Annotated in this window: 54 protein-coding genes and 1 pseudogene (2 of these 55 cut by a window edge); 18 read left to right on the forward strand and 37 right to left on the reverse strand. The window is 32.5% G+C overall.

The annotated features are described in order from the left end of the window. The 4 genes from cobA to HMPREF2642_RS03545 all read right to left on the reverse strand — a co-directional run. Positions 1 to 726, reverse strand: the 5' portion of a protein-coding gene (gene cobA, locus HMPREF2642_RS03530) for a uroporphyrinogen-III C-methyltransferase (RefSeq protein ID WP_049428399.1). Its footprint begins 213 nt before the window's first position; only the first 726 of its 939 coding nucleotides appear in the window; the start codon lies at positions 724 to 726; its stop codon lies beyond the left edge, outside the window. Next, a complete protein-coding gene (gene nirD, locus HMPREF2642_RS03535; protein WP_002432729.1) occupies positions 717 to 1031 on the reverse strand; it encodes a nitrite reductase small subunit NirD in 315 nt (104 codons plus the stop codon). The genes cobA and nirD overlap by 10 nt, the downstream gene beginning before the upstream one ends. 3 nt (positions 1032 to 1034) lie before the next feature. Then, on the reverse strand, positions 1035 to 3440 hold the full coding sequence (gene nirB, locus HMPREF2642_RS03540; RefSeq protein ID WP_049428401.1) for a nitrite reductase large subunit NirB: 2406 nt from the start codon (positions 3438 to 3440) through the stop codon (positions 1035 to 1037). A gap of 96 nt (positions 3441 to 3536) precedes the next feature. Next, entirely contained in the window at positions 3537 to 4256 is a 720-nt protein-coding gene (locus HMPREF2642_RS03545) for a sirohydrochlorin chelatase (RefSeq protein ID WP_002432663.1), read from the reverse strand. A 343-nt stretch (positions 4257 to 4599) separates the two neighbouring features. Between HMPREF2642_RS03545 and nikA the strand changes: the two genes are divergently transcribed. Further along, the gene (nikA, locus tag HMPREF2642_RS03550; protein ID WP_049428403.1) at positions 4600 to 6075 is read left to right on the forward strand and encodes a nickel ABC transporter substrate-binding protein; all 1476 of its coding nucleotides are present in this window, start codon (positions 4600 to 4602) and stop codon (positions 6073 to 6075) included. Positions 6076 to 6187: 112 nt separating this feature from the next. Here nikA and HMPREF2642_RS03555 read toward each other — a convergent pair whose 3' ends face one another. From HMPREF2642_RS03555 to HMPREF2642_RS03580, 7 genes and pseudogenes are all read right to left on the reverse strand, one after another. Continuing rightward, on the reverse strand, positions 6188 to 6724 hold the full coding sequence (locus tag HMPREF2642_RS03555; protein WP_064212209.1) for a GNAT family N-acetyltransferase: 537 nt from the start codon (positions 6722 to 6724) through the stop codon (positions 6188 to 6190). A gap of 171 nt (positions 6725 to 6895) precedes the next feature. After that, entirely contained in the window at positions 6896 to 7717 is an 822-nt protein-coding gene (locus HMPREF2642_RS03560) for a formate/nitrite transporter family protein (protein ID WP_023351202.1), read from the reverse strand. Between the two features lie 146 nt (positions 7718 to 7863). Then, the gene (locus HMPREF2642_RS11705) at positions 7864 to 8040 is read right to left on the reverse strand and encodes a hypothetical protein (protein ID WP_030063344.1); all 177 of its coding nucleotides are present in this window, start codon (positions 8038 to 8040) and stop codon (positions 7864 to 7866) included. A gap of 84 nt (positions 8041 to 8124) precedes the next feature. Then, positions 8125 to 8592 carry an SRPBCC family protein gene (locus tag HMPREF2642_RS03565; RefSeq protein ID WP_047796655.1) on the reverse strand — a complete coding sequence of 156 codons (468 nt, stop codon included), beginning with the start codon at positions 8590 to 8592 and terminating at the stop codon, positions 8125 to 8127. A gap of 161 nt (positions 8593 to 8753) precedes the next feature. After that, a pseudogene (locus tag HMPREF2642_RS03570) lies at positions 8754 to 9707 on the reverse strand (metal ABC transporter solute-binding protein, Zn/Mn family); the annotation flags it as partial. Between the two features lie 259 nt (positions 9708 to 9966). Continuing rightward, positions 9967 to 10554 (reverse strand): DsbA family protein, encoded by a 588-nt coding sequence (locus HMPREF2642_RS03575; RefSeq protein WP_049428410.1) that lies wholly within the window; start codon positions 10552 to 10554, stop codon positions 9967 to 9969. 28 nt (positions 10555 to 10582) lie between these two features. Beyond that, a complete protein-coding gene (locus HMPREF2642_RS03580; RefSeq protein ID WP_002432307.1) occupies positions 10583 to 10942 on the reverse strand; it encodes a DUF4467 domain-containing protein in 360 nt (119 codons plus the stop codon). Between the two features lie 327 nt (positions 10943 to 11269). Here HMPREF2642_RS03580 and HMPREF2642_RS03585 point away from each other — a divergent pair, with 327 nt between their 5' ends. Further along, positions 11270 to 12520, forward strand: a complete 1251-nt coding sequence (locus HMPREF2642_RS03585; protein ID WP_070597707.1) for an aminoacyltransferase — start codon at positions 11270 to 11272, stop codon at positions 12518 to 12520. Between the two features lie 49 nt (positions 12521 to 12569). Here the strand turns inward: HMPREF2642_RS03585 and HMPREF2642_RS03590 are convergent, their stop codons facing one another. The 5 genes from HMPREF2642_RS03590 to HMPREF2642_RS03610 form a co-directional block, all read right to left on the reverse strand. Continuing rightward, positions 12570 to 12914, reverse strand: coding sequence for an ASCH domain-containing protein (locus HMPREF2642_RS03590; protein ID WP_049428412.1), 345 nt, complete (start codon positions 12912 to 12914; stop codon positions 12570 to 12572). A 104-nt stretch (positions 12915 to 13018) separates the two neighbouring features. Next, positions 13019 to 13744, reverse strand: a complete 726-nt coding sequence (locus tag HMPREF2642_RS03595) for an amino acid ABC transporter ATP-binding protein (protein WP_023351196.1) — start codon at positions 13742 to 13744, stop codon at positions 13019 to 13021. After that, complete coding sequence (locus HMPREF2642_RS03600; protein WP_002432695.1) at positions 13741 to 14460, reverse strand: amino acid ABC transporter permease; 720 nt, start codon at positions 14458 to 14460, stop codon at positions 13741 to 13743. The genes HMPREF2642_RS03595 and HMPREF2642_RS03600 overlap by 4 nt, the downstream gene beginning before the upstream one ends. Then, positions 14441 to 15232, reverse strand: coding sequence for a transporter substrate-binding domain-containing protein (locus tag HMPREF2642_RS03605; RefSeq protein WP_023351194.1), 792 nt, complete (start codon positions 15230 to 15232; stop codon positions 14441 to 14443). Before HMPREF2642_RS03605 ends, HMPREF2642_RS03600 begins: the two co-directional genes overlap by 20 nt. A gap of 129 nt (positions 15233 to 15361) precedes the next feature. Next, on the reverse strand, positions 15362 to 16804 hold the full coding sequence (locus HMPREF2642_RS03610; protein WP_002432632.1) for an MDR family MFS transporter: 1443 nt from the start codon (positions 16802 to 16804) through the stop codon (positions 15362 to 15364). Positions 16805 to 16998: 194 nt separating this feature from the next. Here HMPREF2642_RS03610 and HMPREF2642_RS11540 point away from each other — a divergent pair, with 194 nt between their 5' ends. After that, entirely contained in the window at positions 16999 to 17103 is a 105-nt protein-coding gene (locus tag HMPREF2642_RS11540; protein ID WP_000762708.1) for a putative metal homeostasis protein, read from the forward strand. A gap of 185 nt (positions 17104 to 17288) precedes the next feature. On the opposite strand, the gene HMPREF2642_RS03615 is transcribed toward HMPREF2642_RS11540, so the two are convergent. Beyond that, positions 17289 to 17975 (reverse strand): 2,3-diphosphoglycerate-dependent phosphoglycerate mutase, encoded by a 687-nt coding sequence (locus HMPREF2642_RS03615; protein WP_002432310.1) that lies wholly within the window; start codon positions 17973 to 17975, stop codon positions 17289 to 17291. A 407-nt stretch (positions 17976 to 18382) separates the two neighbouring features. Between HMPREF2642_RS03615 and HMPREF2642_RS03620 the strand changes: the two genes are divergently transcribed. Beyond that, positions 18383 to 18793 (forward strand): aggregation-promoting factor C-terminal-like domain-containing protein, encoded by a 411-nt coding sequence (locus tag HMPREF2642_RS03620; protein WP_002432800.1) that lies wholly within the window; start codon positions 18383 to 18385, stop codon positions 18791 to 18793. Positions 18794 to 18994: 201 nt separating this feature from the next. Here HMPREF2642_RS03620 and HMPREF2642_RS03625 read toward each other — a convergent pair whose 3' ends face one another. The 3 genes from HMPREF2642_RS03625 to HMPREF2642_RS03635 form a co-directional block, all read right to left on the reverse strand. Next, positions 18995 to 19888, reverse strand: coding sequence for a cation diffusion facilitator family transporter (locus tag HMPREF2642_RS03625; RefSeq protein ID WP_064212210.1), 894 nt, complete (start codon positions 19886 to 19888; stop codon positions 18995 to 18997). Positions 19889 to 20120: 232 nt separating this feature from the next. Beyond that, positions 20121 to 20501 (reverse strand): GtrA family protein, encoded by a 381-nt coding sequence (locus tag HMPREF2642_RS03630; protein WP_023351191.1) that lies wholly within the window; start codon positions 20499 to 20501, stop codon positions 20121 to 20123. Between the two features lie 16 nt (positions 20502 to 20517). Next, positions 20518 to 22005 carry a DUF6056 family protein gene (locus HMPREF2642_RS03635; protein ID WP_049428419.1) on the reverse strand — a complete coding sequence of 496 codons (1488 nt, stop codon included), beginning with the start codon at positions 22003 to 22005 and terminating at the stop codon, positions 20518 to 20520. 179 nt (positions 22006 to 22184) lie between these two features. On the opposite strand from HMPREF2642_RS03635, the gene HMPREF2642_RS03640 reads away from it, so the two are divergent. The 3 genes from HMPREF2642_RS03640 to HMPREF2642_RS03650 all read left to right on the forward strand — a co-directional run bounded on the left by HMPREF2642_RS03640 (position 22185) and on the right by HMPREF2642_RS03650 (position 25426). Then, a complete protein-coding gene (locus HMPREF2642_RS03640; RefSeq protein WP_049428421.1) occupies positions 22185 to 23342 on the forward strand; it encodes a glycerate kinase in 1158 nt (385 codons plus the stop codon). Positions 23343 to 23375: 33 nt separating this feature from the next. Next, entirely contained in the window at positions 23376 to 24074 is a 699-nt protein-coding gene (locus HMPREF2642_RS03645; RefSeq protein WP_070597671.1) for a hypothetical protein, read from the forward strand. 143 nt (positions 24075 to 24217) lie between these two features. After that, positions 24218 to 25426: a putative multidrug effflux MFS transporter TcaB gene (locus tag HMPREF2642_RS03650; protein WP_049428424.1), complete on the forward strand. Its 1209-nt coding sequence runs from the start codon at positions 24218 to 24220 to the stop codon at positions 25424 to 25426. A 46-nt stretch (positions 25427 to 25472) separates the two neighbouring features. Here the strand turns inward: HMPREF2642_RS03650 and HMPREF2642_RS03655 are convergent, their stop codons facing one another. Then, the gene (locus HMPREF2642_RS03655; protein WP_037579301.1) at positions 25473 to 25940 is read right to left on the reverse strand and encodes a GyrI-like domain-containing protein; all 468 of its coding nucleotides are present in this window, start codon (positions 25938 to 25940) and stop codon (positions 25473 to 25475) included. Between the two features lie 157 nt (positions 25941 to 26097). Here HMPREF2642_RS03655 and HMPREF2642_RS03660 point away from each other — a divergent pair, with 157 nt between their 5' ends. After that, the gene (locus HMPREF2642_RS03660) at positions 26098 to 26709 is read left to right on the forward strand and encodes a C39 family peptidase (RefSeq protein WP_037550332.1); all 612 of its coding nucleotides are present in this window, start codon (positions 26098 to 26100) and stop codon (positions 26707 to 26709) included. A gap of 64 nt (positions 26710 to 26773) precedes the next feature. Here HMPREF2642_RS03660 and HMPREF2642_RS03665 read toward each other — a convergent pair whose 3' ends face one another. Then, positions 26774 to 27583: a metallophosphoesterase gene (locus HMPREF2642_RS03665; protein ID WP_070597672.1), complete on the reverse strand. Its 810-nt coding sequence runs from the start codon at positions 27581 to 27583 to the stop codon at positions 26774 to 26776. A gap of 336 nt (positions 27584 to 27919) precedes the next feature. Here HMPREF2642_RS03665 and HMPREF2642_RS03670 point away from each other — a divergent pair, with 336 nt between their 5' ends. Continuing rightward, entirely contained in the window at positions 27920 to 29323 is a 1404-nt protein-coding gene (locus HMPREF2642_RS03670; RefSeq protein ID WP_002432511.1) for an amino acid permease, read from the forward strand. Positions 29324 to 29571: 248 nt separating this feature from the next. Continuing rightward, entirely contained in the window at positions 29572 to 31779 is a 2208-nt protein-coding gene (locus tag HMPREF2642_RS03675) for a cation:proton antiporter (protein ID WP_070597673.1), read from the forward strand. Positions 31780 to 31905: 126 nt separating this feature from the next. On the opposite strand, the gene HMPREF2642_RS03680 is transcribed toward HMPREF2642_RS03675, so the two are convergent. Beyond that, entirely contained in the window at positions 31906 to 33735 is a 1830-nt protein-coding gene (locus HMPREF2642_RS03680; protein WP_002432693.1) for an APC family permease, read from the reverse strand. A gap of 290 nt (positions 33736 to 34025) precedes the next feature. Here HMPREF2642_RS03680 and HMPREF2642_RS03685 point away from each other — a divergent pair, with 290 nt between their 5' ends. Together HMPREF2642_RS03685 and yidC are read left to right on the forward strand one after the other, a co-directional pair. Further along, entirely contained in the window at positions 34026 to 35525 is a 1500-nt protein-coding gene (locus HMPREF2642_RS03685) for a serine hydrolase domain-containing protein (protein ID WP_070597674.1), read from the forward strand. 180 nt (positions 35526 to 35705) lie between these two features. Continuing rightward, a complete protein-coding gene (gene yidC / locus HMPREF2642_RS03690; protein WP_002432847.1) occupies positions 35706 to 36527 on the forward strand; it encodes a membrane protein insertase YidC in 822 nt (273 codons plus the stop codon). 95 nt (positions 36528 to 36622) lie between these two features. Here yidC and HMPREF2642_RS03695 read toward each other — a convergent pair whose 3' ends face one another. The 4 genes from HMPREF2642_RS03695 to HMPREF2642_RS03710 all read right to left on the reverse strand — a co-directional run bounded on the left by HMPREF2642_RS03695 (position 36623) and on the right by HMPREF2642_RS03710 (position 40614). After that, positions 36623 to 37474, reverse strand: coding sequence for an NAD-dependent epimerase/dehydratase family protein (locus HMPREF2642_RS03695; protein ID WP_023351181.1), 852 nt, complete (start codon positions 37472 to 37474; stop codon positions 36623 to 36625). 49 nt (positions 37475 to 37523) lie between these two features. After that, a complete protein-coding gene (locus HMPREF2642_RS03700) occupies positions 37524 to 37997 on the reverse strand; it encodes a DUF1440 domain-containing protein (protein ID WP_037550344.1) in 474 nt (157 codons plus the stop codon). A 140-nt stretch (positions 37998 to 38137) separates the two neighbouring features. Further along, positions 38138 to 39070, reverse strand: coding sequence for a 2-dehydropantoate 2-reductase (locus HMPREF2642_RS03705; protein ID WP_070597675.1), 933 nt, complete (start codon positions 39068 to 39070; stop codon positions 38138 to 38140). A gap of 143 nt (positions 39071 to 39213) precedes the next feature. Next, a complete protein-coding gene (locus HMPREF2642_RS03710; RefSeq protein WP_037550348.1) occupies positions 39214 to 40614 on the reverse strand; it encodes an MFS transporter in 1401 nt (466 codons plus the stop codon). 502 nt (positions 40615 to 41116) lie between these two features. On the opposite strand from HMPREF2642_RS03710, the gene lrgA reads away from it, so the two are divergent. Together lrgA and lrgB are read left to right on the forward strand one after the other, a co-directional pair. After that, positions 41117 to 41563 (forward strand): antiholin-like murein hydrolase modulator LrgA, encoded by a 447-nt coding sequence (lrgA, locus tag HMPREF2642_RS03715; protein WP_002432718.1) that lies wholly within the window; start codon positions 41117 to 41119, stop codon positions 41561 to 41563. A gap of 3 nt (positions 41564 to 41566) precedes the next feature. After that, complete coding sequence (lrgB, locus tag HMPREF2642_RS03720) at positions 41567 to 42268, forward strand: antiholin-like protein LrgB (protein WP_070597676.1); 702 nt, start codon at positions 41567 to 41569, stop codon at positions 42266 to 42268. 103 nt (positions 42269 to 42371) lie between these two features. Here the strand turns inward: lrgB and HMPREF2642_RS03725 are convergent, their stop codons facing one another. Genes HMPREF2642_RS03725 through HMPREF2642_RS03740 form a run of 4 tightly spaced genes read right to left on the reverse strand, consistent with a single transcriptional unit; the run spans position 42372 to position 45933 of the window. Next, positions 42372 to 43061 (reverse strand): ABC transporter permease, encoded by a 690-nt coding sequence (locus HMPREF2642_RS03725; protein ID WP_049428444.1) that lies wholly within the window; start codon positions 43059 to 43061, stop codon positions 42372 to 42374. Beyond that, entirely contained in the window at positions 43061 to 44005 is a 945-nt protein-coding gene (locus tag HMPREF2642_RS03730; protein WP_002432629.1) for an osmoprotectant ABC transporter substrate-binding protein, read from the reverse strand. Before HMPREF2642_RS03730 ends, HMPREF2642_RS03725 begins: the two co-directional genes overlap by 1 nt. A gap of 21 nt (positions 44006 to 44026) precedes the next feature. Then, positions 44027 to 44662: an ABC transporter permease gene (locus HMPREF2642_RS03735; protein WP_002432732.1), complete on the reverse strand. Its 636-nt coding sequence runs from the start codon at positions 44660 to 44662 to the stop codon at positions 44027 to 44029. Beyond that, positions 44662 to 45933, reverse strand: a complete 1272-nt coding sequence (locus HMPREF2642_RS03740) for a betaine/proline/choline family ABC transporter ATP-binding protein (RefSeq protein ID WP_002432604.1) — start codon at positions 45931 to 45933, stop codon at positions 44662 to 44664. The genes HMPREF2642_RS03735 and HMPREF2642_RS03740 overlap by 1 nt, the downstream gene beginning before the upstream one ends. A gap of 526 nt (positions 45934 to 46459) precedes the next feature. Here HMPREF2642_RS03740 and HMPREF2642_RS03745 point away from each other — a divergent pair. Further along, the gene (locus tag HMPREF2642_RS03745; protein WP_002432347.1) at positions 46460 to 47512 is read left to right on the forward strand and encodes a 2,3-butanediol dehydrogenase; all 1053 of its coding nucleotides are present in this window, start codon (positions 46460 to 46462) and stop codon (positions 47510 to 47512) included. 139 nt (positions 47513 to 47651) lie between these two features. Here the strand turns inward: HMPREF2642_RS03745 and HMPREF2642_RS03750 are convergent, their stop codons facing one another. Further along, the gene (locus tag HMPREF2642_RS03750) at positions 47652 to 48251 is read right to left on the reverse strand and encodes a YdeI/OmpD-associated family protein (protein ID WP_037550357.1); all 600 of its coding nucleotides are present in this window, start codon (positions 48249 to 48251) and stop codon (positions 47652 to 47654) included. A 185-nt stretch (positions 48252 to 48436) separates the two neighbouring features. Between HMPREF2642_RS03750 and HMPREF2642_RS03755 the strand changes: the two genes are divergently transcribed. Together HMPREF2642_RS03755 and HMPREF2642_RS03760 are read left to right on the forward strand one after the other, a co-directional pair. Further along, positions 48437 to 50116, forward strand: coding sequence for an APC family permease (locus tag HMPREF2642_RS03755; protein ID WP_002469890.1), 1680 nt, complete (start codon positions 48437 to 48439; stop codon positions 50114 to 50116). Positions 50117 to 50204: 88 nt separating this feature from the next. Further along, on the forward strand, positions 50205 to 51557 hold the full coding sequence (locus HMPREF2642_RS03760) for a carboxylesterase family protein (RefSeq protein ID WP_070597677.1): 1353 nt from the start codon (positions 50205 to 50207) through the stop codon (positions 51555 to 51557). 39 nt (positions 51558 to 51596) lie between these two features. Here HMPREF2642_RS03760 and HMPREF2642_RS03765 read toward each other — a convergent pair whose 3' ends face one another. The 5 genes from HMPREF2642_RS03765 to lnsB form a co-directional block, all read right to left on the reverse strand. Further along, positions 51597 to 52772: an MFS transporter gene (locus HMPREF2642_RS03765; RefSeq protein ID WP_049428449.1), complete on the reverse strand. Its 1176-nt coding sequence runs from the start codon at positions 52770 to 52772 to the stop codon at positions 51597 to 51599. A gap of 139 nt (positions 52773 to 52911) precedes the next feature. Then, entirely contained in the window at positions 52912 to 53688 is a 777-nt protein-coding gene (fetB, locus tag HMPREF2642_RS03770) for an ABC transporter permease (protein ID WP_049428451.1), read from the reverse strand. Further along, positions 53681 to 54343 carry an ABC transporter ATP-binding protein gene (locus tag HMPREF2642_RS03775; protein WP_049428452.1) on the reverse strand — a complete coding sequence of 221 codons (663 nt, stop codon included), beginning with the start codon at positions 54341 to 54343 and terminating at the stop codon, positions 53681 to 53683. The genes fetB and HMPREF2642_RS03775 overlap by 8 nt, the downstream gene beginning before the upstream one ends. Before the next feature lie 151 nt (positions 54344 to 54494). After that, the gene (locus HMPREF2642_RS03780) at positions 54495 to 55286 is read right to left on the reverse strand and encodes a CPBP family intramembrane glutamic endopeptidase (protein ID WP_049428454.1); all 792 of its coding nucleotides are present in this window, start codon (positions 55284 to 55286) and stop codon (positions 54495 to 54497) included. Between the two features lie 24 nt (positions 55287 to 55310). Then, positions 55311 to 56093, reverse strand: a complete 783-nt coding sequence (lnsB, locus tag HMPREF2642_RS03785) for a CPBP family lipoprotein N-acylation protein LnsB (protein ID WP_049428456.1) — start codon at positions 56091 to 56093, stop codon at positions 55311 to 55313. Between the two features lie 158 nt (positions 56094 to 56251). On the opposite strand from lnsB, the gene HMPREF2642_RS03790 reads away from it, so the two are divergent. Beyond that, positions 56252 to 57671 carry the 5' portion of an FMN-binding glutamate synthase family protein gene (locus tag HMPREF2642_RS03790; RefSeq protein ID WP_023351166.1) on the forward strand. It continues 158 nt past the right edge of the window, so only the first 1420 of its 1578 coding nucleotides appear in the window; its start codon is at positions 56252 to 56254; its stop codon lies off the right edge, out of view.

Consider the following 57671-nt stretch of genomic DNA (forward strand, 5'->3'; position numbering starts at 1 on the left):
TATTTCATTCACCAATGGACCTAATATACAAATTCCCGGTTGTCCCTCTGAATTATCTTCATTTAATAGTTGTTCAATCGTACTTAGATTCCCGGTAATCACTTTTTGATTATAGCAAGTAGCATTAAAAACGATAGCTATTGGATAATCTTCACTAGTATAATTTTTAATTTGTTCGATGATTGCACCTAGTCGTTTAATTCCCATGTAAATGGCCAAAGTTCCACCATTCATTAAATTTCTTATATCAATATCTTTATTAGTAGACTCTTTAAAATGTCCAGTTGAAAAAGTTACACTCGGCGCTATTCCTCTCATAGTTAATCCTATATTGAGAGAGGCCACTGCAGCACTTGCTGATGTCACGCCTGGTATAATTTCATGTTCAATGCCATATGATTTTAAAGTATTAATTTCTTCAGTAACCCTGCCAAATATAGCAGGATCTCCACCTTTTAAGCGTACAACACATTGGTATTTTTCAGCCATTTGAACTATTTTTTGATTGATATCCTCTTGTTGAATGTGTTTGCAGTAAGGTTTTTTCCCTACATCAATCAGTTCAGTTTGAAAACTTGAATACTGTAGAATAAGAGGATTGACTAAACGATCATAGAGAATGACATCTGCATTTCTAATGATACGTTCTGCTTTTTTAGTTAATAAATTAGGGTTACCAGGTCCTGCCCCAATTAAATATACCTTTCCCATTGATTTTAAAGACATATATAAACCTCATTATCGATAACCTCAACAGTATAGGTTTGGACACAACCTGAATCTGGCTCTTGTACTTTTCCAGATAACAAATCTATTTTTTGGTCATGTAAAGGACAGTAAACATAATTTCCACTTACAGTCCCTTCAGACAATGGACCTTTTTTATGCGGACAGATATTACTTACAGCGTAAACATCTCCCTTTTCAGTAAGAAATATTCCAATTTCTTTATTATCTACAATGACTTTTTTACCTATAAGTGGTGTTAACGCATCTAATGTTGTAACTTTCACCTTTTCCATTGCTTTCATCTCTTACACCTTCTCAACTTCAAAGATTTTTTGTGCATTTTTATTTTCTACAATGGCTTGCCATGGTTCATTTTCTATAGCTTTTTTCGCTTCCATAATTCTATTAAATAATTCTTCTTGTCTTTCTTTATCTAATAAAACTTCTTTCACATTTTCAAAACCTAATCGACGAATCCACGGTGCAGTTCTCTCGGCATAAATACCAGTTTCTCTATAATATTGCATTAAAGCACCGCATAATTGAATGACTTCATCTTCAGTTTCTACTGTTGTTAGTAATTGTCCGACTGTAACATCAGTACCTCCATTGCCACCAATATATATTTGGTATCCATTTTCAACTGAGATGACACCGAAGTCTTTCACACCAGATTCTACACAACTTCTAGGGCAACCGGAGACGCCCATTTTAAACTTATGAGGTGTATCAATATATTCGAAAGTTTTTTCGAGACGAATACCTAGACGAGTTGTGTATTGTGTACCAAAACGGCAAAATTCTTTTCCGACACAACTTTTTACAGAACGCGTTTTTTTACCATAAGCGGAAGCTGAACGCATCCCTAAATCCTTCCATACATTAGGTAATTCTTCTTTGTTTAAGCCATATAATCCAATACGTTGTGATCCTGTTACTTTTACGAGTGGCACATTGTATTTCTTAGCAACTTCTCCAAGTTTAATAAGCTGGTCTGGATCTGTTACGCCCCCTCTCATTTGAGGTATGACAGAAAATGTACCATCATTTTGTATATTGGCATGATAACGCTCATTTGCAAATCGAGAGTCTTGTTCATCTTGATGCTCAAATGGATATACCATATTTAGATAATAATTAATTGCAGGACGACATTTAGGGCATCCATTTTTATCTTTAAAATTCAACACATGTCTTACTTCCTTGGATGTTTTAAGACCTTTAGCTCTGATTTGAGTCACAATTTGATCTCTAGTAAGTTCTGTACAACTGCATATTCCTGAAGGTTTTGCAGCTACAAAGTCATCCCCGAGTGTATATTGAAGTATTTCTCCTATTTGTTTTTTACATTTACCACATGAATTACCTGCTTTAGTAGATTGGGTTACTTCATTGACAGATGTAAGACCTTCTTTAGTAATAGCGTTCACTATCGTACCTTTATTGACACCATTACAACCACAAATTGTTTCATCATCTGCCATATCAGCAATTGAAACTGAACATGTATCATCACCTTTGTGTAATAATGAGACAAGCGTATAATCTTCGAGGGATTCATGTTTCTTCATCATATTATAAAATCGAGATCCATCATCTGTATCTCCATAAAGTACTGCTCCTACAACTTGTCCTTGATTTAAATATACCTTTTTATAAATATTGTCAATGCTATTAAAAATCTCGATACCGTGTATGTCATCATTTTCAACAATCTGACCAGCACTGTATAAATCACAACCAGAAACCTTTAAAGAAGTGAAAGTTGTTGACCCTTTGTAACCTTCTGTTTCATTTCCAGTTAAATAGTCAGCAAGAACTTTACCCTGTTCATAAAGTGGTGCAACTAAACCATAAACTTTACCATTGTGTTCAGCACATTCTCCAATTGCATAGATATTTGAATCGGACGTTTGTAGAAAATCATTGACTACAATACCTCTTTGAACATCTAATCCAGCATCTTTAGCCACCTCTGTATAAGGTCTAATTCCTACAGCCATAACGACTAAATCTGTCTCAATCACACGTCCGTCCGCTAATTCAACAGCTTCAACATCCTCATCACCTATAATGCGTTTTGAGTTGGCTTGCAATTCAAATTTCATGCCTTGCTTTTCAAGATCCGCCCTCAACATATCGCCAGCTTTTCTATCCAGTTGCATCTCCATTAACCATTCAGCAAGATGAAGTACTGTGACATCCATACCTTGGTCTAATAAACCACGTGCGCACTCTAATCCAAGTAGCCCACCACCGATGACAATAGCTTTTTTCTTTTTACTAGCGATATCGATGATTTGTTCTGTATCTTGTATCGTTCTCCACCCGATAACACTCGGTAAGTTAGACCCCTCAATGGGTAACACAAAAGCTTTAGAACCTGTTGCGAAAATACAAATATCATATTCTAGTTCTATACCTTTTTGTGTAATAATTTTTTTAGATTGTCGATTTACCTTTTCAACTGGGTCATTATTGATAAGTGTAATATGATTTTCTTCATACCATTCATAACTGTTCATAATCGTCTCTTCGACAGTCATTTTATTTTGTAAAATATTGGATAACATAATTCGATTATAGTTTGGATAAGGTTCTTTACCGACTACTGTGATATCATAGCGATTCGCATCTCGACTAATCAGTTCTTCTATAGTTCGTATACCTGCCATACCGTTACCAATCATTACTAATTTTTGTTTAGACATATATATGCTCCTCTAATGTAAAAATTAATCTATAATTTATTACTAAAGGATTGGTAAAAGAGTCTAAACTAAGGAAGCTAAGTATTTAGTGATTATTTATACAGCTAATTGTTCTATACGTGCGCGAATAATTAATTTTAAAATGTGGTCAAAATTAATAGATGGTGTAATATGAAGATTACAATGAATATCCATTTCTGATATTAAACGCTTAACTTTATTAACTAAACGGCCATCAAATAAAAATAGCGGTACGATGATTAAATCATCGTATTTTTTAGATATTTCATCCAAATCATTTTTAAATGTCATTACACCATATAGTGCTCTCGCGTATACTGGTTTATTTGAATCAATACTTTTCACAAATTCTTTTAATTCTTCATGGGCTTTTGTGAAACGACCACTACCGTTACCATGTGCAATGATGACTGTTGCTACATTCGCATTAGCTGGTAAGTCTACATCTGCCATTCTTCTTTCAACTAAATCCTTCATATAAGGATGCGTACCAAGTGGCTCACTCATTTCACTATTAATATGAGGATATTTCTCTTTCATGCTTTTTAAAATCTCAGGTATGTCGCCTATATAATGCATCGCTCTGAATATAAGTAAGGGTACAATTCTAAATCGTGTCACACCTTGCTTAATCATTTTTTCCATAGTCAATTCAAGATTTTGTGTATCACTTTCTAAAAATGCAAGCTCATAATGATAATCTTCATCTTTTAAAAGTGTAGTAATAAACTCCTCTAGTGCCTCATTTTGTTGACCTTTCCTCATACCGTGTGCCACTAAGATATTACCTATCACTATTACCAATCCTTTCATCTGCATTGTATAATAATTTTTTGATTAATTGTGATTTTATTCACATTATTTTTGAAAAGTAGGGAATACCCTTATCTCAAACATGAGGGGAATTCCTCATAATAAATGTCATGTCATTAAATCTGACGAAAATTTTAAATTTTTCTTTATAAGTTATATAATCAATATATTGGTAGTTAACAAATATGTCTAAAATTAAAAATAATAAGGTTTAACATCATAACGCAATCACTTCAAACATAAATACTAAATAAATGTTACTTTTAATGTTAGACATAAGTTGCTTCAATAAATTCAATGTTCATGTTAAGAAAGGACTTGTTTAATGAAGAAAATTTTAATCCTTACCATATTAGTATCTTTTATTTTAGCAAGTTGTGGAGGGAAATCAAACTCTGATAAAAATACATTAAATGTTGAAATTCCCTTGAAAACAAAATCAATCGCCCCCTATGAAACCGATATTCCTGTTAAAGTAGGTGCTTTGGAATCACTTTTCAAAATGTCAAAAGACGGTAAAGTTAAACCATTACTAGTTAAAAGCACACATCAAAAATCTGATAACACCCTCGAATTGACATTAAAAGATAATATTAAATTCCAAAATGGTCATAAATTGACTGGGAATGCTGTGAAATCAAGTTTAGAAGAGGGAATGAAAAAAAGTGATTTATTAAAGGGGTCATTACCTATTAAATCAATTTCTGCTAAAGGTCAAAAAGTGACGATTACTACAGAAGAACCTTATCCAGAATTAAAATCAGAACTAGCCAGTCCGTTTGCGGCAATTTATGATACTAAAGCCAAAAGTAAAGTTACCGACAAACCAGTCGGAACAGGTCCATACCAAATAGATAACTATAAACGCGCACAGAAGCTTGAACTCACAAAGTTCAAAGATTATTGGCAAGGAAAACCAAAACTCAATAAAGTAAATGTCACTTATCATGAAGATGGTAATACACGCGTTGATAACTTATTATCTGGTAAATCGGATTTAACCACAGATGTTCCTATCGATCGTATAAGTGATGTAAAAAATTCTAAGAAAGCTAATATCCAAAATACATCAGGTTTCCGAACACATCTACTGTTATACAATCATCAAAGTAAAAAGATTAATAAAAATGTTCGAGAAGCATTAGACATGGTTATTAATCGTAAAGAAATCGCTAAAAACATTTCTAAAAATTATGCTAAGCCTGCCTCAACTCCATTTAATGATCGATTAAAAAATGTGGAAAACGATAAAGTTCAACCCCAAGATATTGAAAAGGCTAAAAAATTATTAGCACAAGAAGGATTTAGTAAGTCACATCCACTTAAAATTAACATGGTCACATACGATGGTCGTCCAGAATTACCTAAAATTGGCCAAGTGATCCAATCAGAAGCTAAAAAAGCTAATATTGATATTCAGTTACGTAATGTAGATGATATAGATGGTTACCTTAAAGATCCAAAAGCTTGGGATGTGTCTATGTATAGTTATTTAACTATACCTCGAGGAGATACTGGCTATTTCTTCAATACTGCATATTTGCCTAACGGTGCACTCAATAAAGGACATTATAATAATAAAGAAGTCACTCAACTTATTAAAAAATTAAACACCTCTTTTGGTGAAAAACAACGTGCATCAGTTACCAATGAAATTTTAGAAAAGTCTAAAGGAGACATTCCAAATAGTTATATTACGTACAATGATCAAATTGATGGCGTAAGTAGTAAAGTTAAAAATTTCAATGTCACTCCTGAATCAATTTACCTTATTGATTACAAAGTAAGTAAAAAAGAATAATTATATAAAAACTCCCTATAAAGTATTCAATTTGAAATGTCTACTTTATAAGGAGTTTTTTATTTTACTAATAAAGACTTTTAATACTTAGACAATGATACTCATAGTTGTCTTAAAATGGTGGTTGCCCTAATATTTGTTCTTCAAAACGTTCAGGGATTAAAATTTTACGCATTATGACTCCTAAATCACCATCATCATTTTCATGTTCAGCATATACTTCATAGCCTCTTTTTTCATAAATTTTAAGTAACCAAGGATGGAGTCTTGCAGAGGTACCTAAAGTTACAGCTGCCGCTTTTAATGTATCTCTTAAAAAATCCTCTTCAACATAACGTAGCAATTGACTACCATAGCCCTGACCATCATAAGATGGTTTAGTCGCAAACCACCATATAAAAGGATATCCAGAAATACTTCTCACACTGCCCCAAGGATAACGTACAGTAATTGTAGAAATAATTTCATTGCCCTTTACCATAACAAAGGTCGTATTGTTTTCTAAATTATTTTTAACCATTTCTAAATCTGCATTGACTGAAGGCCAATCAATTCCTAGCTCTCTTAATGGTGTGAAAGCATCATACATTAATTGATGTAGCTCCTCTGCATCTCCCATGTTGGCAATTCTTATATTTGTCTCTGACATAATTTCACTCCCAAAATCTAACATTCTACTTGAATAATAGGCTAACTTTTAATCAAACGAACGTCCATTGATTAAGCTTAAGAAGCTCAGACTATATTTAAAGTTGTTTTCAATTTTAACCATCTTTTTAAAAAAATAAGCAGATCCATCTATATGAACCTGCTTAACCAATTATTCAGTTAAACTATCACGTTTCCCATTAAGATACGCGTAAACTAAACCAACACATATACCGCCACCGATATAGTTACCAATAAATGCAAAAACAATATTCTTTAACACGTCTAACCAAGACAATGCCTCGATATTAAAGAATATCATTCCTGCATAAAGACCTGCGTTAAATACTACGTGTTCATAACCCATAAATACAAAGACAATCACACCACAAGCGATGAAAAACGCTTTTGCTAAGCCCTCTTTAAATTGTAGAGAAATGAAGATGCCAATATTGATAAAGAAATTACAAAATATACCTTTAATTAATATACTCAACCATGTAGATTCAACTGTTTTCTTATGTACCAGTGTCGTTAAACTATTGGTCATCTCTGGTGTCATTACATGAGAAAATTTAAGTAAGAAGAATAGTATAAATCCACCGACAATATTTCCTATGAAACAAAAGATGAATATCCACGTCACTTTCTTCATACTTATAACTTTATAATACCAGCCGACGGTTAAATACATGAAATTACTTGTAAGTAATTCAGAATGAGTTAATACAACAAGCACTAGCCCTAAACTAAATGAAATTGCACCCATCAAATTGATTAAGCCGTCAATATGTGTTGAAGCAAATTGGGTTTTGATTGCTAACATAAACACTGTAACAATTGAAAGTAAAAAACCGGCCATCATTGATTTTAAAGCATATCGACTCGGAGTTTTATCAGCCATAACCTCTTTCATTTGTACTTGCCCGGCAATATTTTGAACAATTGTCTTTGTTGCATGTGTATCTTGAACATTTTTATTATTATGTATCATGCGATCCTCTCCTTAATTAAACTCAACATTTATAATAATACATTATATTAATTCATCTATGTATTGTGTATCTCTATAATAAAATTTCTAATAAAAATATCGCCCTGTACCTAGGGCGATATAAAGCTATTCACCTTTAGTTATAGTTAATGTTTACGTTGTGCTAAAAAATGTAAACTATACGCGAAAATGCCATAACCCAATGCAGTTCTTAAAATAAATCTCAGCATTTTATTAGATACACAATTTGAGTTAATTACGATAGACGAGATGCCTGTAGTAAATGTGTACAATCCCAATACTTTTAAATATCTTTTTTTCATAATAATACCTCTTTAACAAATAATTGATTTCTATACCAATTATAATTGAAAAAAAAGCGACTGACTCTGACAGATTTTTGACAACTAAGATTTAAGTAACTTATCTAATTGATCTAAAGTTGAGTCCATCCCTTGCTCAACGCCCATATCTAATGCTTGTTGAGCTGCTTCTTGAGTTGGAAATACTGATGTTGAGGTAACTGTTGTTTGGCCATTTTGCTCTTCAAAATTCATGAAAATTTGCATACCAGGCATTGAAGTATCTTTCTCACCTTTAGAATTAGCAAAGTAATCTAGATATTCAATATGATTAGGTTTGTCTACTTTTTGATATTCAGTAACAGTATAACTTGTCATGTTAGGCGCTTGAATCGCGAAAAACGCCTCTCCACCCTCAACAGCGTTAAAATGATAAACCTCTATTGAAGCGCCTTTAGGATGAAACCACTGTTCAAATAATTCTTTCTTAGTATAAGCATCAAATACTTTTTCAATAGATGCTTGAAATGTTCTAGAAAAAATAATTCTATTTTTTTCTTTTTTAATTGGCATAACGAACCCTCACACTTTATCTTTTATTTTAATGATTATATAGTAACAAAATTCGTCAAATAACAAATAATAAAATGCCCCCACTCATATGAATGGAGGCTCTCAATTTAACCAACGTAATAAAAAACCATGCTTCGGTGGTTAAGAATTAATTATTGTTCTTTCACATTACTTGATAATGACTTTTCTAAGTTTTTAATATTTTCTCTCATTAATTTTTGATAAGACAAGTCTTTTTCTTCTTGTTGATCTTTATTTAAAGATTCCATGTTGTAAAACTTAAGCGGTTTAGCATCTGTTTCTTTACGAATTGTATCTGTAACTTTATTTGCTACATTATCCTCATAAAGAATATATTTCGCTTTACTAGCTCTTATCTCTTTAACAATTTGAGTTAATTCTTTTTGCGATGGATCCTCTGCATTCATATTTTGAACACCTTCTTGCTTAAATCCGTATCTATGAGCTAGATAACCGATTGACTCATGTGAGATAAATACAACATTATCTTTCTTGTCTTTAGTTACTTTCTTCATTTCTTTATCTAAATTAGCAAGTTCTTTGTTAAGTTTTTTGTAATTCTTTTCATATTCTTTCTTATGTTTTGGATCTTTCTTAATTAAAGCATCTTTGATTTCTTTAGCGAATGTTTGATCCATTTTTGGGTCTAGCCAAATGTGCGGGTCATATTCACCATGATGATGATGTTCGTGTTCCTCATGCTCTTCTCCATGATGGTGATGATCAGGAAGTAAACTACTTTTACTTAATTTATCTTGTAAAGATAATTTCTTATCTTTATCTTTGATTGTTCCTGCTACTTTTTTAGCAACTGGATCTAAATCATCACCTGTATAGATAAATAAATCTGCCTTACTCGCATTTAAGATATCCTTTTGTGTTGGCTCATAGGTATGTAAATCAGTACCTGCTGGATAAATTGATTTAACGTTTACATGTTTACCACCAATTTGTTCTGCAAAAGATTTAAGTGGATAAACTGTAGTATTGATAGTAATCTTACCATCTTCTTTTTTATTATTATCATTTCCACACGCCGTTAAAATGAGGGCAAATAAAGGGAGAATGACTAATAAACTCAATAGTCTTTTCATAAACAACCTCCTAAATAGTAATTATTACGATTTAAAAGTATATACTTTTATTTCTGAATTGACAAGGGCTTTTAAAAATATTTCTCACAATCATTTGGAAAATAGAACTATTGGTAGTTTTATTGTGCATCATCTGCAAGTAACTTTTAAAAATAAAAAATGCCGACAAAAGCTTAAGCCTTGTCGACATTTGCAAAGAAGATTGACATATTATATTCTTTAAAATTATTTATGCCCTACTCTTCATTAAAGAAAATTACTATTCTAAAAGTTTTTGATAACTACTAAAATCATATGGATCTTTAACTTTTTTACCTTCAATGAATACTGTAGGAGTTTGTTTTATATGATGTTCCTTACCTAGTTTTTTATCTTTTTCAGCAGCTTTCCATGATGTTGAATTTTTAGTTTTATAATTTGTTTTAATCTTATCTTTAGTTTTATTACTAATGTTTAATTTATCAATTTGTTTATCTATTAATGTATGTGTAATCCATTTCTTATCTTCGTCTTTTTGATGTTCAAACATTAACTTTTGAAATTGGAGTGAATACTTTGGTGCATAATGATTTACTGCTTGTTGTGCTCTTGAACCAATAATTGAGTCCTTTCCTATAAAGGCAAGGTTCACATATTGAAACTTAACTTTATTTTTATCAATATATTTATTTCTCAACTTTGGCATCACTTTATCTTCTACTTTTTTACAATATGGACATTTAAAATCTCCATACATAACTATTAATGGCTTGCCATCTTGTTTAGCTTTAATAGAACTTGGTTGTTTTGAACACCCATATATAAAAATGATGGTTAAAATGGCTATAATTCCAATTAATTTTTTCATTAGTACTCCCTTTGTAGCTATACAACGATTAATTCATGTTTTCTTCCTTGTAATCAGGTTCATGTTCTTCATAATAACCTTTGGAGTTAAAGTTTTCTTTGTAATGCGCTTTTTTGCCTTTAAACTCATATGTGTAATAATGCACTTCAGCATCATCACTCAAAGGTTTATATGCAAGAATAACGTATTTACCTTTTTTAAATACATAAATATTCGCATCTTTCTTATCAAAGTGTTTTACTTCATCTCCTGTATCGTGCTTAGCTATTTTTTCTTGTTTTTTGTCTTGCATTTTTACAGCTTTATCAATTTTATCAGTATATTTACCACTACTACATCCCGCCAATATAAGTGCTACTACTGATAAAGCAACTGCTAATTTCTTCAAACTACTCACTCCTACCTTTTCAACCTATTTTATCTATAGAAAAAATAAATTACCTTGAAAATCTATACATTCTTCATTTATTGTCCCATGTTAGATTCCATTCTTTCATTATAAATATTATCACATAATGAGTGTTACAACGAAGCTAGTTGTTTTTATTTTTTGTGATTTTTCTATTAATTAAATTTAAGTTGGGGTAAATTTATCTCATACAAAAGTATGATGCAATGTTTTGTGTTATTATGTGTAATGATGACTTGGGTTTGGTAAAATAGATAAATCATGACAATTTAGATAACTAAATAGATTTAGAGGGGAAGATTAATGATGAAATTTGTTAACTTATCTTCTGAAGAATTCGATCAATTTACTTCAGAAAATTTTTCACATTATACACAATCAAGTATACATTTTGATAACCGTAATAAAATGAAAGGCGATGTTCATCTTGTAGGAGTTAAAGATGAAGATGACAAAGTCATTGCTGGTTGCCTTTTAACAGAGGCACGCTCGCTTAAATTCTTTAAATATTTCTACACACATAGAGGTCCAGTAATGGATTATAATAATCAATCATTAGTTCGTTTCTTCTTTAAATCTCTTACAGATTACTTAAAAAAACGTAACTGCTTATACGTTCTTGTTGATCCTTACCTACTAGAAAACTTGAGAAACGCTGATGGTGAGATTATCGAATCATTCGACAATCGACCATTCATCAAAACAATGGAAGATTTAGGTTATAAACATCAAGGTTATACAGTCGGCTATGATACAATGAGCCAAATTCGTTGGCTATCAGTATTAGATCTTAAAGACAAGACTGAAGATCAACTATTAAAAGAAATGGATTACCAAACACGTCGTAATATTAAGAAAACTTATGAGATGGGTGTTCAAGTTAAAACACTTCCTATAGAAGAAACAGACACATTCTTTGAATTGTTCCAAATGGCTGAGGAAAAACATGGTTTCAAATTCCGTGAAAAACCTTACTTCGAAGATATGCAAAAAACGTATGAAGATCATGCAATGCTGAAACTTGCTTATATAGACTTACAAGACTACCTAAATACATTACAAGAAAAACATGATAACTTAGAAAAACAACTAAAAGAAGTTGAAAAAACATTAGAAGAAAATCCAAATTCTAAGAAAAATAAAACTAAACACACGCAAGTAAAACAGCAATATGATAGTAATGAACGTAAAATTAATCAAACTAAAGATAAGATTGCTAAAGAAGGACAAGTACTTAATCTAGCCGCTGCGTTATATATTTATAATGACCATGAAGTATATTATCTCTCTAGTGGTTCAAACCCTAAATATAATGCTTATATGGGTGCTTACCGTTTACAGTGGGAAATGATTAAATTTGCTAAAGAGCATGATATTAATCGTTATAATTTCTATGGTATCACTGGAGACTTTAGTGAAGATGCTGAAGACGCAGGTGTACAAAAATTCAAAGAAGGTTTCAATGCTGACGTTTATGAATATATTGGTGATTTTGTTAAACCAATAAAACCTATATTCTACAAACTAAAAGAAATCTTAGAAAATCGCAAATCATAAATTAAAAAGGATCACATCTAAACTCCCCTTTAGATGTGATCCTTTTATATTATACAAGCTCTATTTTTAAAGCAACTACACCATAATTTAATTCATCAGTTTGGTTATAGATGGAATAAATACTTGCTACTTTTTGCGCCAAGGTCGCGTCTGTCTCATAACCTATTTCAGCATTATCATAGTAGTTAAATAACTTTTGAAATGTATCAAAAACTCGCTTTTCAGTTACTTTGACTCTCATTTTTTTCTCCGAGTCGTCTATATTTGTAAAGACAATCGTGTCACCAATTTTAACTTTTTGTCTTTTCTCATCATTCAGTCTAATTTCTACCGTTTTCCTATGATTACGAATGGCTTCGAATGGCTCCACATTTAACTTCATCGAGTGTTCCATTATTTCACTCCTCAAATCTTCTTTGTGAAAATTAATTTATAATTATTTTAACATAAAAAAGCTATGCAAACGTCAAATAACCGTCAGCATAGCATATATCAAACTTATTTAATTACATTTAAAAAGCGTTTTAATTCCTCAGTTTGAGGTTGATTAAACATTTCGTCTGGCGAGCCTTGCTCAGCAATTTTACCTTCATGAATAAAAACTGTATGATTTGAGACTTCCCTAGCAAATCGCATTTCATGCGTCACAATGACCATCGTCATACCTTCATCAGCGAGTTCTTTAATCACCTTCAAAACATCATTAACTAATTCTGGATCAAGTGCTGATGTAGGTTCATCAAATAGCATGACCTTAGGATTCATTGCTAATGCTCGAGCAATGGCAACACGTTGTTGTTGTCCACCTGATAAAGCATGAGGACGTTGGTCTTTCACGTGATCAAGTCCAACTTTTTCTAATAATTCCATTGATTTACGTTCGGCTTCAGACTTTTTCATTTTCTTAACCGTAACAAGTCCTTCCATCACATTTTCTAAAGCAGATTTATGTGGGAATAAATTATAATTTTGGAAGACCATTCCAGACTGTTTGCGCACTTCGATTTGAGATTTTTTATCCTTTTCAGTATAAGTTTTACCATTAACATAGACTGTACCATCTGTTGGAATCTCTAAAGCATTCATCATACGAAGTAACGTTGTCTTACCAGAACCTGAACGCCCTATTAAAGTTACAACTTCACCTTTATCTACAGTTAAATCAATGCCTTTAATCACTTCGGTCTCATTAAAAGACTTATGGATATTTTTTAATTCAATCATGAGCGATACCCTCTTTCAATGCGTGATTCATACCATCCTTGAATAATTGAGATGATAAAGCATACAACCCAGTACATAATTGCTACTAAAATATAAATAGTTAAATATTCGTATGAAGTAGACGCAACTTCTTGTGCTTTTCTGAACATTTCAGCCACAAGAATGAAACCTAATAGTGAAGTATCTTTAATTAATCCTAAAAATGTATTACCTAATGCTGGTATAGAAACACGTATTGCTTGAGGTAATATAATTCGTTGAACTGTTTGGCGATAATTCATTCCGATTGAATACGCCGCTTCAGTTTGCCCTTTAGGAATTGAAATAATACCACCACGAATAATTTCAGATGCATACGCTCCCACGTTGAATGATAAACCTATTATAGCAGCTACAACCGGTGCTAAAGTCCATTGATTATCCGCATCATTCGTAATGAGTCTTCCTAATTCTGGAATACCATAAAATATAATAAATAATTGAACAATCATCGGTGTTCCACGAATAATTGATACATATACGCGTGCAATGCCTCTTAAAATTTTACTTGTTGAAATACGCATTAATGCAGTAAACAAAGCAATAACAAGGCCTAGAATAAATGTAACTATAGTAATAGGGATTGAATATTTCACCAATCCCTCTAACATTGGACCAAATGCTTGCTTAGCCGCATCTAAAGCGTGTTGCTGTTCATTATTTAGACTTAGAAACATCTTGACCAAACCATTTCTTACCTATTTTAGCTAATTCACCATTATCTCTGATTTTCTTAAGACCATCATTGAATTTTTTAATTGTTTTATCATCTACTTTCTTAGAAAATGCGAAAGCTGATTTATTTTGTTCAGCGTTACCTTTAATAGCTTTGATCTTAGCATTAGGTTTTTGTTTCTTATAATCTAAATAAGATAAACTATCATTAAACGTAGCATCCACACGTTTAGAAAGTAATAAATCCATTGATTGGTTGAAACCATCAACTTTAGTGATTTCGGCACCTTTATCTTTTGCTAATTTACCGTAGTTAGAAGTGAATGTTTGTGCTAATTTTTTACCTTTAACATCATTAAATGATTTAATATTTTTCTCATTATCACGTACAACTAATACTGCGCTTGAATAAGTGTAAGGATTAGAGAATTTATATTTCTTCTCTCTATCTTTATTGATACCAACTTGGTTTGCAATGACATCAAAGCGCCCTGCATCTAAACCTGCAAACATAGAATCCCATGATGTTTCATTGAATTTTAATTTGAGGTTTTCTGCTTTCGCTACAGCTTTAATAACATCAATATCGTAACCAGTTAATTTATCTTGTTTATTGTGGAAAGTGAATGGTGCGTAAGTACCTTCAGTACCTACTCGTAATGTATTATCATCTTTACTACTTGATTTGCTATCTTTATCACTTGATGAATCGTTATTACCACATGCTGCCAATACAAATACTAAAGCGATAATGCAAAATAAAAGTCTCTTCATTTAGTTAAACTCCTTAATCTTATTATTCTAATCGGAATAAAAATATTTTATCCCTTTAGAGTGTAATAGTCAATAAGAAGTTCCCTTATATCAAGTGTTCAGAAAGTTCTAATATATTTTTTATACCGTTCATGATGTTTGTTCTTTTTCTTTTTTAGTACGTTTTTTAAGCATAAATGTGCATAAGAAACTGATCACCGTAATTATCACTGCAAATAAAAATCCTGCATGATAGCCATGCAACATCGTATCTATTTTAATTTGACTGACCATTTCTTGTTTATTCATACCTTTATAATCACTCATTTTAGGTGAAAAATGTTGACTCGCTTGACTTAAAATAGTAATTAATCCAGCTGTTCCAATTGAACCTGCCACTTGTTGTACGGTGTTAGTCATAGACGAGCCATGCGCATTCATTTCAGGAGTTAATTGGTTCATGGTATGTGTCATTACTGGCATTAATCCTAATGCTATACCAATCATACGAATCGCGTAAACTGTAGCTAACATTACTGTTGAGGTATGTTCATCCATCACCACAAAATACGAAGTTGTTATGATTACAATTAACATTCCGATGATAGCTAAAGGCTTAGCACCAAACTTTTCATACATTGCTCCTGAAGTCATTGACATGATAGCCATCACGATTGCGCCAGGTAATAAAATGAGTCCTGAGTCTAATGCGGGCTTATTTAATAAATTTTGAACAAACATTGGTAATACTGTTTCTGAACCGATCATAGAAATCATTGTTACTGCCATAATAAGTAAACCAATTGCAAATTGTTTATTTTTAAAGACACCAAAATTGAGTAAAGGCGTATCCAAGCGTGATTGTCTCCAAATGAATAACACCACTAAAATAATACCGCCGATAATCGTAGACAAGACTATTGGATCGTCCCAACCATCATGTGAAATGGAGCTCGTACCATAAAGTAAACCACCGAATCCTAATATAGATAATATAATTGAGATTACATCAATAGGAACTTTAATATTTTGTCCTACATTCTTAACAGTGAATAAGGCGATAATAAATGTGATTGCTGCTATAGGAGCAACAACATGGAATAAAGATCTCCAATTAAAATATTCAACTAAATAACCAGATAATGTCGGACCAATCGCAGGTGCTAAACCAATCACAAGTCCGAAGAATCCCATATATTTACCGCGTTCATGAGGTTCAAAGATATCTAGAATCGACGTCATCATTAAAGGCATCATAATACCTGAACCTAAAGCTTGAACGATTCTTGCAAATAATAACGTAGTAAAATTGGGACTAAAACCTCCAACAATTGTACCTACAAAGAAGATTAAAATTCCTGTTAGGAAAACTTGTCTTGTAGTAAATCGTTGTATAACTAATGCTGATAATGGAATAACCACTCCATTGGTAAGTAAAAACGCTGTTGTTAACCATTGAACTTGAGAATACTGAATGTGAAAATCTTTCATTATACTTGGTAAAGCTGTTGTTAATAATGTCTCATTTAACAAACCAAAAAATCCACCAAGTAACATAGTGATAATCATGACTAACTTTGTTTTTAAAGACATGACCTTCCCCCCTTTTATAACATCAAACAGATATTTGCCTATTATACATATTTTGAATAAGTTAATCATTTAGTTGGCTCACTTTTGTTTCTAAAAAATACTACGACTTATGTAATTCTGTTAAATCGTAATAATTACTATTTACAAAAGCATTATTTTCTTCCATAATATAGATACACAAGGAGGAAGATAAAATGAAATTAGATTTACAAACTGCTAGACGCAATTTGAATAGTCCAAATATAAAAACAAGAAAACGTGCTCTGAAAATAATAAAACAACATAAAAGAGCGAAATAAAATCTTTTAAATTCTAACACTTATATTTAAACATCTAAATTTGATATGTTAATCATTTACCCGAAATGAGTAAGACATATTTCCCAGACAATTTCCTTATTATTCTTTCAACTTATAACTTCACATAATAAAAGCCATTAAATGATTTAAACTTATCATTTAATGGCTTACTCTATTCTGGTCTATTATAAATAGTATTTATCTTTCACTTCCAAATCATCAGTTAATTCATAAACAAGTGGCGCACCTGTTTTTATTTCATAACCAACAATCTCTTCACTAGATAAATTTTCAAGGTATTTAATTAATGCTCTAATGGAGTTACCATGTGCAGACACAAGTACAGTTTCACCATCTAATAGATGTTGTGAAATTCGATCAGTCCAAATAGGCACAACGCGATCTAATGTATCCTTTAAACTTTCAGAATATGGCATCATTCTTTTATCTAAATGTCTATATCTACGATTGTTTAAATATTCTTCACGTTGTTCTTCACTTTCTGCTGGTGGTTGCACATCATAAGAACGTCTCCATTGATGAACTTGTTCTTCTCCCCATTTTTCACGTGCATCATCTTTATTTAAACCTTGTAATCCACCATAGTGACGTTCATTTAATCGCCAACTTTTATGCACTGGAATCCACTGTTGATTAGAACCTGCTAAAATATATTGTGTTGTTTCTAAAGCTCTAGTTAATAACGATGTATAGGCAACATCAATTTCTAATTTATTATCTGCTACTTTTTCACCTGCAGTTTTAGCTTCTTCAATTCCTTGTTCAGACAACTTCACATCTGCCCAACCGGTAAATAAGTTTTTAGCATTCCATTCACTTTGTCCGTGACGACATAATATTAATTTTGGCATAAAAAAACACCTTCCTAATTTAAAATTACGTAATCAACCACTACACAATCTCAAAACATGAGCGTAAATATAACAATGAGATTGCTAACATGACTTAATGATTACATGAATAACTGACCTCATTTTTCTCTCTCACTACTATTATTATAGACCGTTAAAACTTATTTTCCCAAGTAATTGTATGGCTATTTTCGTAATATATTGTCACAAGACATTGATATATTGAAATGTTTGTTTTATGAATAAAATATCTGACTTTGTATTTTTACTTTGATGTAACCTATGAAAACAATTGCGATGATATAGTGTATTTACAACTTTAGAAAGACACAAATCAAAATAGATCTGTGATATTTGCATCATGAACTGCATTTTCAGACAGATTCTAGTTAAAGGAGTTATTAATTATGAAAAAATCAATACTAGCAATTCTAGCTACAGTTTCAATAGGCGCTACAGGTTTAGAAGCCGGTAATGCACATGCTGCTGAAAATACTAATCAAAATTATAATTCTACAGCTACTCAAACATCATCTAGCCATAGCTCAAATGCAAGTAGTGAGTCAACAAGCGAAGTATATCAAGAATTCATAAAAGCTGGAGGTACAAAAGCACTTTGGGAAAAAATCGTACTTCCTGAATCAGGCGGAGACCCAAATGCATCTAATGGACAATATCATGGATTAGGTCAAACTAATCAATCATGGGGATATGGTTCAGTCGCTACTCAAACTAAAGGTATGATTAATTATGCCAAAGAACGTTATGGTTCTATAGATGATGCTATTTCTTTCCGCGAAGCTAACGGGTATTGGTAATTTATAATTAGGTTAAACCTATAAAAATATAATGATTGTTTAAGATACGATCTACTATTAACTAAAGCTATATTTCAACTATTATCTTAATAATTCAACATCTCTCTACGTATTAATATAGCCAAAACCCCTAAATGAACTTTTTAAAATCAATTCATTTAGGGGTTTATTTTAAATCATTTTCTCACTCTAATTATGTTTTTACTCTTTAATCGTTTTATTATTATCTTCTTGATTATAAGGTTCAGGATGAACATATACTGAAGAAATACCTTTTTCATGTAAATGATGCTCTACTCTATCACAAATTTGATGAGCTTCATACAATGACAGATTCGGTTTCACGACGATAGTTACATCAAGAAAAATACTACTTCCATGATAACGCCCTTTAATATTATTAACGTCGATAACATCTTTTACTTCTAATATATCATTACGATAGTCTTCTAGATCTCTTTCATTAAATCCGTCACTTAAAGTAAAGATTGACTCTTTAAAAATCCCAAACCCGGTATAAATAATTAATAAACCTAGAAGTGTCGCTAAAATAATATCTACAATTGGAAATCCTATTTGCGTGAATATAAGACCTATAGCTGTACCGATACTGACTAAACTATCGGATAAGTTATCTTTTGCTGCAGATCGTAACGAACTGCTATTAGTTTTTTTAGCGAGTCTGTGATTAACATAAAATACACCTAACATAATCACACCACTGACTACACTGACAATAATTGTAATTACATTAGGTACATGTCTATCTTGTGTAATAAGTCTTGGTGCATTTTCCGTTACAACCTGTATCCCGACGAACATAATAATAAAAGATACAAGTAATGTCGAAATATTCTCAGATTTTAAATGACCGTATGGATGATTTTTATCTGCAGGTTTAATAGAAATTTTTAGTCCGACAATAACTGCAATTGAGACGATAATATCTGTCATATTATTTAACGCATCTGCTCGAACCGCTGCAGATTGGTATATATATCCAGTAACATATTTGGCTATTGAAAGAATAATATACACGACTAAACTAAGATAGGCACCACGTTGAGCAATCTTCAAATTTTCACTTTGAGACATGCTTATTTACCACCTTAATATGCTTTAATAACTTTAGTATGAAACAATAACTGAGGTATTACAACGTTTTTTTATTTCTATATTTTTTATGAAAATAAACTAATGAAATTTTTAGATTTGCCTAATTTATAATTTATATTTATTCAAATTTAATCACAATCTCAAATCTCTTTTTAAAAAAAGCAACCCACTCAGTACAACGTACTTAGTCGGTTGCTTTATCTAAACTCAATTAATCTCGTAAGATCCACTTAGACAAAATAAATGTTACCGGTATCGTAATAATTAATCCTACAAATGGGGCTATCTCTGAAGGGAAATGAAACCACTGCACAAATATGTATAAAAGTAATGTTTGCATTCCCATATTAACCACCTGTGTAAGTGGAAAACTTAAAAACTTTTTTAGCGTTGGTTTTACCCTATAAACAAAATAACAATTTAAGTAATAAGAAATGATGAAACTCACAATAAATCCCGTGATATGACTGACCAAGTAATTAACACCTAATAACTTTAGAAGTAATAAATATACAATATAGTAATTTAAAGTATTGATTCCACCCACTATTACAAATTTGATAATTTCAAAATGTGTCTGGGTTAATCTCATTCTCTATCTCCTTTAATTATTCTCCATCATAACCAAATGGTACTACTTTAAACTTTAGATCTTTTGGCAAATCATAATATGCTTTAAAGTCATTGAAATCCGTCTTCGTTGACGGTGTTGTTAAATGCGTATATTTTTCGAAAGGTAATCTCTCTAATATAATACTTTGATGACGCTTACCATTTTTTAATTGTTCTTCAACATTTTCAATTCTATTGACACTACTTTGATAAATCAAGCTAAATCCTATAACTAATATCAAACTATGAGCACATGCAATTGCCTTAACGATAGTCGTTACTTTATTGATATTTCCATCAAATTGCTTTACAAAACTAAGTAAAAATATTAACCACAGCACGTATATGAAATAAAAGTTTCTATTTCCTATTGGAGCCACAACCAATAATGGTAGCGTCGATAACACGATTGAAATTAAACATCCTAAAGCGATGGCTCTTAAATATTTTTCTGATATTAATATGACTGTACTATATATCAAGACCGCAAAGAAAACTGCACAAATCAAGAAGTTTAATAAAGCTATTGAAAATGATTTTGTATATATTTCAAAATGGAATTGATCATAGATGAGTAATTTATAAAACGGTAAACTGTACAAACCATACATAATTGCAAATTTAATAACAACATGTTGGTTTACAAAAATTGTATTACGAACCAAAAGTATTGTAATGATAACCGAAATAACTACGAGTATTAAATATTGATTAAGAAATATATACTTAGGAAAGTCCATTAATAAAGTCGTTCCTATTTTATGTAAAATGCCTACTTTATCTGAAATAGAATGGTAGATTGTTTTACCATCGATGATTTTAAAGTAAATAGGATTTAAAAACATAATGATTGCGCCAATGCAACTTAGCATAAAGCCCACAATTAAATAGTAGTTTAGCTTTTTATGTTGGATGCCATATATACTAGCACCAATTAAAATGATAAGACTATTGTATATAGTGATATTTTCAATAAATAACTGCCCAAACAAACAAGCTGTGAGAAACAGCCAAAGATGATTAATACTAGCCTCTTCATCTCCATAAAGAATATAAATGATAGTATATAAGATGAATAATGAGATTATTGATGAAGGAATATAATTGTAGAATCCTGCTATCCATCCATAAGTTTCACTATAAACTCCACTTGGAATCATTATTAAAAATGTAAAACATATCAAAATATATATAAACTTTTTATTTACATTCACTATCATTGAACAAAAGTAAATCATTAAACACGATAAAGCAGTATAACTTAAATATTTGAAAATAGCGCTATGCATCGCGAGAATCTCTAAAAAATTCCCGAGATATCTTCCATTCGTTTTCATTAAATCTTGCCCAAGTGAACTTATGTGTGAATTTAAATACCAATGCCAGTCAACAAAAGATAATGGTGTTAGAATAGCCATAATGAAATAAAATAATATAATACCTATATACCAACATAATTGTTCGTGTTGTTTAAGTTGTTTCATAAGATGTCCTCTCTGCATGTTCATGATGTTTTATCGTAAGCTTAATTTATTTAATTTTATTATAGACTTAAAAACATATAAATGACTATCCCTTTCCAAAAGATAATGATAAGTGTGACTTTAGTTGAAGTTTATTTTAAAAAAAATAGCAATAAAACATAATAATAGGAAGTGATTGCGTGTCACAATTTAAAATAGTTATTGCCCCAGATTCGTTTAAAGAGAGTATGACAGCGAAAGAGGCAGCTACTGCAATTCAAAATGGCTTTCAAGAAGTGTTTAATGATCAAGTTACTTACGACCTTATACCTATGGCGGATGGTGGCGAAGGAACAACTGAAGCTTTGAAAGAAGCTTTAAAGGCGACTTCCTATACCGTTCAAGTTAAAGACCCTCTCTTTAGAAATATTGATGCAAGTTATGCAAGAAGTGATCAATATGAAACAGCTATTATAGAAATGGCTGAGGCATCTGGCCTTCATTTATTAACCCATGAGGAGAGAAATCCACTTCAAACTTCCTCCTATGGAACTGGACAACTCATTAATGAAGCACTTAAACATGGTGTAAAGAAAATCATTTTAGGGATAGGAGGAAGCGCGACCAATGACGGTGGCGTGGGTATGTTGCAAGCATTAGGAGTTTCTTTTAAAGATGTTGAGCATAATGAAATTAAACCTGGTGGAGCAGCGTTACACACAATTGATAAGATTGACACCTCTCATCTCAATCCTTTGCTACAAAACGTTGAAATTAAAGTAGCTTGTGACGTTACAAACCCATTATTGGGTAACCAAGGCGCTACTGTAATATATGGACCTCAAAAAGGCGCTACTGAAAAGATGATACCAAAGTTGGATTCCGCATTAAGTCACTATCATGATAAAATTAAAGAAGAATTACAAAAGTCTGTCAAAGATATACCGGGTGCAGGCGCAGCTGGTGGCATGGGTACTGCTTTACTAGCTTTTCTTGATGCTAATTTGCAAGCAGGTATAGATGTAGTTCTAGATGAAACACGTTTTCAAGAGAGAGTGAAAGATGCTCAAATTGTTATTACAGGGGAAGGTAAAATGGATGAGCAAACGATTTATGGTAAAACACCCATAGGCGTTGCGAAAGTTGCAAAGGCATATGACATCCCGGTTATTGCAATTTGTGGTAGCCTCGGTGATCAGTATCAAGAAGTTTACCGCCACGGCATTGACACTGTCTTTAGCATTACTGAGTATCCTTCTGATTTAAAGACCACCCTTGAAAATGGACCACAATTCATGCAAAGAACTGCAACAAATATCGCCCGTCTCATCAAATTGAATTTGAAATTAAAACCATAAAATTGAAGTTTACCATTACAATGAGGTGACATTATGAAAAGAACAGATAAGTATAGAGATTCATACAAATACGATAATCAATATCAAAACCACCGACGTCGAGCTGAAGAAGACGAATTTCGAAATCGAGCTCAATCTCCAAATAAAATGAACGGTCAACGTTCTAATCAACGAGAATTTGATGATGAACCAGAACGTTACTATAATGGTCGTGATTATCGTCGTGAACAACAACTTGAAGAGGAAAATGAAAAATCAGGTCGAACTAAAAAATGGCTTATTGCTATCATAGTTATTTTACTTATTATAGTAGCCATTTTTGTTACCCGTGCCATCATGAATCACAATGATGATAAAGTAAATAATGATCCTAATGTGTCTCAAAATTATAAAAAACAAGTTGAAAGTCAAAATGATGATATCAACAAACAAGTTGACTCGGCGAAAAGTGATATTAAAAATAATAAAAATAGTGAATCTCAAATTAGAAAATTACAAAATGAAATTGATAAATTAAAACAAAAAGAAGAAAATAATGCTGATTCTAAATTCACACAATTTTATCAAAAACAACTTGATAAACTAAAAAATGCTAATAACGCACAACAAAACAATGAAAATCAAAGTAAAATTAATAGTATGCTTGAAGATATCAACACTAAATTTGATAGCATTAAATCAAAATTAGAAAGTATATTAAACGGTTCAAGCTCTGATGGACAAAGTAATTAATCACACTAACCTAGCAAGGTCGTTTAGGGTAACGACTTTGCTAGGTTTTTATGTATACACAAATTAGTATTTAAGTTTAGTACTTACAAACACATGTAAAACGTATATAATTGATGTTGTAATTTGTTCAAAGGAGATTATTTATGACTCATTCAAGTGCCAAGCACTTTTCAATGATATTAATCATTATCTTAGGTGTCATGACAGCATTCGGTCCACTTACGATCGATACATATACACCTTCTTTACCTAAAGTACAACATGATTTTGGAACTACAACTTCAGAAATCCAATTGACACTATCCTTTGCAATGATTGGACTCGCGCTTGGGCAATTCTTATTTGGACCTATTTCAGATGTCTTTGGTCGTAAACGAATTGCCACGATATTAATGATGATATATTTAGTAGCCACTTTTTTATCTATATTTACCGGTCACTTAACGTTATTTTTAATTCTACGATTGATACAAGGTTTAACAAGTGGCGGTGCTATCGTCATCGCCAAAGCGTCTGTTGGAGATAAATACCATGGTAATGAATTAGCTAAATTTTTAGCCTCATTAATGGTAGTTAACGGTATTATTTCCATATTATCACCATTGCTAGGCGGTTTTGTATTATCTATATCTAACTGGAGAATGATATTTGCATTTTTAACGCTTATCGCTTTTATAGTTTTAATTGGTATTTTCTTAAAAATGCCAGCCCATACTCAAACAATGCAAACACGTCTTCAATTTAAAGATATACTTAAAGATTTCTTGTATTTACTTAAAAAACCGACATTCGTTATTCCTATGTTGCTACAAGGTTTAACCTATGTGATGTTATTTAGTTATTCATCAGCATCTCCTTTTATTACTCAAAAAATTTATCACATGAGTGCGCCTCAATTCAGCGTGATGCTTGCTATTAACGGTGTAGGATTAATCATAGTTAGCCAAATTGTTGCACTACTAGTAGAAAAAATTAGTCGTCAAAAATTATTAATTTATTTAACGATTGTGCAAATTGTAGGCGTAATATTACTTATTGCGACGTTAGCTTTACATCTTCCTTTATATGTATTACTCATCGCATTTTTCATTAATATTTCGCCAGTTACTTCAATTGCGCCATTAGGCTTTTCAATGGCAATGGAAGAGCGAACAGGAGGTAGTGGTAATGCCTCTAGCTTGCTAGGTTTGTTCCAGTTTATATTAGGAGGGATTATCTCGCCATTAGTTGGTTTAAATGGTGAACATGATATGACTCCCTACTTACTTATAATTAGTGTTACTGCTATCTTACTAGTTTTACTACAATTCATTTATTTTAAGCTTTATTCAAAAAACACTATATCTCATTAAAAAGTAAAGCCTCACTTCAAAATGTAGAAGTGAGGTTTCATTATAATTATTGAATTGGCATCCATATCTCAGTGACGTAAGATTCACTTTGTGTATCACCTGGTCCGTATAGCTCAAAGAATGGAGCTTGTTTTATTTCAATATTTTCTCTAGGAATAAGTTCATGATGTATATCATTCATTGTTTGCTGAACACTTTTAGGGACAGGTCCTTTAGCTTCGACAACTAAATACTTTCCACCTTCTAAGTTGAATGTCTCTAAACCATCATGAGGATCTTCTGTACTTGTCACACCTATAGCGTAATCCATTGTTCTATCTTCTTTAGGCAGACAAACACCTAACAAACCGTTCAATTGGTTATCGCTTTTTTGCAATAATCGTTCATCTAATTTCATAGTATGCACATCTTCCCAGAAATCCGGAATATTACTTTGAGCGTGTCCTCCGCTTTTATAATGTCTATAAGCGCCTATGACTTTTGTGCTCTCAATATTTTCTATTCTGTAGTCCATGTTCATCTCCCCCATTTTAATTTTACTCAATTATCTTATAACCCATTTTCAAAATAATAACCTCATCAAATAGAACAAACATTTTAATATACTAAATGAATGGCACGTTATATAATATTAAATATTAAATGAATACCAGTTTGTTGAGGAAGAAATTATGAAGAAAACCATTTTACCAGTTAAACCTATAAGTCAATTATTTCCAATCCCTATGGTTATGGGATGTGAAGGCGTATCGGCAGCAATGTTACTACAATTTAATCATCATTCAATTAAAGCAACGGAAATTATGAGCAAATGGCCTAAACATCCTAACAATCCATATAAAGGTTACGTAGGCCACCCACTGTTAGTGAAGTTAGGTTACCACCAAACCATCTTTCCTGCTGCATTCGTTCCTTTCCTCAAGCAATATGACAATCGTGTTAAAGATGGTTCAGGTTCTAGCTTAAAACAACTTGAACGCATAATTGATCAAGGACAACCTGTCATTATATATCATACAAGTTTAGGTGCTAGACCCTTCCACCGCGTGTTCCGTCTTGATAATAAACCTACTAGACTTGTATCGAACATTCATGTCACATTATTAATAGGTTATGATGATACTTATTACTATTATATTGATCCTTTGTGGACACAACTAACTAAAGGAATTGTCATACCTTCAATCATTCCAAATCAAAAACAGATAATCAGAATTAAAAAACAAAAATTAGAATGTAGTTATAACGCACCAGGCCAAATGTGTGTATTCGTTCAACCATAATAAAAAGTAAAATCTCGAGACAAAGCGTTGTTGTCTCGAGATATTTTTTAATTACAATTAAATTTTAAATATGGAAATCTATTAACGCATGATTGATTTCTTTAGCTAAATCAGACGTTCTCCATTGTCTTTGATAACCTAGACACGGGCACATATAAACTGTATCACTATCTCTTAGTTCTTTTCGAAAATGAACATGCCCCATAATACTATATTTAATAGGATATTTCTCATAAATATAATCAAAATCTTGCGTCCCAATAAATGCATTAAAAAAATCAAAAATTCGATGTGGTGTAGGTACAACAAATTGTGGATGTGTAACCACATGTGTCATTAAAATAATATTACGGTCATCAACGTTCTTGATATCTTCATCTACCATTTGGGCAGCCACTTTTGACAACTGTTGGTCTGACGTAGTCCAGTCAATTCTTACTTTATCTTGCCATGTCGCCCCGTAATGTTTGCCTTTTTTAATTTTGTCTAATGAAAATCGCTTATCTGCATAACTATAATCATACCAACCTGTATGACCAACGATGGCCCACTCATCATTAACAATCAATGGACGTCCTATTAAACATTCTTCTTGTGTTTTATAAAATTCTAAAATCTCAGTTGATGATTTATCCGAGCCATCGGACCACAAGTCGTGATTCCCAGGTATAAAATAAGTTGGAATTTGTATCATGGCTTTTAAATGGACAATAAACTGATAACTCATTTTATAATCATTAGAAATATCTCCGGCAATCAATAATATATCCAATTTCCTCTCATTAACTACCTCTGCCAAAATATTGAGATAGCTTTCCGGTTTGAGTTTTGGGTGGCGATCAATATGTAAATCTGAAATTGTACCTATTTTCATGATTTGACCCTTCTTACATTAGATTACAATAATTTTTATTATTACATATCCAGAAATTAAAGTTAATTAATCAGTTTAGTAATATTACTTGCTATTTACAAAAATAAGATTATAATTAAGTATATTTTTTAGCTTTACTGAATTTTTATAGATACAAATAATATCAATCTAATTTTTTGATTATTCTAAAAAATCATAAGTATTTATTATCATAAACACTCTTATAAATGTATTTACTTATATTTCTGTAAATCATTGCTTTATCAAAATTGTTTCTATAATATTAGACGAAAGAAAACGCTTTCATAAACATTTGTTTTTCTGAGGAGGAAGTCTATGGCTAGACAATTGCATAGGGAGTTAAATAATAGGCATATCCAATTAATTGCTATTGGTGGTGCTATTGGAACTGGATTATTTCTAGGTTCTGGGCAAACTATTTCTTTAACTGGACCGTCACTATTATTTACTTATATGATTATTGGGATTATTTTATTCGCATTTATGCGTGCTTTGGGAGAATTGTTATTAAGTAACTCTAAATTTAATTCATTTGTAGATATCGCAAATGAATATTTAGGACCTTTTGGAGGATTCGTAATAGGTTGGACTTATTGGATTTGTTGGGTCGTTTCGAGTATGTCAGATTTAACAGCCATGGGGCAATATTTCGCATTTTGGTACCCTCAGGTCCCTCATTGGTTAACTGTGTTATTTATTGTACTGATTTTAATTTCATTTAATTTATTAGGCGCCCGTTTATTTGGAGAACTTGAATTTTGGTTCTCAATTATTAAAGTTGTAACTATTGTAGCGATGGTAATTGTTGGGTTGGTTTTAATTTTCCTATCATTTAAAACGCATTATGGTCATGCTTCATTCACCAATTTAGTTAAGCACGGAGGCATGTTCCCACATGGTCCTTTCGGATTCTTAATGTCATTTCAAATAGCAGTCTATTCCTTTATTGGTATTGAGCTTATCGGTGTAACAGCTGGTGAAACGAAAGATCCTGAAAAGACCATCCCTAAGGCTATTAATAACGTTCCTATTAGAATTTTACTCTTCTACATCGGTGGTTTATTAGTCATCATGTCAGTCATTCCATGGGATAACATTGACCCAGATAGTAGTCCTTTCGTAAAGCTATTTAGTATTATTGGCATACCTTTTGCGGCTGGTATAGTGAACTTTGTTGTCCTAACTGCAGCCGCTTCAGCTACAAATAGCGGTATTTACTCAAATAGTCGTATCTTGTTTGGTTTAGCTAAACAAGGTTTGGGACCTAAAGTATTAACTAAAACAAATTCTAACGGCGTGCCCTACCTTTCAATGTTCGTGTCATCGATTACTTTACTTGTAGCAGCGTTGTTAAATTTTATCTTCCCAGATGCAATCAAACTATTTATATATGTTACGACTTTATCAACTGTACTCTTTTTAGTAGTTTGGGCAATGATTATCGTGTCATATATAGTTTATGTTAGAAAGGACCCTGAAGCACATAGAAATAGTAAATTTAAATTATTCGGTGGTCAAGGCGTCGCGTTTGTCGTATTAGCTTTCTTCTTCTTTGTATTTATATTATTATTCTTTAGTGCTGATACACGTGCAGCAATCTTTATTTCGCCAATCTGGTTCATATTCTTATTCTTCTACTATAAAAAATATAAATCAAATGCCAAAGCATTAGCTGAAAAACAACATTTAAGCAATCAAAAGCAAACTAAAAACATATAAATGTTCTCTTTAAAAACATCTTAAAGAATATAATTTGTTATTCTTGCTCTTATATAAGATGTCTTCAATTATTACTCTTTGAGTGGCGGAACTATGAAAGAATTATAAACAATTCTTTTTGTTCCGCTTTCTTTTTTTGGGGTAATAATTAATACAAATTAAAGTTAAATTCTGCTAAAAGTTGTGTATATGTGATTTACATTTTTAAATGGTAAAATATATGTTATTGATTTATAGAGGAGAATCATATGGAATTATTAGAAGCTTTTTTAATTTTTATATTTGCAGTCATTGTAAGTTCTGTCTTACATAATATGTTTCCTAAAATTCCAACTGCATTTATTCAGATTGGTTTAGGTGTTGTCATCTTTACTCTACCTATTCCAATGCATTTCGAATTTGATTCAGAAGTATTTATGATGGCCGTTATTGCCCCATTATTATTTGTTGAAGGAACGCATGTGTCTCGTTCTAAATTATTGGAATACCGTAAACCCGTCATTTTAATGGCAATGGCCTTAGTTTTTACAACGGTTATTGGCGTCGGTTACTTTATACATTGGATTTGGACCGATTTACCAATGCCAGCTGCTTTCGCGATAGCTGCGATTTTATGTCCTACTGATGCTGTGGCCGTATCAGCCATTACAAATGGGAAAGTTTTACCTAAAGGATCAATGTCTATTCTAGAAGGGGAATCATTGCTGAATGACGCAGCAGGTATCATCTCATTTAAAATTGCGGTCACTGCGCTTGTCACTGGTGCATTTTCAGCAATTAACGCTATCGAACAATTTATTATTTCGACAATCATCGGAATATTAGTCGGTGCCATCTTCGGTATTATTGTCGTGAGAATACGTATCTACCTTACAGCGAACAAAGGATTAAAAGATAATAACACATTAACATTTATCCAATTATTGACACCCTTCGCTATTTACTATATAGCTGAAACATTGCATGCATCAGGTATTATAGCTGTAGTAGTAGCAGGTTTAATTCATGGTTTAGAACGTGATAGATTAATCCGTGCACAAACAGAATTACAAATGAACTTTACACAAATTTGGAATACGTTTAGTTATGCACTGAATGGCTTTGTCTTTGTTGTACTTGGATTCATCGTACCTGAGGTTGTTATGGAAATTGTTAAAGATGAACCTGAAAATATTAAATTCTTAATTATGATTACCCTACTCATTGCGCTTGCTATTTATGTATTTCGTTTTATTTGGGTATTTGTATGGTATAAAGACTTTTATTTCCCGAAAAATATTCAATATTACATGGATAACTCAGATGAAGAAGAAACACCTCCCAATCGAGCACACTATGCTTTTATAATGACAATGTGTGGGATTCACGGAACGATTTCACTATCTATGGCATTGACCTTGCCGTATGTAATTAGTAATGGACATCGTTTTGAATATCGCAACGATTTATTATTTATTGCATCATTGATGGTATTAATCAGCTTAATATTAGCTCAAGTCATTTTACCGCTCATTACGCCTTCTGAAGAAGTATCTCATTTCAAAGGCATGAGTTACCAAGAAGCGAAAATATTTATCGTTCAGAATGTGATAGATCATTTTAAAAATGAATCTAAAAACAATCCTTCCATAGATTATAGACAAGTGATGAACCAATACTTTCAAGAATTAGGATTTCTATTAAATATTGAACCTGATAGTAAAAATACAAAAGAGTTGCGACGATTAGAAGATATTGCAGAAGATGTGGAAACAAATACGTTACAAAAGCTTATCGATAATGGGAAAATTGATGCTACAAATGTTCGAGACTATCGTAATGTCATGGATGCTACTCAAGCTTATAATGAGAAAACGTTTGTAGAGAAATTTACTCGACTCTTTAAAATGATTTACTTGCGTTTTAAAGCTAGAAAAAATCGTAAAAAAGAAGAACGTTTAGTTCATAAACAAGAGCATGCTAGACTTAGAGCATCACACCAATCAACAAGTAACAATAAAGCTAGAATTCGTGAGCAACGTGAAGCATACAAAAATTCAAGACAAGAATTAAAAGAAGAACGTAAATTGAGAAAGCAGCAGTTCCATGATAGTTACAAACAAGTTCAAAAAATCTTGCGCATCGTTAACCACCATATCGTGTTGAGATTACGAGAGGAACAAGATAGCTCGAATGTTTTAGAGGTAAGTTTAGTAATCAATCAATATTATTCATTATTACGTATGTTACGTAGTCGTTCACGCAAAGACTTTAAATCCACTAAATCCCAAACACAAAGTAAAAATGACCTTGTTCCGGAAAATTTAAGAAAGTTAAAATTAGAAGGTTTATATAAACAAAGAACTATTCTGGATAAGTTAATCCAACGTAATAAAATAACGAATGATGTTGCAACACAAATTCGTGAAAATATTAATTACAATGAAATTGTTTTATCTCACGAATTAAAAGAATAAGGCGTATCATTTCAAAAATATGACTTTTAAATAGCTATGTATATAAAAAGGCTCAGAAAGAAGATTGTGATCAATCTTTCTGAGCCTTATTTAGTATGGTTACTTGTTCTCTCATACTGTCTCACATTATTTAGTTAATTTAAATGGAATGGTACATAATATAACGTTTTTTTGATAGATCAAATGCATTTTCAATCTGAAGCTTGTTTGATTGTGAAGTAGATTGTGCCATGGTTTTTTGGGAATGAATTCTGGCACAACTACTGTGATTAAATAGTTTTGATCATTCGCTTTTTTACGAATTTTGTCGATAAATCTTGAGATTGGACGAATGATACTTCTATATTCTGAATGTAAAATAACTAATCTTACATCTGGGAAGTGTCGTTTCCATTTCTCCATTAATGCTTTATCATCTTCATCTCCAAAAGTGACATGGACTGCGATAACATCATTATCAGCTAACATTTGAGCATAATAAATTGACTTATCAACCGCCGTCGTAATACTAGGTATTGGCACAATAGCTAAATTACGATCTACAACAGGGATGTCATGTACATCGATATCGGAGCGTAATTGTTGAGCTATATTTTTATAATGCGTATTAATTCTCATAAATACAGATACTACAAATGGTAAGAAGAATAATATTGGCCATACTTGAGTAAATTTAGTGATTAGAAGAATCATAAATACGATAAAAGTAATTGTTCCACCCACTAAGTTAAATGATAGTTTAATACCCCAACCTTTAGGACGTTCTTTTACCCACTTCAAGACCATACCAAATTGTGCTAATGTAAATGGAATAAACACACCTACAGCATATAATGGAATTAGATTTTCAGTCATTCCGTTAAACACAATAATTAATATAATCGCCAAGACACCTAAAACAATAATTGAATTTGAATATCCTAAACGATCACCACGAACTATGAACATACGTGGCATATACTTATCTTTAGACATTGATGCAGCCAACATTGGAAATGCAGTAAATCCAGTATTGGCAGCTAATACTAATATCATTACTGTTGTTGCTTGAACGAAATAGAATGCAACGTTATTACCAAATATTTTTGAGGCCAGTTGAGATAACACAGTAGTCTCTGTTTGAGGCATTACACCATAAACGTAAGAGAGCCCCACGATTCCTACAAGTAAAACTGCTAGAATAGTCCCCATAGTTACTAATGTTTTGACTGCATTTTTCGGAGCAGGATCCTTAAAGTTGGTGACAGCATTAGAAATAGCTTCCACACCTGTTAAAGAAGAAGCTCCAGAAGAGAAAGCCTTTAACAGTAAGAATAATGTTACCCCCGGTACTGCAGTGCCAACAGTTGAATGCATATGTGGTTGCACGTCTCCTATAGCAACACGATATGTTCCTACAATAATTAATACAATTAATCCTATTATGAATAAATAGACTGGATAAGAAAGTACAGTGGCTGATTCTGTAAGCCCTCTTAAATTCATAATTAAAATGAACAAAACTAATAAACAAGCAATTAACACTTTAAAATGGTATAAGCTTGGAAAAGCAGCGACAAACGCATCTGCACCTGATGAAATACTAACTGCAACTGTTAGAATATAGTCTACTAATAGTGAACCACCTGCGAGCAATCCCCATTTCTCACCGAGGTTCGTTTTAGAAACCATATACGCACCTCCACCTTTAGGATATGCGTATATAACTTGTCTGTATGACATGATTAAAGCTGCAAGTAAGATAAGAACTGCACCAGCGATTGGTAAAGTATACCATGAAGCAACAGCACCAATTACTGATAAAGTGATCAATATTTGCTCTGGTCCATAGGCAACAGATGATAAAGCATCGGAAGACAGGATTGCTAAACCTTTAAATTTAGTAATTTTTTCATCCTTTAAGTCTCTATTTTTCTTTGGACGCCCGATTAAAAGTCTTTTAAATTGATTAAACATAACGCTTACCTCTTTAACTCTTTATCAATGGCTAAACTATACTCCCATCTCTATAAAATGTATAGGTTTTCAAGTCATCTTTTAATATATCATTTACTCCATTAGTGTTAAAGTACACTTATTTTTAGTTGCGTTTTACAAAATTTTTTAACTATACAAAAGATTGATAGCAATGTAACGAGTCTTTTTATGAAGTATTTTTCAAGAAAGCTGGTATAATAATAAACACTTATCGCATTTGGGTTGTACACAATCGAATGTAAATACCAAGATTAATTGAGGAAAGCGCAATGAAAAAGAAACAGTTTATCATCACTATTGTAGCCATGATGATTCTTATATTAAGTGGTATATTAACAAAACATTATACCGCTCATAGTAAAACGGAGAGTATGCTTACCCATCATTCACAGAAACAAATCGATCATATCGTTCACTCAGCAATGAATAATGGTAAGATACCTGGTGTCTCCGTGCTTATTGTTAAAGATAATAAAGTCTTTTTAAACAAAGGTTATGGTTATGCCAATGTGGATCAAAAAATGAAAGTGACCCCTCAAACAAAATTTGAAATTGCTTCAAATACGAAAGCTTTTACTGGATATGGGATTCTTCAACTTGCTGAAGAAGGTAAATTAAATTTAAATGATAAAGTATCAAAGTACATTCCAGACTTTTATATGACATATAACGATGAGAAAAAAGATATCACTATTAAACAATTGCTAGGACATACAAGTGGCATACCGAGTGATATTACTGAAGAGGATCATTATTCGGAAGATTATAATAGTCTGAAACATATCGTTGAATATGCTAAAGGGAAAGAATTGAATAATGCGCCTGGTGACAGCTTCGAATATTCAAATATGAATTATGATATCCTAGGTTTAATTATTCAAAACGTCTCACATCAATCTTATCAATCATATATTAAAGAACATATATTAGAGCCGTTACACATGCGACATACTAGTTTCAAAACTACAAGTAAAAAAGGTAAAAACGAAGCTACTGGCTATGAATTAGTAAGTGGTGAAGCTATAAAGACTACACCTGAATTTAATATTGGTGATACCCCATCAGCTTTTATGATGACGAGCACCAAAGACTTAGAAAATTGGGTTAAACAACAATTAAAACCTTCATCTAAAATGAATTCTATAATCAAACACTCACATCAAAAGATTTCAGAAACTGAAAATCAATCAGACGATGATGGTTATGCTGCAGGTTGGTTTATTAATTCGAGCAGCCACATTATTTCTCATCCAGGTACTCTTAATAATTTCTCGTCAGAAATTTTACTCAATCCTACTAAATCTTACGGAATTGTCGTGTTAGGAAATATGAATTCATCTCAAGTGGCAAATCTAGCTGAAAACTTAAGTTCACAAATTTTAAATAATGATCACTATACAACTATTGAACAAAAAATTGATGAGTCTAAAAGTTTTAATCATACGATAACTATTATAACCGGTCTTGGGGCATTTGTGTTTTTACTTCTGAATTTAATACGACTTAATCACTTAAAACACCAACGTGTAATCTATGATAAAAGGAAAGTTCCATTTATAACATTCCTCCTGATCATCACATTATTTGTCATATTGAGTATTGTTATTTATTTACTTCCTTTGTTTATATTAGGAAATGTAAGTTGGACATTTGTATTATCATGGTTACCTGCACATGCGAAGTGGCTGTTAACGAGTGTTTACCTTTTCTTGTTAATGATGATGATATGGTTAGCCATTAATGTTTTGACACGTCATCCCAAAAGTTAAATATCAGATTTTAACACTTAAGCAATGAATCTTTACATTTAAGAATGATTGCACATTCTAAAGTTTCAATTTTGATACTTTTAGAGTGTGCAATTTTTTATATCTATAAATACTTTGTACGTAATTTTTTGTTAAAATTCAATTATATTGTTAGAGATAGAGATAAAAAGGAAGATGACTATGCACAAACGACTTGCTTTAATATTGTTAAGTTTAATAATATTTTTAGCCGGCTGTGATTACTCGAAAAAAGAGAATCAAACAGGCTTTTTCTATAATTTATTTGTTAAACCAATGGACAGCTTACTTCACTTTTTAGGTAGATTATTTAATGACAATTATGGTTTAGCTATAATTGTTATTGTTCTTATTGTACGATTTATATTACTACCTTTAATGGTAATTCAAGTGAAAAATATGCATATGATGCGTGAGAAAACGAATGTGGTAAAACCAGAATTAGATGCGATTAGAGAGAAAATCAAAAAGGCTGACACTCAAGAAGAACGTAATGCGGCTAATCAATTATTAATGAAGAAATATAAATCATATGGAATTAACCCTTTTAAAAACATGATTGGATGCTTTCCGGTAATTATTCAAATACCAATACTAATGGGGTTATACATGAGTTTGAAATATCCAACAAGTGATGGAATCACTAAGTATCCTCATTTCTTGTGGTTTAACTTAACTGAACCAAATTTAATTATGACAATTATCGCAGCTAGTATGTACTTTATTCAACCATTAGTCAATTCAATTCATTACCCTAAAGATCAAAGAAAAACATATTATGTAATTATGGTAGTTTCGCCGATATTCATTACATATGCTTCTTTAACTTCCGCTTCAGCACTTGGTCTATACTGGAGTATCAGTGCAGCATTCCTAATAGTTCAAATGCATCTTGCACACTCTTATTATGGGAAACAAGCTAAAAAAGAAGCAGCCAAACTTAAAGATCAATTAGAACTAAACCAAGCTAATAAAACAGAGTAATAATTTGAATTAATAAACCATATAAATAGCACTATTTAGAGCGTGAAGACATCTATACAGAAGACGAACTAAACACTCTAAATAGTGCATTTCTTTTATTCTATAGGATTCATACCATCTTTCCACGTTGAATAGATGAGTTTACCACCTTGTGCTTTGAATTTGTCATTCGTCACACCTCGTTCAAATGGTTGTGCGGGTTGTATTGTTATTTTTGGATTAACCTGTAATTGATTCTTATACCATTCAGCAAAATCAGAACCTTTTACAGGTTCATCGTCTGCTACATTGTAAATACCATTATCAAAATTAATCGCTTGAATAGACGTTTCTACAGCATCATCAAGATGCACAAATGATGTAACACCATCGCTTAATGTAACATCGCCGTCGATAAATTGGTTATAAATCATGCCATCTTTGCCATACCAAGTTCCTGGTCCATATAACCAACCAAAACGTAAAACAACATATTCTCCTAGACGTTTAGTTTCATTTTCAAGACCTTCTACGCCATCGACTGTGACTTTTCTATCTCCGGTAGAATTATAGTCTAAAGGCGTTTCTTCTGTAGCTAATCCTTCACCAGCTTCATAGGTAAAAGCAATGCTCTGCGCGATTACTTTTCTAACGTTATGCTTAATTGCAGCATCCATTAAATTTTTAGAACCATCAATTCTCACTTTAGTATTCGCACTCATATCTACATTTTTTAAATCAGTAATTTGATTGATAATGATTTCAGGTTTAAAAGCTTCTATAGCTGCATCAATTGTGTCGGCTTTAAGAATATCACCGACATAAGGTTGCACACCTGCATTTTCCAATTTCTGTTTACCATGTTCTGATGTAGTAAAACCTGCGACTTCATGTCCCTCTTCTTTAAGACGTTTTACTAATTTCGTGCCAATTAAACCTGTTGCTCCTGTTACAAATATTTTAGTCATTTTATTCACCTTTTCTTTCTATTTTTTAAAATGAATTTCCTCAATAGCTTTATTTTAAAGCTGATCTAACGTAATCAATAGTATTCATCCAAACAATATGACCTAGTAATTCAGAAATACGTTCTTCTTTAGGTAACTCATCAATTTCAGGAGTTAAACCTACACGAGGTAACAAGTATTCATGAAATGCAATATTTATAGCTATGCCAAATAAACTCCCTCTTAAAACAGTTACTTTGGAATATCTTTCAGCAAGAATCGCATATGCGAACGCATGTGCAATTGAAAAGCCATAATGAATGCCCATCACAGCTATTGGTATTTCATTTTGATTGTAGTTATAAGTAGCATGTTTAACCTTCTCAGGTAAGCCTAATTGATTTAATAATGTCATAGGTGGCGGCTCTTCTTCACGTTCAGGAGTTCTCGGCGGTACTAACGCTTCCCATCCCATTTTAATAGCGCCTCCAATGAAGCCTCCAACAAGGCCTGTAACCATGATTCTTTTACATGTACTAGACATCATAACATCTCCTTTTTTACTCAGTTTTGTGTTTACCCTTTTCAAAAAAGCTAAAGCATATTGTAAAAAAAGAAGTAGCACATCGATTAACTTCTTCATCATCTTATAAAAAAGTTAAAACAAATGTCCTACTTCATTATTTATTGTGCGTTTAACTGACTTTCCTTTGAATGAATCAGATTTGTCACAAATTCATTCACTGGAGCGGGTATATGATTTTCTTTGCCTAATCGTGCAACTGCACCATTAATATAGTCAATTTCAGTTTTACGATGATCTTTGATTAAATCTTGATACATAGAAGGATAGTGCGGACCTACCTTTTCATTCAAGTCTATTAGATATTCAAAAACTTCATCAACATTAAGGTGAACATGATCAGATGTTGCAACATGAACAATTTCTTGTGTTAATTTATAAATTAAATTTTTGGCATAGCTACTTTCATTTAAAGTGGCTAAGTTACACTCCAAGATACTGCACAATGCATTCGCTGTGCCGTTAACACAAATCTTCTTCCAAATTGATTGATGTAAATCTTCGCTTACGACTCCATTTAATTCACTTTGATTGAGGATATCTACGATAATTTTTACGTTATCGATCCCCTCTGGAACAAGACAACCAACTTCTACGGGACCGCTTCCCATAAGGTGAGTATGACCCGGAACGTCTATACCGGCTGTCCATGTAGTGACACCACGAACAATACGGACATCTTCTACATAATTGCGAATGAGTCGTTCATGTTTTAACCCATTCATCGTACAAACCACAATGGTTTCTTTATGAATATGAGGTTTGATTGCATCTAACACTGACTCTAATTGCATAGATTTAGGAAATAAAAATATAACATCGTAAAGTTCATTTGACGGAATTTGTGAAAGACAATGCATAGGAATGTCAAAATGATATCCCTCACCATTAATATCAATATGTAAGCCTTCCTGTTGAATAGATGTGACTTGGGGTTCCCAACCATCTATAAGAGATACGTCATAACCATTTTGAAACAGTTTGGCTCCAAACCCACTTCCAAGTGCGCCAGAACCCGCAATTGCTATTTTCATTCCTTACATCCCCTTTATTAAATGATATTATTTTTAAACTACTACTTAAAAGATAAAGCGTCAATGCACATTCGCTCTTTTTTCTAAATTTTCTGTTAATTTTTATTTTAGAAAATGGATGGCCAATACGCCATCCATGATTTTTATAAATTTGATTGTTTTTTCGGAACTAAGAACAAGATAGCTACTAGAGCGAGGAGTGCTACAATTGCGTTAAATATCACACCCATAAAACCACCGAGTGATAAATTTAATTGCGCAGCAAGCACACTATAAACTGTACTTGAAATAGCGACACCAAAGGCATTCCCTAAAGAAGAAGCCATTTTGTATACACCTGAAGCTACACCTACTTTTTCGTCTGGTGCTTGAGCAACAGCTGTATCTGTTGAAGGCGTCGCATAGATACCTAAACCAGTACCAAATAATAAATACCCTACAACACTCGCTGCGATGTACCATGCGTCAGGTAAAAATGTTAAAGAAAGTAGAATTAAACCTATAACTGTAAAACCACTTCCCATAAGTAGTGGTCGTTTAGGTCCTAATGCTTGTAAAATCTTTTCACCTACACGAATCATAATTAATACCGCTACTAAATATGTAAGTGAAATATAGCCTGTTTGTTGAGAATTAAAATCTAATTGCTGTTGATAATAAGTGTTAACCACAATTAACGTACCACCTGCAACACCATTTAACATAAAGTTTGAAACTGTTGCACCGGTATAGCCTTTATTTTTAAATAAATCAAAGTCAACAAGAGGATGTTTGATTCTATTCTCATACATAACGAATACGATGAGTGAGATAACGAAAACGGCAATTAAACCTAATATAAGTGGAGACATCAAGCCATAATTAGATGTTTGAGTAATAATAACATTAATACTTAACATACAAATCACTAAAATGATTAATCCAATAACATCAAATTTCTTAGGTTCCAGAGGTTTATTGCCGATAGGTTCAGCTTTCGTCTCGGGAGTATGTTTCATTAAAAACATTGCTAATATCGTCAAAATAATAGAGATAATAAAAATAGAACGCCAGCCAAAATTTGTCGCCATTAATCCACCAAATAATGTACAGACGCCACTACCACCCCATGAGCCAATAGACCAATAACTGAGCGCGCGTTGTCTAGCTGTGCCGATGTAATATTCATTAATAATCGCTAACGTCGCGGGCATTATACATGCAGCAGAAAGTCCTTGAACTGCACGACCAATAATTAATAGACTCGGTAATGGTGTAATAATGATAAGAATTGAACCAATGATATTTAATGCTAATCCAATATATGTAAGTTTAACGCGTCCAAATTTATCCGCGATATCACCGGCACCAACAATAAATAAGCCAGAAAATAATGCAGATAAACTCACAGCAATATTTATCGTACCGATATCACTGTTATAAGATGATTGTAACGGGACAACCAAGTTAACCAGTGACTGTGCAAATAACCAAAACGTGATAACTCCTAATATGATCCCTAGTAAAAGGCGGTTATCTCCCCTAAATTCTTTTGAAGTATTCATCTATCATTTATTCCTCCTACTTGAATTAGAAACCCTAAATCTGAAAGACTAACTCACTTTAAATATATTTATTTATCTTAATTAACGAAAATACCCCTGATTATTTTTTCGTAATTTTACATTAAGAAACTTTATCACATTTAAATTTACTTTTTAAATGATACCAACAAATATGGTAAAATTTTTAAATTAAGTCTTATTATGTATAGTACCTTCTATCAAGAAATGACTTCTTATAATTTTTAGAAAATTTGTAAATATAGAAACTTATTCTACACTATTTACTTTAATATTTCCATACTATAATGTTTGAACTTATAGGTTTAAGATATGTAAGGGCTTAATTTATTGATTGAATTCTTGGAACTCACAAAAATAAGTCAAAAAAATATAATTTCCATGACAATTTATTTACGTTTTTAGTATTATTTCAATAGAATTACCCTTAAAAAATAAATACATATTACAATGTGTTTTATAGAAAGCAAAGGAGGAATTAAAGTTGTCAAACTCTAATTCAAATAAGGAAGATAATAAAAACCCCCAAGAGAAAACATATAATGTTTTTCAACAAGCCTTAACACTGGCAGTTATTTTATTAATTTCTAAAATAATCGAATCATTTATCCCGATTCCTATGCCAGCTTCAGTTATTGGTTTAGTATTATTATTCATCGCTCTATGCACTGGCATAGTCAAATTAGGACAAGTTGAATCTGTAGGAACTGCTTTAACTAATAATATTAGTTTCCTTTTCGTTCCAGCTGGTATTTCAGTTATTAACTCATTACCAATCTTAAGTAAGAGTCCTGTTTTAATTATTTTATTAATTATTATTTCAACTATTTTATTACTTATTAGCACTGGTTTTGCTTCACAACTTTTAGTTACGAAATCACTTTTCCCATCTAAAGAAAAAAATGAAGAAACTAGTCAAATCGGAGGTTAAACAATGCTTGATCATTTAGGAATTCACACACCATACTTTGGAATATTACTTTCATTAATTCCTTTCGTAATTGCTACATACCTATATAAAAAAACAAATGGTTTCTTCTTATTGGCACCATTATTTGTCAGTATGGTTGTAGGAATAGTGTTTTTAAAGGTAACTGGCATTAGCTATCAAAATTACAAAATTGGTGGTAATATCATTAACTTCTTTTTAGAACCGGCTACTATTAGTTTTGCGATACCTTTATATAAAAAACGTGATGTATTAAAAAAATACTGGATTCAAATATTTGGTGGAATTGCCATAGGTACTGTCGTAGCACTTATTTTGATATACCTAGTTGCTAGATTATTCCAATTTGGTTCTCAGATTACAGCATCAATGCTACCTCAAGCAGCAACAACAGCAATCGCTTTACCTGTATCTGAAGGTATTGGCGGAGTAAAAGAATTAACTTCCTTGGCGGTTATTTTAAATGCAGTAGTTATTTCTGCACTAGGTGCTAAAATAGTTAAAATGTTTAGAATTTCAAACCCCATTGCGAGAGGATTAGCTTTAGGTACTAGTGGCCACACTCTGGGTGTAGCTGCTGCTAAAGATTTAGGTGAAACAGAAGAATCTATGGGAAGTATCGCCGTTGTTATTGTAGGCGTAATTGTCGTAGCTGTTGTACCTATTCTCGCACCAATCTTATTATAAATTTTTAAACTTTATAATATAAAAATAGAGCTACATTTCCTTATACTTTTAATAGGAAATGTAGCTCTTTATTATTAACAATTACAAATCACTGAATATTATCCTAATTTTTGAACTTGGTCTTCTTGTGACTGAGTTTTTTATTTTTGCGAGTTGGATCTAAACGCTTCTCTAAAAAGCGTAATCCAATGTCAATAATTATAGCGATTAATGCAATAGGAATGGCACCAGCTAAAATGAATGTTGTTCCATCTGTAGAATTTGTACCACGAATGATAATATCCCCAAGTGTTGGCGCACCTATAAATGAACCAATCGCTACAATACCAATTGCTACTACAAGTGCGATTCTTATACCTCCAATAATCACAGATAATGATAAAGGAAGCTCAATCATTCTTAAAATTTGGTTGCCCGTCATGCCCATACCTTTACCCGCATCTTTAATGTTATCATCAACTTCTACGATACCTGTGTACGTATTTTTAATAATTGGTAGTAAAGAATATAAGAACACGGTCACAACAACAGTAGTTGGTCCTAGACCCATAGCTAACATTAGAATCGCTAGCATCGCAATGGCAGGTACTGTTTGGATAATGTTAGCAATCGTAATGATTGGCCATGATAAGCGTTTATATTTCGCTATAAAAATCCCAATGGGTATACCAATGATACAAGCGAATAACACTCCATAAACAGACATAAGTAAGTGTTTAAAGAAAAGTTCTAAAAGGAAGGCCCAGTTGAGTGAATAATACTCTAGGATTGAATGCAATAAATTGCCTTTCATTATTTTTGCCCTCCTTTCTCATCATCAAAATAATGATGTTTCTTCAAGTACTCTTCCGCAATCACGGCAGGTTCTTTGCCTTTACCATCCGCTTCATAATTTAATTTTTGCATTTCTTTAGTATTAATTTTACCTTGTAGTTTTTTCAATGCTTTATCAATTTTAGGATTATCTTTAATTAATTTCTCCGTAGCTAGAGGACTGCCATCATATGGTGGGAAGAATTTACGATCATCTTTTAAGATTTTTAAATCATAGGCTGCAATACGCCCATCTGTAGAATATCCTACTGCTACATCTAATTTTTTATTTTTAAGTGCATCATAAACTAAACCAATTTGCATTGGACGAGCACTATCAAATTTAAAGCCATAATCCTTAACGAATGCAGGATAGCCATCTCCTGCACGATTCATCCATTGCGTATCCATACCTAAACGCAATTTATCTTTATACTTTTTAAGATCTGATACTTTTTCTAAATGATATTTCTTAGCTGTTTCTTTAGTAACCATAAAAGCGTATGTGTTAGCAAACCCTAGAGAATCATAATATTTTTGATCATATTTCTTTTTAAATAAGCGTTGCGTTTCTGACATCGCCTTTTTAGGGTCCTTCGTCGGTTTAGCATCAAGTACACTTGTTAGTTCCGTACCTGTGTATCGAACTGACGACATATTCACATCTCCGCGTTGTAACGCATTATGCTGAATAATACTTGATCCTAAGTTACCAATTAAAGTTGGTTTGATTTTGCCATTTGTTTCATGCTCAATCATTAATTTTTCCATATTACCAATAATTTTTGTTTCACTTGTTTCAGTCGTCGTAATTTTTACATCATCTTTTGCATTGCCATCACCAAGGCCTGGCAAACTACACCCAGATAATACTAAGAGGGACAATGCAATGAGAATGACTGTATATTTCATATGTTTCTTCAAAGACGTTTCCTCCCTTTTTAATTATCTAGATACTTTGAGACCTTTAGGCACTGCCCACTTTTCAACTAATGAAAGTAAGAAGTCAACAATTAACGCTAAAAGTGTTACTAAAATAGCTGCACTTATAATCATAGGTGGTTGATAAAGATTTAAACCGTTAAATACCAAGTCACCTAATCCGCCAGCTCCGACATAACTTGCAAGAGTTGCCCAACTAATAACATACACACTTGAAAGTCGGATACCACTAATGATAAGAGGTAATGCAAGTGGTAATTCAACATCTTTCATTAATTGCATCTTCGTCATCCCCATACTTTGACCTGCTTGAATAACATTTTTATCAATATTTTTTACACCTAATACTGTATTATTCAAAATCGGTAGTAAAACATAGATAAATAAAGCTACAATAGCCGGTGTCTTACCTACACCAAAGATAGGAATCATAATTGCTAATACTGCAAGTGTTGGTATTGTTTGGAGTACACCTGCAATGGTTAATACAACATTAGCTGTGCGAGTCGTTTTAGAAAGTAAAATACCCAGTGGCACCGCTACAACAATTGCTATTAGTAAAGCAATAATTGAAATATAGAAATGCTCAATTGTTTTCGATATGAGTTGACCGCCGTATTCTTGAAAGAATGCTCTCATTATTGATCAACTCCCGTTTTCTGAGTATCATCAGGCTCATTAGCTCCTTTATGTGAGTCAGACTCTTGAGCTACGTTAGCCTCTTGCTCCTCTTGAACACGGTTGTGGGTAGGATGATTATTTAAATGAGATGAGTCATTCCTTAAGCCCTCATCACTCTCACCCCAAATTGAATCGTAAACAATGTCCACTAAGTTTGCACGAGTAATTAAACCAATTAATTCATTATCATCACCCACTACCGGTACGTTTCTTACATTACGTTTAAGAATCGTACGCACTGAATCTTGTAATTTTGAATCAATATGTACCTTATAAATATCACGTTGCATCGTATCAATTAATTCTTTTTTTGCTCTTAAACCTTGATTGATATCTTCAATATCTAAGAAACCTAATAATTTATTATGATTATTCACGACAAAGATGGTATCCACTCGACGTTCTCTCATAATATTAACTGCATCATTTAATGAATCATCCGCCTGTACTGTTACAGGTTTAATCATCGCACCTTCTACCGTCTTCATATTCGGACGATCTTGTATTAAACGATTTTGACCGATAAAGTCTTTAACGAAGTCATTCGCAGGATTTCTTAATATATTATCTGGTGTATCATACTGCACAACTTGCCCTTTAGACATGATACAAATTTTATCTGCCAGCTTAATCGCCTCATCCATATCATGTGTAACGAAAATAAATGTTTTACCAAGCTTTTGTTGTAACTCTTTAACTAAGTCTTGTAACGTATCTCGAGTTATAGGATCAAGTGCGCCAAATGGTTCATCCATTAAAATGATATCCTGTTCAGCAGCAAGTGCACGCACTACTCCAATACGTTGTTGTTGCCCACCTGACAATTCAGCTGGATAGCGATCTAAGTATTCTTCAGGTAAATCGACTAATTTAATTAATTCTTTTGCCTTACTATCTTTCTTCTCTTTAGACCATTTTAAAAGTTTAGGTACTAAAACAATGTTCTCTCGAATGGTCATATGTGGCATTAAACCGATTTGTTGAATGACGTAACCTATGCTACGGCGTAATTCTACTGGATTCATATTACGTACATCCTTACCATTCATCGTAATCTGACCGTCAGTCGCTTCAATCATACGATTAATCATACGTAATGCGGTCGTTTTACCACTACCACTTGTCCCAATAAAGGCGATAAATTCACCAGATTCAATATCCAAGGAAATATTATCAACTGCTTTTTTATTCCCTGAATAAATTTTGGTTAAGTTTTTAATACTTAACATAGTTTTGTTCCCCTTTCCAATAGTTAAAGTGACGAAGTTTCCTCAAATTTCAAAAAATAAAAGGCCTCAAGAGCAGTTGTTAAACAAATAGGTTCATAAGTTAAACAAGAGCACAGAGGCCTTTGCTTTTAAAATTTTGAATATGTAATATTTCACATAATTATGTTAGCAATCTGAATATCATACTAACACTAATATGTGCACACGTGAACTTCGGCAGTTATATAAGTCTATACCCTATATTAATTTATTAAACATCAGTCAACTTACAAAGTCATATTTTTCTATGTTAACTTTTTTATAAAATAGAGCCTAAATAAATATTTACCATCTAAAAGTTAAATTTCGATGAAAAAATAAATCAAACCGCAAAAATTCGTGAATTTTTTCACATAAATTTGCTTTAACCTATTGAAAACCTACCATAATAGTATTATTCTCAAAGTGTGATAAGAATTATTACACCAAATGAAAGACTAAAGATGTAGTTTCGATGTCAAATAAACAATTGAGGGGTTGTTAAATTATGAAAGCAGCAGTCTGGTATGGACAAAAAGATGTTCGTGTAGAGGACCGCGATCCAAAAGTATTAAAAGATGATGAAGTTCAAGTGAAAGTCTCATGGACAGGTATTTGTGGTACAGATTTACATGAATATTTAGAAGGACCTATTTTCATTTCAACAGACAAACCTGATCCGTTGTTAGGTCAAAAAGCACCTGTAACATTGGGTCATGAGTTTTCTGGCGTAGTTGAAAACGTTGGTAAAGATGTCACACGTTTCAAAAAAGGTGATCGAGTTGTCGTAAACCCAACTGTTTCTAAACGTGAAAAAGAAGAAAATGTTGATTTATATGATGGTTATTCATTTATAGGTTTAGGTTCAGATGGAGGGTTTGCAGAGTTTACTAACGCACCTGAAACAAACGTGTATCATTTACCTGACAATGTATCAGCACGTGAAGGCGCACTTGTTGAACCTACAGCTGTAGCTGTTCAAGCTGTTAAGGAAGGCGAATTATTATTCGGTGACACAGTTGCGGTATTTGGAGCTGGCCCTATTGGTTTACTAACTGTTATAGCAGCTAAAGCAGCTGGTGCAAGTAAAATCTTTGTCTTCGATCTATCTGAAGAACGCTTAGAAAAAGCAAGAAGCGTTGGAGCAACTCATACCTTTAACTCTGGAAATGTAGACCCAGTAAAAGCTGTATATGATAACACTGAAAATGGTGTAGATGTTTCATTCGAAGTAGCTGGTGTTGGTATTACATTACAACAATCTATTGAAGTGACACGTCCACGTGGTACTTCAGTTATCGTAGCTATTTTCGGTCACCCAGTAGAATTTAATCCTCTTCTTCAAATGAATAGAGGGGTTAAATTAACTACTACAATTGCCTATACACCAACAACTTTCCAACAAACAATCGATTTAATCGCTAATGGCAGTTTAAATGTTAAAGATGTAGTTACCGATGAAATTGAATTAGAAAATATAGTCGAAAGTGGTTTCAATCAACTTGTTAATGATAAATCGCAAGCTAAAATTTTAGTCCGTTTAAATGGTGATCAAAAATAATTCAACAATTAGAGTGAAATAAATAAGCGAACAGGGTGGAATCTGTTCGCTTTAAAGCTGTCGGCATGGTCTCTGACGATGTCGACAGTTTTTTATTTATGCTTAGAGAATAAAATCATGCGCCTGCTCTTTCTTTTCATCACTTATCTTGCATGCCTTTTCCATTTAAAATATGCTCATAATACTTTTCAATGCGATTAATTCTAGTTTGACTACGTTTCGCTTGTGAAATGTGATATATGTACTGATGCTGACGACCTGGAGTCAGATTATCAAACGCCTCTTTAAATTGTGGATTTTCTGAGAATTTTTCCTCTAACTCTTCAGGCACTTCATAATCTTTAGTTTTCTTCATTTCAACTTTCTTACCTGCTTTTTCAGTTTGAATGGCTTCATTTATATAGAATAAAATCTCATCTTTTCGTTCTTTAATTTCGTCTAAACTTTCAAAACGCAATTGACGGGCTGCTTGAACTTTCTCAGTTTGTTGCACTAACGTATGATATTTATCCTCTAAGATAGCCCCTTTATGAAATAGTAGTGCTACATAATGTTTAAAACCATGAATAAGCACTACATTCTTATTATTTAATGTGTAACATGGGTGCATCCATTTATATGTTTCTTCAAGTTCAGTTTCTTCAAAAATTAACTTTCTCAAATATTTATAACACGCCTGCCATTGACTATCTTTTTGTAAAAATTGTTCAACCTTTTCATTTTTTTGTTTATTCATCATTAGCTACCCCCTTCAATCCTTTTATTAAATATTATTAGCTATTGTATAATTAATTTTCAGAAAAATCTAATTATGTAACGTTAATTAAAATTTTACAAAAACACAATTTGACTATTAATTAAACTCGCGTATAATTGTACCAGTAATTTGTTGAAAAATCTTTCAGCACATAAGAAGGAGTAAATATGGAAAATAAAAATAAATCAAAAAGTAGTAAGATTAACCTCTCGCAACTCGTCTTACTAGGGCTTGGTTCATTAATCGGTTCTGGTTGGTTATTCGGAGCATGGGAGGCATCTTCTATCGCTGGTCCAGCCGCCATTATTTCATGGATCATCGGTTTCATAGTTATTGGAACGATAGCTTATAACTATATTGAAATTGGGACAATGTTCCCACAATCAGGTGGCATGAGTAATTATGCTCAATACACACATGGTTCACTACTTGGATTCATAGCGGCATGGGCTAACTGGGTTTCACTCGTAACAATTATTCCAATTGAAGCTGTTTCAGCTGTACAATATATGAGTTCGTGGCCTTGGGAATGGGCTAAACCTATGGGAGCTTTAATGAAAGACGGCTCAATCAGTACAATTGGTTTATTCGCCGTTTACGTTATTATCGCAATATTCTCCCTTTTAAACTACTGGTCTGTCAAACTATTAACTTCTTTCACTAGTTTAATTTCAGTATTTAAATTAGGAGTACCTTTATTAACTATTATTATGTTAATGATTTCTGGATTTGATACAAATAACTATGGTCACTCAGCAAGTGCATTTATGCCATATGGTAGTGCACCAATCTTCGCTGCAACGACTACATCAGGTATCATTTTCTCATTTAACGCATTCCAAACTATCATTAATATGGGATCTGAGATTAAAAATCCCGAGAAAAATATCGCTCGAGGTATTGCGATTTCACTTACATTAAGTGCAATCTTATACATTGTACTTCAAAGTACGTTCATTACATCAATGCCAAGTTCAATGATTCATGAACATGGTTGGAATGGAATTAATTTCAATTCACCTTTCGCAGATATGGCAATTTTATTAGGTATCAATTGGTTAGCAATTTTACTTTATGTTGAGGCTGTTGTTTCACCATTTGGTACAGGTGTATCATTCGTAGCTGTTACTGGCCGTGTGTTACGCGCTATGGAAAAGAATGGTCATATTCCTAAATTCTTAGGTAAAATGAATGAACAATATAATATTCCACGTGTAGCAATTGCATTTAACGCAATCATCAGTATGATTATGGTTACACTTTTCCGTGACTGGGGTACATTAGCAGCGGTTATTTCTACAGCAACATTAGTAGCATATTTAACAGGCCCAACAACAGTTATTTCATTACGTAAAATGGCACCAAAAATGACACGTCCATTTAAAGCAAATATCTTAAAATTTATGGCGCCATTATCATTCGTACTTGCGTCACTAGCAATTTATTGGGCTATGTGGCCTACGACTGCAGAAGTTATTTTCATTATCATTTTAGGTTTACCAATTTATTTCTTCTATGAATATAAGATGAATTGGAAAAACACTAAAAAACAAATCGGCGGTAGTTTATGGATTATTATTTACTTAGTCGTACTCGCATTCTTATCATTCATCGGAAGTAAAGAATTCAAGGGTATGAACTGGATTCATTACCCATGGGATTTCTTAGTTATCGCAATTGTAGCTTTAATCTTCTATCAATTAGGTACAACAAGTTACTTCGAAAGTATTTACTTCAAACGTGCCAATAAATTAAACAAGAAGATGGGCGATAAATTAAGAAAACGTCGCAGAAAAGCAAGACGTAAAGACTGGAAAGAAAGAGATCGTCAAGAACAAAATAACTAACGCATAACTTATAGCGCTCGAGATAAATATCTCGAGCGTTTTTTTAATGGTATAGTTTAAATTAAGAGATTGATAAGGAGATGGGAATATGGTTAAAGTAAATATCAATGAAGGAACAGTTCTTGGAACAAGTGACGGTGATATCGATACATTTCTAGGTATACCTTATGCCCAATCATTTAATTCTAAGACACGTTTTCAACATTCACAGTTATACAACATTGTCGATGAGATGATTGATGCCAAGAAAGCTAAACCTATCCCTCCCCAACCCTATAATTCACTTGAAGATTTCTTCTCAAATGGCGTTCAGACGTTTGAAACTTTTAAACAAGATGAGAATTGTCTTTATCTTAATATTTGGCGAGCAAGTAATACCCAAAATTTAAAACCCGTGGTTATTTATTTCTATGGAGGAGGATTTACTCAAGGGCACGGAACAGCAGATTTATACAATCCCTATCATCTCGTAGAACAAGAAGATACTATTGTTATTACCTTCAATTATCGTTTAGGTGCTTTAGGTTATTTAGACTGGTCTTATTTCAATAATCATTATGATTACAATAATGGTATGTCTGATCAAATCAACCTTTTAAAATGGGTACACCATCATATTGCCTACTTTGGTGGTAATCCTCAAAACATAACGTTGATGGGTCAATCTGCGGGAAGTATGAGCATAATGGCACTCATGCAAATACCAGAATTAGACCAGTATTATCACAAAGTGATGTTGCTCAGTGGCACATTACATAGTGATTCTCCTCTAACTGCAAATAAGAAGGCGCAACAATTTGAATCTTTAGTTCACAAGCATTATCCTGATAAATCAATTGAATCATTAACTAGTAATGAAATTTTAGATTTAATGAGATTACATAAAGTAGAACGAGGGCCATCGAGAAGTCTTGATTTGATTTATCAACCTATCCAAAGCCCTGAAATGACACGATCTGTAACTGCATTTTCAAAACCAGTATTCGTTGGTTTCACGAATTCTGAGGGAGATATTTATATAGAGAATGATTCACGGAAACTGTCACCATTGCGCTTTAAAGAAATCATGCGCTTATTCGATATTCCCATTTTAGAAGAAGTTCAAAGTGCACAACAACAAAGAGAAGTAATAACGACATCTTATTTTAAAAATATGGCATTGAACTTTCTACAATCTACACATTCTCAACATAAATGGTTAGCACGTTTCGACTGGTGTAAACCTAAAAGCATTCATTTTAAATCTGCTTACCATATTCTCGATATGATATTTTGGTTTGGCAACTTAAATATTTTATCAGCAAATAACTATCATTATACGCAATCAGATATTCAATTAAGTCATGACATGATGGCAGATTTAGGTCACTTTGTAAGATACAATAGAATGCCTTGGTCTAAATACCATGAAGATACTGAATACTTTCATATATATAAATAAACCTGAAACGCTCATCCACTAACATGAGCGATTCAGGTTTTAATTTTTAGCGTAATGAATGTTCTTTAAAGTTAAAACAACAATAAGTCCGAGTAAGCCAATTATAGCACTTGTATAGGTTATGGCTTGAACATTAATATGAGATATCACTAACCCTCCAACAATGCCACCAAAACCAATACCGGCGTTCAGACATGACATATTCCAACTCATTACTTGGCTTGTATCACCTTCAACGTGTTCAATAATCCCACTTTGAATCGCAGGGTTCGTACTCCACTGCATAATATTCCATACAAACAATCCAATGAGTAGAATAACTGTTCCTGCAAGTAATTGGTTTAACACAAGCATCATGATAATGAAGATTGATACTGATATCATCAACCAACGCTTACTTGTAATTTTATCTGCAAAGACTCCCCCAAGTGATGTTCCGATTACTCCAGCAACACCGTTGATTAACAATGCTAGAGATACAAAAGATAACTCGTGTCCCTTAGATAAAATTAATGGGTTAATATACACAAAAGTGACTGAGTTTGCTACTAAAACTAAGAAAGTAATAATTAAATATTTTACGATTTCCATAGGACGTAAGATACGTGAAGGTATTTCGGAATCATTGTCCGATGAATGATTAGAACGATTGGCATGTGCTAATTCGCTTTCTTTAGGAAGATAGATAATCATCAATATACCTACTAGAACACTAACTGCCATAATAAATAGAAATGTAAAGCGCCAACCAACCCAATCACCTATCATTGTTCCAATAGGGACACCAAATACGTTAGCACCACTAAATCCTGTATACACAACACCTATCATCTTACCTCTATTCTTCGGTTTCGTTAACATTGCAGTTAGGGCTAAGACCTTAACAATGATTAATGATGCTGCAGCTGACGATAGTATACGTCCTATAACTAAAATAGTGAAATTCGGTGCAATTGCGATGATTCCGTTACCAATGATAAAGGTGAATAACGTCCATAATAAAACTGGTCGTACAGCAAATCGATTCGTTAATTTAACTAAAATCGGACCACAAATTGCAAATGTTAATGCGTACATTGTAACCAGCTGACCTATAATCGCTTCGGAAACATTAAGATCATGGCTCATTAAATTCATAATACCAGCTACCATCATCTCTACCATTCCCACGATAAACACACTCAATATAAAAGTGGCAATACGCACGATAGACATAAATAAACTCCTTTCTTTTAAAACTAAATTGTATCGCAAAGGTTTGTAGCAAAAATAAAACAGCTACAAACGCTGAAATGTTCATAACTGTTTCATTATATAATAAGAAATTATGTTTTGTGTAGAATGGATTTAGGTATTATTCATCCCCTACTACATCTGAGTTTCGCGCTACCAACTGATGTCTAGCGTTGAAGAATTGGCCATAACTCATGTAAGTTGCAATTAATGCTGACATAATCGTTGCTGTCGTATGAATAAAGACTACTAATAGTTGGAATTTAATGGCTTGTAATGGAGGTACCCCACCAATAATTAAGCCAGTCATCATCCCAGGAATAGATACAAGTCCATACGTTTTCACAGAGTCAATAGTTGGTACAATGGCCAAACGGATACTCTCTCTAATAGAAGACTTTGATGCCATCTTCGGAGTTGCCGATAGCGTTAATTTAGATTCAATACCTGAAATGTCTTGAACAAATGACCGATCTAAGTTTTGATAAGCTAAGTTAATGGCAATCAAGCCATTATTCGCCAACATCCCGCCAATTGGAATAACTTCATTCGCAGTAAATTTTATCGCTCCGGTAGCTAAAGTGCCTGCTAATGGTAATGCTGTACCGATAAATATAGCTACGAATGAAATCCAGAATACATGATGCATCACTGGTGAAGCACGACTTATAGTATTCCATGATGCATTAATAATAATCACTAGCACACATAGCATGAGTAGCCATTTTTCATTAATTTTAAAAATGTAATGTAGCAAGAATCCTAAAATAAGTAATTGTATTGCTGCTCGTATCGTTGCAACTACTAAATCTTTAATGATATGTAAACCTTCTTTATATGAAATAAAGATTGGAATCAATAATAGTAGTGCTGTTAAACATAATGCTGTATTACTCATCACTATTCAACTCCTCGTCCTTAGTGATTTTACCGTCAGTAATGGTGATTCTTCTTTTAAAATGTCTCATACTCTGATCATCACTATGAGTAATCCAAAGAATGGCTACGCCTTTTTTAGCAAAATCAAAGATAATATTTTCAATATTTTCTTTGTTCTTAGTATCTAGTGCACTTGTCGATTCATCCAATAGTAACACTTCTGGCTCATACATTAATTGACGTGCAATCGTAATTCTTTGACGTTCCCCACCAGACATATGTTCAATTTCAGCATCTAAGTCATAATCTCCCAGTCCGACTTGTTTAATAAGTTGTTTTGCTTTTTCCTTATCAAACTTATCCCCTCTTGCCTCACAAGGGAATTTCATATTATGTTCAATCGTTGAACCTATTAAGCCACTTTGTTGCATAAGATAACTTACACGTGATCTTAATTCTTCTGGCGAATAGTCATTGTAATTTTTGCCATCTAGATATAGCTCACCTTCAGTAGGACTAATTAAATTATTAAGTTGCTTAAATAAGGTGCTCTTTCCACTTCCAGATGGCCCTATAACTGCTATGGTATCCCCTTTTTCAATATTTAAATTGATGTTGTTTAATATTGTACGTTTATCCGCTTCATATGTAAGATTCTCAACTTTTAATAGCAAGACTAACGCTCCTTTCTATGAAACTATTGTTGTTTATATTCCCTATTTTAAGTTTTATATTAACATTAAATAAATATTTATATTTTCTGAATATTATATTTATCATTACACAAAAAATGAGTACACACTCACAAATGTGTACTCATTTACATTATAAACCCATTACCATTATTAGAAATGAAACAGCATTGTTTATAGTATGCATCGTAATGGTAGCTGCTAAATTTCTACCAGTTTTGTGATAAACAAAAACGATCATGGACGCGATGATAATATAGGGTCCTATTTCAAATGGTGATTTAGCACCCACACAATGTAAGCTAGCAAATATAAGTATCGAGACTATATACATGAGCCCGTAAGTTAATTTTTTACCTAATTCATGAATAATCAAATGTCTAAATATTAACTCTTCAACAAAAGGTGTGAGTATAACAATATCTAGAAAAAGAAATGGTACTAACCATCCATGTGTAAACATTTTCGCTATATCTTTATTATTTTCAGTATCATTAAATTGAAACTTTTCCGGTAAAAACTGCATTAAAATCTGATAAAAAGATTCAAATACATAAATCATGATGATAGATCCTATAATTAATATAATATGTTTCTTAAGTGCTTTGAATCGTGATATAGCTATAGGTTTAATGTTGTTTTTATGCATGAGATAAAACACAATTAGTAAAATGAATGCTCCAATTACACTTCCAATGGTTGCAGCATTCATATAATAATCTTCAAATATTTTCTTTGACATGTTACCTACTATTGCATAACCAATGTAGGCACCAATAATTCCACATATAATAGGTATCGCTGTTAAGTTTAATATATAAATTGGAATTAACCAGAAGTCTCTCTTCACTATTTTCTTCGAATCAAATTCGTTCATAACTGGTGTATTTGTTTGTTGATGTATTTCATGTGATTCGTTGCTCATTGAATACTCCTTTATTTAATAACTTTAAAAGATATACACTTTACTCAATATCTCTAAAAATATGAAGCATTGCACACCTACTTGGTAAAGATAGGCTACTGCTAAATTTTGACCTGTTCTAATGTATAAATAAGTTGCACCACTCGCAATAAGTAAATACGGAATTATTTCGAAAATAGAAGCCATGTCATACGTATGTACTATAGATTCGATAACAATTGATATCACAATCATTATTTTCTTGTTCCATTTCTTACCTAACTCATGAATAATGATGTGTCTATAGATAAGTTGTTCAATCATAGGGCGTAAAATTACCATTGATATAAACGTAAAGCATAAGGCGATTGGGTGTAGAAATAATCCTTCCACTCGCCGTTCATATTGTGTTACACCAAATCTTAATGAGGCAGGTAGCCACTGAACAAGCCACTCAATAAGTAACATTAGCACAAATGTAATTATAACTACAATAAGTATTTGACGTACATACTTTTTAGCGTTTTTAAACTGTCTCCTTGCGACACTGGCAATATAAAACTTATGTAAGGTAAAAAACAGCATGAGCACTAAACCTTGTGCCAGAACAAAGCTTATACTTAATGAAAGGTTGTAAAACCAGTCAGGTGGTGCATGCTGTGTAATCATTGCAGTAATACCTAGTGTTCCAAAGACTACGATGATAGGTATTATACTTTGACAAAATATGTATGCTGGTATAAGTAGAATGTCTTTTTTAACAACCTTTTTACTGTTCCATAAAGGAATATGTCGTTTTCTCTCTATTGATTGTGTCTCTCTATTCATAGCTCACCTCTTATTACCTATCACTTAAACATTATCACTAAAGTACGTAAATGTAATAATTTAATTGAAATTTTAAAATTAATTTTATACGCTTTCATTGTAAAACGCATACATTAATGTATCATAATAATGAAGAAACTAGTTTAGGGGGAATGTTTATGTCTATATTGACAACGATGCAATTTATAGTCAATATCATCATAATGATTGTGCTATTAGGTATTGTTATCATGAGTTTAATTTGGCTATTTAAAGATAAAGGTCAAGATCAACATAGTGTACTTAGAAATTTTCCAGTTTTAGGACGTATCCGTTATATCTCTGAAAAAATAGGCCCCGAACTTCGTCAGTACTTCTTCGCTGATGATAATGAAGGTAAACCATTTTCAAGAAATGATTATAAACATATTGTTCTTGCAGGTAAATATAACTCTCGCATGACGAGTTACGGTACTCAAAGAGAATATAAAGATGGGTTTTACATACAAAACACAATGTTTCCATTACAAGCCTCAGAATTACATGTCGATAATTCAGATTTAATCTCAACATTTTTATATCAAATTGAAAACGAACGATTATTTAGTCGTGATGAACATAGAAAAAGATCTCAAATCGATCCTTTCTTCTTATCAGATGAACATGCAGTTGTCCTAGGACCTGAACTTAAACATCCATATAAAGTAAAACGTTTAGTAGGACAATCAGGTATGAGTTATGGTGCACTCGGTAGAAATGCTATAACTGCTTTATCAAAAGGGTTATCTAAAGCAGGCACTTGGATGAATACAGGTGAAGGTGGGCTATCAGATTACCATCTTAAGGGTGATGGTGATATCATTTTCCAAATTGGCCCAGGACTTTTTGGCGTGAGAGATAAAGAAGGACACTTTAATAAAGACATGTTTTTACAATTGGCTGATCGTGAAAATATTCGCGCATTTGAATTAAAGTTAGCTCAAGGCGCTAAAACACGTGGTGGTCATATGGAAGGCAATAAAGTTACAGAAGAAATTGCTAAAATTCGTAATGTTAAACCCCATGAAACAATTAATTCACCAAACCGTTTTGACTTTATTAAAAATCCAGAAGACTTACTCAAATTTGTTGATCAAATTAAGAATCTAGGTCAAAAACCTGTAGGATTTAAAATCGTAGTAAGTAAAGTTGATGAAATCGAAAAACTAGTAAAAACAATGGTTCAACTCGATACTTATCCAAGTTTTATCACTGTCGATGGCGGTGAAGGTGGCACGGGGGCTACTTTCCAAGAACTTGAAGATGGCGTCGGATTACCTTTACTTACCGCACTACCCATCGTCTCAGGTATGTTAGAAAAATATGGTGTCAGAGATAAAATTAAAATATTTGCATCTGGTAAACTCATCACTCCCGATAAAATTGCCATTGCGTTAGGTTTAGGTGCTGATTTAGTAAATATTGCTAGAGGTATGATGATTAGTGTTGGTTGCATCATGAGTCAACAATGTCACTTAAATACATGTCCAGTTGGTGTCGCTACAACTGATCCTAAAAAAGAAAAAGCGCTCATCGTTGATGAGAAACAATACCGTGTGA

The sequence above is a fragment of the Staphylococcus sp. HMSC055A09 genome (assembly GCF_001809655.1).
Taxonomy (GTDB): domain Bacteria; phylum Bacillota; class Bacilli; order Staphylococcales; family Staphylococcaceae; genus Staphylococcus; species Staphylococcus capitis.

Coding starts and splice junctions, on each gene's coding strand:
- fetB (WP_049428451.1), bottom strand. CDS start 53,688: ATGAGTAATACAGCATTATGTTTAACAGCACTACTATTATTGATTCCA.
- HMPREF2642_RS03615 (WP_002432310.1), bottom strand. CDS start 17,975: ATGCCAAAATTAATATTATGTCGTCACGGACAAAGTGAATGGAATGCT.
- HMPREF2642_RS03740 (WP_002432604.1), bottom strand. CDS start 45,933: ATGTTAAGTATTAAAAACTTAACCAAAATTTATTCAGGGAATAAAAAA.
- HMPREF2642_RS03745 (WP_002432347.1), top strand. CDS start 46,460: ATGAAAGCAGCAGTCTGGTATGGACAAAAAGATGTTCGTGTAGAGGAC.
- HMPREF2642_RS03665 (WP_070597672.1), bottom strand. CDS start 27,583: ATGAAAATAGGTACAATTTCAGATTTACATATTGATCGCCACCCAAAA.
- HMPREF2642_RS03605 (WP_023351194.1), bottom strand. CDS start 15,232: ATGAAGAGACTTTTATTTTGCATTATCGCTTTAGTATTTGTATTGGCA.
- HMPREF2642_RS03660 (WP_037550332.1), top strand. CDS start 26,098: ATGAAGAAAACCATTTTACCAGTTAAACCTATAAGTCAATTATTTCCA.
- lnsB (WP_049428456.1), bottom strand. CDS start 56,093: ATGAATAGAGAGACACAATCAATAGAGAGAAAACGACATATTCCTTTA.
- HMPREF2642_RS03595 (WP_023351196.1), bottom strand. CDS start 13,744: ATGATTGAATTAAAAAATATCCATAAGTCTTTTAATGAGACCGAAGTG.
- HMPREF2642_RS03590 (WP_049428412.1), bottom strand. CDS start 12,914: ATGGAACACTCGATGAAGTTAAATGTGGAGCCATTCGAAGCCATTCGT.
- HMPREF2642_RS03610 (WP_002432632.1), bottom strand. CDS start 16,804: ATGTCTTTAAAAACAAAGTTAGTCATGATTATCACTATGTTACTTGGT.
- HMPREF2642_RS03645 (WP_070597671.1), top strand. CDS start 23,376: ATGAAAAGAACAGATAAGTATAGAGATTCATACAAATACGATAATCAA.
- HMPREF2642_RS03760 (WP_070597677.1), top strand. CDS start 50,205: ATGGTTAAAGTAAATATCAATGAAGGAACAGTTCTTGGAACAAGTGAC.
- yidC (WP_002432847.1), top strand. CDS start 35,706: ATGCACAAACGACTTGCTTTAATATTGTTAAGTTTAATAATATTTTTA.
- HMPREF2642_RS03630 (WP_023351191.1), bottom strand. CDS start 20,501: ATGAGATTAACCCAGACACATTTTGAAATTATCAAATTTGTAATAGTG.
- HMPREF2642_RS03680 (WP_002432693.1), bottom strand. CDS start 33,735: ATGTTTAATCAATTTAAAAGACTTTTAATCGGGCGTCCAAAGAAAAAT.
- nirB (WP_049428401.1), bottom strand. CDS start 3,440: ATGTCTAAACAAAAATTAGTAATGATTGGTAACGGTATGGCAGGTATA.
- HMPREF2642_RS03555 (WP_064212209.1), bottom strand. CDS start 6,724: ATGTCAGAGACAAATATAAGAATTGCCAACATGGGAGATGCAGAGGAG.
- HMPREF2642_RS03565 (WP_047796655.1), bottom strand. CDS start 8,592: ATGCCAATTAAAAAAGAAAAAAATAGAATTATTTTTTCTAGAACATTT.
- HMPREF2642_RS03705 (WP_070597675.1), bottom strand. CDS start 39,070: ATGAAAATAGCAATTGCGGGTTCTGGCGCACTTGGAAGTGGGTTTGGA.
- HMPREF2642_RS03725 (WP_049428444.1), bottom strand. CDS start 43,061: ATGAAAGGCAATTTATTGCATTCAATCCTAGAGTATTATTCACTCAAC.
- HMPREF2642_RS03700 (WP_037550344.1), bottom strand. CDS start 37,997: ATGTCTAGTACATGTAAAAGAATCATGGTTACAGGCCTTGTTGGAGGC.
- HMPREF2642_RS03685 (WP_070597674.1), top strand. CDS start 34,026: ATGAAAAAGAAACAGTTTATCATCACTATTGTAGCCATGATGATTCTT.
- HMPREF2642_RS03560 (WP_023351202.1), bottom strand. CDS start 7,717: ATGATACATAATAATAAAAATGTTCAAGATACACATGCAACAAAGACA.
- HMPREF2642_RS03780 (WP_049428454.1), bottom strand. CDS start 55,286: ATGAGCAACGAATCACATGAAATACATCAACAAACAAATACACCAGTT.
- HMPREF2642_RS03585 (WP_070597707.1), top strand. CDS start 11,270: ATGAAATTTGTTAACTTATCTTCTGAAGAATTCGATCAATTTACTTCA.
- HMPREF2642_RS03625 (WP_064212210.1), bottom strand. CDS start 19,888: ATGTCTCAAAGTGAAAATTTGAAGATTGCTCAACGTGGTGCCTATCTT.
- HMPREF2642_RS03670 (WP_002432511.1), top strand. CDS start 27,920: ATGGCTAGACAATTGCATAGGGAGTTAAATAATAGGCATATCCAATTA.
- HMPREF2642_RS03755 (WP_002469890.1), top strand. CDS start 48,437: ATGGAAAATAAAAATAAATCAAAAAGTAGTAAGATTAACCTCTCGCAA.
- HMPREF2642_RS03735 (WP_002432732.1), bottom strand. CDS start 44,662: ATGAGAGCATTCTTTCAAGAATACGGCGGTCAACTCATATCGAAAACA.
- HMPREF2642_RS11705 (WP_030063344.1), bottom strand. CDS start 8,040: ATGAAAAAAAGATATTTAAAAGTATTGGGATTGTACACATTTACTACA.
- HMPREF2642_RS03600 (WP_002432695.1), bottom strand. CDS start 14,460: ATGTTTCTAAGTCTAAATAATGAACAGCAACACGCTTTAGATGCGGCT.
- HMPREF2642_RS03635 (WP_049428419.1), bottom strand. CDS start 22,005: ATGAAACAACTTAAACAACACGAACAATTATGTTGGTATATAGGTATT.
- HMPREF2642_RS03575 (WP_049428410.1), bottom strand. CDS start 10,554: ATGAAAAAATTAATTGGAATTATAGCCATTTTAACCATCATTTTTATA.
- HMPREF2642_RS03650 (WP_049428424.1), top strand. CDS start 24,218: ATGACTCATTCAAGTGCCAAGCACTTTTCAATGATATTAATCATTATC.
- lrgB (WP_070597676.1), top strand. CDS start 41,567: ATGCTTGATCATTTAGGAATTCACACACCATACTTTGGAATATTACTT.
- HMPREF2642_RS03620 (WP_002432800.1), top strand. CDS start 18,383: ATGAAAAAATCAATACTAGCAATTCTAGCTACAGTTTCAATAGGCGCT.
- HMPREF2642_RS03750 (WP_037550357.1), bottom strand. CDS start 48,251: ATGATGAATAAACAAAAAAATGAAAAGGTTGAACAATTTTTACAAAAA.
- nirD (WP_002432729.1), bottom strand. CDS start 1,031: ATGAAAGCAATGGAAAAGGTGAAAGTTACAACATTAGATGCGTTAACA.
- HMPREF2642_RS03710 (WP_037550348.1), bottom strand. CDS start 40,614: ATGAATACTTCAAAAGAATTTAGGGGAGATAACCGCCTTTTACTAGGG.
- nikA (WP_049428403.1), top strand. CDS start 4,600: ATGAAGAAAATTTTAATCCTTACCATATTAGTATCTTTTATTTTAGCA.
- HMPREF2642_RS03655 (WP_037579301.1), bottom strand. CDS start 25,940: ATGGACTACAGAATAGAAAATATTGAGAGCACAAAAGTCATAGGCGCT.
- HMPREF2642_RS03675 (WP_070597673.1), top strand. CDS start 29,572: ATGGAATTATTAGAAGCTTTTTTAATTTTTATATTTGCAGTCATTGTA.
- HMPREF2642_RS03765 (WP_049428449.1), bottom strand. CDS start 52,772: ATGTCTATCGTGCGTATTGCCACTTTTATATTGAGTGTGTTTATCGTG.
- HMPREF2642_RS03695 (WP_023351181.1), bottom strand. CDS start 37,474: ATGACTAAAATATTTGTAACAGGAGCAACAGGTTTAATTGGCACGAAA.
- HMPREF2642_RS11540 (WP_000762708.1), top strand. CDS start 16,999: ATGAAATTAGATTTACAAACTGCTAGACGCAATTTGAATAGTCCAAAT.